Here is a 48,857-nt window from a genome sequence, read left to right as displayed (position 1 = left end):
GAGGGCGCAGGGCCGGGCGGCCCCGAGGGCGCAGGACCGGGCGGCCCCGAGGGCGCAGGGCCGGCTGCGCGCGGGGGAGCAGTGCCCGGACCCCGCCCCGAGGCGATGTTCGCGGTGGCGACGCGGAGCCTCAGAGCGCCTCGCCGCCTACGTCGGAGTCCAGGTCCTGCAGCATCTGCACAGCGTCGTCGACGACGCCCGCGTCGTCCAGGCGGACGCCGTGCAGCAGCCAGCGCACGAGGGCGACCTCGCCGGAGAGCTGGGCGCGCACCGGCAGGTGCCGGTCCGGCTGCTCGCGGCGGGTGACGGCGTAGGTCTCCAGGACGGTGTCCAGGGCCCCGGGCTCGGCCCCGACGGCCACCCACGCCAGGTCGTCGGCGGGGTCGCCGACGCGCGCCTCGGCCCACTCGACGACCGCGACGACGTCCTGCCCGCCTGCGAGCACCCGCTCGGGGGTGAGGTCGCCGTGCACGAGGCACGGTGAGAAGCGCCACCGGCCGACGTCCTCGGTCGCCTTCTCCCACCGGGACAGCAGCCCCGGTGGCACCTGGCCCGTGCTGGCGGCGCGGTCGAGCTCGGCGAGCCGGCGCTCGCGGTGCTCCTCGGCCGTGTAGGTGGGCAGGCCGACCTCCTCGGCCAGGGCGGTGGGCAGGTCGTGCAGGCGCCCGAGGCAGGTGCCGAGCGAGGTGGAGAGCCCCGGCCCGGCGCGCAGGTCGGAGGGGTCGAGCGGCACGCCGCCCAGGTGCCGGTGCACGAGGGCCTTGCCCCCACCCCGCAGGGGGGCTGAGCCCTCGGGCTCGGGGACGGCGAAGGGGAGGGCGTCGTCCTCCCCGAGGGAGCCCAGCCGGCGCAGCAGGACGGCCTCGTGCTCCAGGAGGGCGCTCGCGGCGGCGTCCAGCGGGGCACGCACGACCCATGCGCTGCCGTCGGCCGCCGCGACGACGGCGGCGTCGACGTCCTCGCCGACGCCGTCCTCGACCCCGGCGGGCCGGGCGCCGGTGACCTGCAGGCTCGGGACGGCGGCGCTGGCCAGCGCCGCGAGCACGAGGGGGGAGCGGGGCACGGCGGACACCGTAGACGCCGCAGGCCTGCCTGCCGGGACGGCGCACCGCGGCCGGGAGGTCTCGGTGCGTGCGGCTGCTCGCGCCGGCGGGCCGTCCGCGGTGGGAGCGCGGTGGCCCGGCGCCTACGGTGACGTCGTGACGCCGCTGCGCTCCCTGCTCCTGTCGCGGTCGACGGTCGACCGGGACGGCGAGCGGCGCACCCGCCCCGACCTGCTCGCCGAGCTGTGGGCTGAGGACGCCACGCGGGTGCTGCGCGTGCGTCCCGACGGGAGCGCGCCCGTCCGTGCCCGCGACGGCGGCGGGTCGACGCTCGACCTGGTGGCGCCCCGGGCGGTCGCGCCCGCCCCGCCCGAGGACTCCCCCGTCGTCTACCTGGGCCGGGAGGAGGACGGCACGGCGCACGTGGCGGTGGAGGTGCCCGACGACCAGGACGTCGCGGACGGCGCCGGCTGGCCGGTCGCCCCCGGCGGCGAGCAGTGGCAGGGCCTGCGGACCCTGGCCCCCGACCTCGACGACCGCGACGCCGGCCTGCTCGTCGAGGCCGTAGGCGTCCTCAACTGGCACCGCGTGCACCCCTGCTGCCCGCGCTGCGGCGCCCGCACGAGCATCACGTCGGCGGGCTGGACGCGCGCCTGCCGCGTCGACGGCAGCGAGCACTACCCGCGCACCGACCCGGCGGTGATCATGGCCGTCGTCGACCCCGACGACCGGGTCCTGCTGGCGCACAACGCGATGTGGCCCGAGGGGCGGTACTCGGCGCTCGCGGGCTTCGTCGAGCCTGGCGAGCCGTTGGAGGCCGCGGTCCGGCGCGAGGTCCTCGAGGAGGTCGGCGTCGTCGTCGGCGACGTCGTCTACCGCGGCAGCCAGCCCTGGCCCTTCCCCGCCTCCCTCATGCTCGGCTTCACCGCGTCCGCGACGACGAGCGAGATCCGCGTCGACGACGTCGAGATCGCGGCCGCCCGGTGGTTCAGCCGCGCCGAGCTCGCCGCCGCGGTGACCTCCGGGGAGGTGCTGCTGCCGCCCCCGACGTCGATCGCGCTGCGGCTCGTGGAGTCCTGGTACCGCGAGGAGGCCGGCGAGGAGCTGCCGGGGCGCCCGGGCTGGTAGCCCGGGCTCGACGCCGGAGCCGGCACGCCCCGCCCTCGCCGGGACGGACCCTCACCCCCACGCGCTCGGTGCGTCCCCGAGCAGCAGCGCGGGGCGGCGGGGGTCCTCGGCGCGGACGACGAGGTCTGCGCGCGGGGCCGGGTCGGTCTCCTGGAGGTAGATGGCCCACGCCCCGACGACCCGCTCGGCCTCGGCCCCGTCCAGCCGCCGCCGGACCGCCGCGTCGGAGACGAGCAGGTGCACGGACAGGTCCAGGGCGTCCGCCGTCTCCCACCGCAGCAGGTGCGGCCCGTCGAGCACGAGCACCGACCCGGGCGCCGCACGACGCCGCTCGGCGCGGGTCGCCCGGTCGCGGACGACGTCCCACAGCGTCGGCAGCCACGCGCCCGACCCCCCGGGTCCGAGCGGGTCCAGCACCTCGCGCGCCAGGGCCAGGTGGTCGACGAAGGAGTCGTACCCGCTGGCCGCGTCGGTCGGTCCCGCCGCCAGCCGCACCGAGCGCGGCCGCAGGAAGTCCGCGGCGCGGACCCGCAGGACGCCGGCCCCCTGGGCGGCCAGCTCGTCGGCGACGGCGTCCGCGAGGAGCCCGCCGTCCGCCGGGACCGCCGCGTCGACGCCGACCCGCACCGCCGCGCCGGCCGAGGGGTCGTCACGGGCGGCCAGCGAGGCCGCCATGGCCTGCCCGGCCACCCGGCGGGCCAGCGCGGCGACGTCGAGGGGCTCGAAGCGGGTCGTCCGGTGGCTGCTCATCGGGTGCCGCCCCGGCCGACGGGGCCGGGTGGCGGCCTCAGAGGCGGCTCTTGACCTCGGCCAGCGTGGGGTTGGTCGCCGTCGTGCCGTCGGAGAAGAGCAGCGTCGGCACGGTCTGGTTGCCCCCGTTGACCGAGGCGACGAACTCCGCGGTGCCCGGCACGTCCTCGATGTTGACCTCGCGGTAGGAGACCCCGTCCCGGTCCATCTGCCGCTTGAGGTTGCGGCAGTAGCCGCACCACGTCGTCGTGAACATCGTGACGGCGCCGGCGGCGGGGACGTGGTCGGTGGACGCGCTCATGGCTGCGGTGCTCCCGGTTCGGAGGGACGTCGGTCGAGAAGGACGTCGGACGCCGGCACAACGCGCACGCCTCGTGCCGTCATCCTGGCCCCGGGGAGGAGCTCGGGCGCCCGCGCCCCGGGCCGCTGTGGACGGCCGGGCCCCGCGGTCGCCGCCGGGTGCGAGCATGACGCCCGCCATGAGCCCGACCGCCGCGACCCGCCCCGTGCCCGCCGACGGCAGCCACGAGCGACCTCTGCCCCCACGGGACGCCGACGCCGTCCTCGCGGCGCTCGACCCCGAGCAGCGCGAGGTGGCGACGTCGCTGTCCGGGCCGGTGCGCGTGCTCGCCGGCGCGGGCACGGGCAAGACGCGCGCGCTGACCCACCGCATCGCCCACGGCGCGCTGGCCGGGGCGTGGCAGCCGACGCAGGTGCTCGCCGTCACCTTCACCGCCCGGGCCGCCGCCGAGATGCGCACGCGCCTGCGCGACCTCGGCGTGCCCGGCGTGCAGGCCCGCACCTTCCACGCCGCGGCGCTGCGCCAGCTGCAGTACTTCTGGCCGCAGGCCGTCGGCGGGGGGCTGCCGCCGCTCGTCGAGCACAAGGCCCAGCTCGTGGCCCAGGCCGCCTCGCGCCTGCGGATGAGGGTGGACCGCGCCGCCGTCCGCGACCTGTCCGCCGAGGTCGAGTGGGCCAAGGTCGGCATGCTCACGCCCGACGCCTACCCCGAGGCCGCCCGCCGCCGGGGCCGCGACGCCCCCGCCGGGCTCGACCACCTCGCCACCGCGCGGGTGCTGCGCGCCTACGAGGAGGTCAAGACCGACCGCGGCGTCGTCGACTTCGAGGACGTCCTGCTCCTCACGGTCGGCATCCTCGAGGAGCGCGAGGACGTCGCCCGGACCGTCCGCTCGCAGTACCGCCACCTGGTCGTCGACGAGTACCAGGACGTCAGCGGGCTGCAGCAGCGTCTGCTGGAGCTCTGGCTCGGCGACCGCCAGGACCTCTGCGTCGTCGGCGACGCCAGCCAGACCATCTACTCCTTCGCCGGCGCCGACCCGCGCCACCTGCTCGAGTTCGACCGTCGACACCCCGGCACGCACACCGTCCGGCTCGTGCGCGACTACCGCTCGACGCCGCAGGTCGTCGGCCTGGCCAACGGCCTGCTCGACCGCGCGCCCCGGGCCGCGACGCGGGCGCGCGTCGAGCTGGTCGCCCAGCGCCCCGCCGGTCCCGCGCCCGAGTTCTGGGAGAACGCCGACGACGACGCCGAGGCCGCGCGCGTCGCCGCGTGGGTGGCCGGGCGCCTCGCCGAGGGCCACCCGGCACGCGAGATCGCCGTCCTGTACCGGACGAACAGCCAGTCCGAGCCGCTGGAGCAGGCGCTGTCGGCCCAGGGCGTCGGCTACCTCCTGCGCGGCGGCGAGCGCTTCTTCGCCCGCAAGGAGGTGCGCGACGCCGTCCTGCTGCTGCGGGGGGCCGCCCGCGCCGACGACGGGAGCCAGACCCTCGGTGCCCTCGTGCGCGACGTCCTCTCCGGCGCCGGCTGGGCCGAGGCACCGCCGGCCGCCTCGGGCGCCGTCCGCGAGCGCTGGGAGTCGTTGGCGGCGCTCGTCGCCCTCGCCGACGACGTCGCCGCCGCCCGCCCGCAGGACCGGCTGCCGCAGCTGGTCGCCGAGCTGGACGAGCGCGCGGCCGCCCAGCACGCCCCGGCGGTCGAGGGCGTCACGCTCGCCTCGCTGCACGCCGCCAAGGGGCTGGAGTGGGACGCCGTCGTGCTCGTCGGCCTCTCCGAGGGCCTCATGCCGATCTCCTTCGCCCAGGACGACGCCGACGCCGTCGAGGAGGAGCGCCGGCTGCTGTACGTCGGCGTCACCCGCGCGCGCGAGCGGGTCGTGTGCTCGTGGACCCTCTCGCGCACCCCCGGCGGGCGGGCCTCGCGCAAGCCCTCGCGCTTCCTGGACGGGTTGCGGCCCTCCTCGGCGGCCGACGCCCCGGCGGGCGGCGTCGCCCGGGGGGAGCGGGGATCGCGACGGCGCGGCGCCAGCCTCTCGCGGTGCCGCACCTGCGGCGAGCCCCTGACGACCGCGGCCGCCCGCAAGACCGGCCGGTGCGAGGACTGCCCCGCCACCTACGACGAGGCCGTCTTCGAGGCGTTGCGGGAGTGGCGCTCGCGCACGGCCGCCGAGGCGAAGGTGCCCGCCTACGTCGTCTTCACCGACGCGACGCTCGTCGCCGTGGCCGAGACGAACCCCCGCGAGCTCGCCGGGCTCGCGGCCATCGCCGGGATCGGCCCGGCCAAGCTGGAGCGCTACGGCGAGCAGGTGCTGGCGGTCCTGTCCCGCCCCTGAGCCGCGTCCCGCGCCGTCCCGGACGCAGGTACCGGCCGGCACGCACCGGACGCGACCTGGGTGGGGGGCGAGCGGGCGACGACGCGCCCCGGGGGCGAGGACGGCGTGCGCCCGGCGCCGGGCGGCGCCTGCCGGTCTCGACGCGTCGCTGCTCGGCTCCGGGGTTACCGTCGTGAGGTGGCGACGCCGGGGGCGGTCAGAGGTCGTCCTCGCCCGCGCCCGCAGACCGCGCCGCGCGACGCCGGCCCTCTCTCCCGGCCTCCGCCGGAGGACCGAGGGGCCGCTCCCACGGCGACCGACCGGCTCCTGGGGGTCGACGCCGCCCGGGGCCTGGCCCTGGTCGGGATGATCGTCGTCAACGTCGGGCCGATGCCGCCGACGTCGCTCGTGCACCGGCTGTACCTGCTGCCCTACGGTCGCGCGTCGTTGCTCTTCGTCGTGGTCGCGGGGATCGGCGCCGGTCTCGTGGCCGCCAGGGCGCTCCGGCGGGGGACCTCACGGCGAGAGGTGTGGAGCGCCGCCCTCTGGCGGGCGGCGGTGCTGGCCGCCCTCGGCCTGGGCCTGCAGGAGCTCACCGACGACATCGGCGTCGTCCTCACGCTCTACGCCGTCCTGTTCCTCCTGGCCCCCGTGCTCGGCCGGCTGCCGACGTGGCCCCTGGTCGGCCTGGCCGCTGCCTCCCTGGTGCTCGGGCCCGCCCTCGTCGTCCTGCACGAGGTCCTGGTGACGTCTCTCGCGCCGGGCAAGCCCCCGGTGCAGCTGGGCGACCCCCCGGGCGAGATGCTCCTCGGCCTGCTCGTCGCCGGGCGCTACCCGCTGGTCACCTGGGTCGTCCCCTTCGTGGTCGGGCTCCTGCTCGCCCGGGCCGACCTCGCAGCCCGCAGCACCCAGCGTCGCCTCGTCGGGTGGGGGGCCGTCGCGGCGGTGGGGGCCTTCGGGGCCTCGACGCTCGCCCGCGCGCTCCTCGGCCCGACCGCCGACGAGGGTTTCGCGAAGCTGCTCACCGGCGTGGCGCACGGGCAGATGCCGCTGTGGCTGGTGAGCGGCGTCGGCGGCGCCGCCGTGGTCGTCGGGCTGGCCGTGCGCGCCGGGCAGGCCCGCCCGGCCCTCCTGCGGCCACTCGCCGGCTACGGCCGCCTGGCGCTGACCCTCTACGTCCTGCACGTCCTCGTCATCGTCGCCTGGGTGCCCGACGACCTGACCCTCGCCCACGGGGTGGTGACGAGCGCCGCCCTGGTCGTGGGGACGGCGCTCGTCGCCGCGGTGTGGACGCGGGTCGGCGGCCCCGGCCCGCTCGAGCGGCTCGCCCGCCCCTTCTGGGCGCCTGCCGGCGGCCGCCCGTGACCCGCTCCGCCCCGGACGCGGCCGCCCCGGCCGCCGCCCCGGACACCGCCGGGCCTCGCCGGCGCTCCCGGGCGGCGCTCGCGCTGCTGCTGGCCTCGGCGGTGCTCCTGCCCGGCTGCACGGCGGTGCAGGAGGAGTCGCCCCCGCAGGAGGCGCCCACCACGTCCGCGCCCGCGCCGTCGCCCCCTCCCACGGCGACGCCGGAGCAGACCACCCCGGCCCGGTCGACGCTGGCCGCGGGCGGCGTCAGCTCGGGCCACCCGCTGGCCAGCGAGGCCGGCGCCGAGGTGCTGCGGCGCGGAGGCACGGCGGGCGACGCCGCCGTCGCGGCCGCCTTCGCCGACGCCGTCATCACCCCACCCACGTCCGGCATCGGCGGAGGTGGGGTCGCCCTCGTCGCCGTCGACGGCCAGGTGACGAGCTACGACTACCGGGAGGTCGTCAACGAGGCCGGCTCCGTCCCCGGCAGCGGCACCGGCATCCCCGGCTTCGTCGCCGGCCTGCAGCGCCTGCACGCCGACCACGGGGCCCTGCCCTGGGCGGACGTCCTCGCGCCCGCGATCCGCCTCGCCCGCGAGGGGACCCCCGTCTCCGGCTTCCTCGCCGGGACCATCGTCAGCGGCGGCGGGCAGCGCGCGACCGGCGGGCTCGCCCAGTTCCAGCGCCCGGGCGGCGGGCTGCTCCGCGAGGGCGACGTGCTCGTGCAGCAAGAGCTCGCCGACACGATGCAGGTCATCGCCGACGCAGGCGCGGACGCCGTCTACCGCGGCGACCTGGTCCCCGCGCTCACCACCTCCGCGGGCGTGGACGCCGACTCCCTCGCCGCCTACGAGGTCGTGCTGCCCGAGCCTGCCGCCGGGCCGCTGGGGGACTACCGACTGGTCTCGGCCGCTCCTCCGCACCCCGGCGCGGCGGTCGTCCAGACGGCGCAGATCGCCGAGGACGGCGGCATCGGCCAGCTCGAGCCCGGCTCCGCGGCCTTCGTCGACCTGCAGACCCGCGCCTGGCGGGTCGCCGAGGAGGAGGTGCAGCGGTCCCTCGGCGACCCCGCCTTCACCGACGTCCCCGTCGCCGAGATCACCGACCCCGATCGCAACGCGGCGATCGCGGCCGACCTGGGGCTCGCGCCACCGCCGGGGGAGGACCCCTCGGGCGACGAAGGCCCCGACGAGGAGGAACCGGGCAGCACGACGCACATCTCCGTCGTGGACGCCGACGGGCGAGCGGTGTCGATGACGAACACCCTCACCGCCTTCTGGGGCTCCGGCCAGGAGGTCGGCGGCTTCTTCCTCAACAACTCGCTGGGCCGCTTCGGCGCCATCGGCACGGGCAGCGCGAACGTCCCGTCGCCGGGACGCCGGTCGGCGACGTGGAGCGCGCCCACGATGGTGCTCGACCGCGAGGACCGCCCGGTCCTCGTCGTCGGGACGCCCGGCGGGAGCGTCATCCCCAGCGTCACCACGACGGTGGTCCTGCGCTGGGCGCTGCACGGCGAGGACCTCGCCGAGGTCGTGCCCGCGGACCGCTTCTTCTACCGGGAGGGCGCCGTGACGGTCGAGGACGCCGGGCTCGTCGGCCCGGTCTCCGCGCTCGGCTGGCGCACCCAGACCCTGCCGTCGGCGCAGCGGGAGACCTTCGGCTCGGTCCAGGCGCTCGCCGTCGACTGGGAGAGCGGCGAGGTCAGCGGCGTCGCCGACGACCGGCGCTCGGCCGGGGTGGCCTTCGAGGCTCCCTGAGCCGACCGCGGCGCCCCTCGCCGGCCGAGCCCGTGGACGTCGTCGGGAAAAGACGTTGTGCGCGTCGCCGCACCTCCCCTAGCGTCCTGGGCGTCGGTGCGCGTCCGCGCCCCGACCAGGCAGGCAGGAGGTGGTCCCGATGAGCACGACGACGACGACGCTGACGACGGCGACCCCGAGCCTGCTCGTGCCCTCGCCGCAGATGACGGGCGAGCTGCGCCCCGCCGAGGCCCGGCCCGACACCTCCGCCTTCGTGGGCTCGTGCCTCGGCGTCGACGGCTACGCCGTCCTGCTCGGCCGCTCCTTCGGCGCGGGCCTCGGGCGCGGCACGCCCGGCGCCACCGGCCACCGCAGCGCCACCGGCAACCGCAGCGCCACCGGCATCGGCACCTCCCAGCGCCACCTCCCCCTCCCCGACGGGACCCCCGTCCCCGGCACCGCCTCGACCCGCTCGGCTCCCTAGCCGCCGGATCCAGGCCCGCCGAGGCCGCGGCTCCCACCCCGGGAGCCGCGGCTCCACCTGATCGTCGCGGCTCCCTCCTGACCCGCCACCGCCCGCCACCCCGGGCAGCACCCCAGGAGAAGCACCGTGCAGCTCATGGCCATGCTCGAGGCCGACCCCACCGACCCGACCGAGGCCTGCGCCGTCCCCTGCCGCGCCGGCGACGGCGACCTCTGGTTCGCCGAGGCCCCCGCCGCCCTGGAGGAGGCGAAGGTCCGGTGCGCCCCCTGCCCGCTGCGGGAGGCGTGCCTCGCCGGCGCGCTCGACCGGCGCGAGCCCTGGGGCGTCTGGGGCGGGGAGATCTTCGACGGCGGCGCCGTCATCGCCCGCAAGCGGCCCCGGGGCCGGCCCCGCAAGCACCCCGTCGCCGCGGCGTCCTGACGGCGCCGCCCGGCTCGCGTCCAGGGAGGTCGTGCTCGCCCCCACCCCGGGGCGCGACCACGACCTCCCTGCCGACCGGCTCCTGGCGGGCCGCCCAGGCGACCGAGGGCCACCTCCGCCGCCGCGTAGGCTCGTCCGCCGTGGCTGCCGTCGACTTCCCCGCCGAGATCCGCGACCTGCGGGGCACGTACGCCTCCATCACCGAGGTCACCGACCTCGACACGCTGAGGGCGACGATCCGCGAGCTCTCCGAGCAGGCGTCGGCCCCCGACCTGTGGGACGACGTCGAGCACGCCCAGCAGGTCACCAGCCGCCTCTCCCACGCCCAGGGGGAGGCCGAGCGCATCGACCGGCTCGGCGCGCGCCTGGACGACCTCGAGGTGCTCGTCGAGCTCGCCGAGGCGGCCGAGGGGGAGGAGCGCGCGCAGACGCTCGAGGAGGCCGGGCGCGAGCTGGAGCAGGTGCGGGCGGCCATGGCCCAGCTGGAGGTGCGCACCCTGCTGTCGGGGGAGTACGACCCCCGCGAGGCCATCGTCACCATCCGCGCCGAGGCCGGCGGCGTCGACGCCGCCGACTTCGCCGAGATGCTCCTGCGGATGTACCTGCGCTGGTCCGAGCGCCACGGCTACCCGACCGACGTGTACGACACGTCCTTCGCGGAGGAGGCCGGCATCAAGTCGGCGACCTTCAAGGTGGCCGCGCCCTACGCCTACGGCACCCTCTCGGTCGAGCAGGGCACCCACCGGCTCGTGCGCATCTCGCCCTTCGACAACCAGGGCCGGCGCCAGACGTCGTTCGCGGGCGTGGAGGTGCTGCCGGTGGTCGCCGAGACCGACCAGGTCGACATCCCCGAGAACGACCTGCGCGTCGACGTCTTCCGCTCCTCGGGCCCGGGCGGCCAGAGCGTCAACACGACCGACTCGGCCGTGCGCCTGACGCACCTGCCCACGGGCGTCGTCGTCTCCTGCCAGAACGAGAAGAGCCAGCTGCAGAACAAGGCGGCGGCGCTGCGCGTGCTGCAGGCCAAGCTGCTGGAGCGGGCGCGCGCCGAGCGCCAGGCCGAGCTCGACGCGCTCAAGGGCGCCGACTCCGGCAGCTGGGGCAACCAGATGCGCTCCTACGTGCTGCACCCCTACCAGATGGTCAAGGACCTGCGGACCGAGCACGAGGTCGGCAACACCTCCTCGGTCTTCGACGGCGAGATCGACGGCTTCCTCGAGTCCGGCATCCGCTGGCGACGCCAGGGCGACAAGGCCTCCGCCTGAGCAGTCGTCCCCAGGTCGGGCGCCCGGCGGGCAGAGACCACCCGGTGGGGTGGGCGCGGGGTCGCGACGTCACCCGTCGGGGTGGGGACGAGAGCGGCGCTGGGCGACAGCCCGTCTCGCCGCGCCACGCAGCGTGACGCGCCGAGGCGGGTTTTCGGGGTGCGCCGGGCGAGGACGTACGCTGCCCGAGGCCGGGGAGCTGCGCGTCCGGCGCGCAGGCGGTCCGAGCAGGGCGGCACCAGGTGGTGCCGCCCCGGAGGTCCGCGTCTTCCCACTGCTTCAGCAGGCAGGCACGTCTGCCGACGCAGTCAGAGACAGCGACGACGAGAACGAGTCCCGCCGCCCGCGCGGGAGCACCCGAGACCCGGCCGCCTGGACGTGCAGTGATCCGCTTCGACGACGTCACGAAGACGTACGACCGCACCGCGCGGCCCGCCCTCGACGGCATCGACCTCGAGGTCTCGCGCGGTGAGTTCGTCTTCCTCGTCGGCGCCTCGGGCTCCGGCAAGTCGACCTTCCTGCGGCTGGTCCTCAAGGAGGACGTGCCGACGTCGGGCGCGGTGCACGTGGCCGGCAAGGACGTGCGGCGCCTGTCCAGCTGGAAGGTCCCCCACCTGCGCCGCCAGATCGGCGTCGTCTTCCAGGACTTCCGGCTCCTGCCCGGCAAGACGGTCTTCCAGAACGTCGCCTTCGCGCTGCAGGTCATCGGGCGCTCGCGCTCGTCGATCAGCACCGCCGTGCCCGAGGTGCTCGAGCTCGTCGGCCTCCAGGGCAAGGGGGAGCGGCTCCCGCACGAGCTCTCCGGCGGGGAGCAGCAGCGCGTCGCCATCGCCCGCGCCATCGTCAACAGCCCGGCCATCCTGCTGGCCGACGAGCCGACCGGGAACCTCGACCCGACGACGAGCCTCGGCATCACGCGGCTGCTGGAGCGCATCAACGGGCGCGGCACCACCGTCGTCATGGCCACGCACGACGACGACATCGTCGACAGCCTCCGCAAGCGCGTCGTCGAGCTCGTCGACGGCAAGGTCGTGCGCGACGAGCACCAGGGCGGCTACCTCACGGGCACCATCCCGGTGGTCCCGGCGCCCGGGACGTCCGTGGACCACGTCGGCGCCGGCTCGCTCGACGTCCCCGCCGAGGCCGCCCCGGGCGGGGGCACGACCTCATGAGGTTCCAGTTCATCCTCTCCGAGATCGCCATCGGCCTGCGGCGCAACCTGTCGATGACGGTGTCCGTCGTGCTCGTCACCTTCGTCTCGCTCACCTTCGTGGGCGCCGGCGCCCTGCTGCAGCAGCAGGTCTCGGCGATGAAGGGGACCTGGTACGACAGCGTCCGCATCTCGATCTTCCTCTGCACGCAGGACAGCCAGTCGGCGAGCTGCTCGGGCGCGGCGACCGAGGCCAACAAGGACGCCATCGCCACGGCGCTGGAGACGCCGCCGCTCTCGGACTACGTCTCCGAGGTGCGCTTCGAGAGCCAGGACGAGGCCTTCGAGGAGTTCCAGACCTTCGCCGACGACGGGCTGTCCGCCTACGTGACGCCAGACCAGCTGCCCGAGTCCTTCCGCGTCGGCCTCGTGGACCCGGAGCGCTTCCAGGTCATCCAGGAGAGCTTCTCCGGCAGCCCAGGGGTCGAGGAGGTCGTCGACCAGGGCGAGGTGCTCGAGCCGTTCTTCGCCGTCCTGAACGCCCTGACGGCGGTCTCGCTCGTCCTCGCGGGCGTCATGCTCGTCGCCGCGGTGCTGCTGATCGGAACAACGATCCGGCTCGCAGCCTTCAACCGGCGGCGGGAGACGGGCATCATGCGCCTGGTGGGTGCCTCCAGCGTCGTGCTGCAGCTGCCCTTCCTGCTCGAGGGTGTCATCGCCGTGAGCCTCGGCGCCGCGCTGGCCAGCGCGGCGCTGCTCCTCGCCGTCCAGTACGGCGTCACGGAGTGGCTCGCGCTGCAGGTCACCTCGTTCGACTACGTGAGCACCACCGACGTGTGGGTCACGGTGCCGTTCCTGTTCCTCGGAGGCGTGCTGCTGGCCGCGGTCGCCTCGCTCGTGTCCTTGTCCCGCTACCTGAAGGTCTGACCTGATGACGAAGCCCCCGACCACCGGCCGGCATCGCTGCCTGCGCCCGGCGGCCGCTGCCCTCGGCCTCGCCCTGGCCGTCTCCCTCGCGCCGGGTGGGGGCCCGGCGCTGGCGGCGCCCGTGCTGGCCTCGCCCGCGGAGGACACGCGGGCCGAGAAGCAGGCCGTCGACTCCGCCCTGGAGGCGCTGCAGGGCGACCTCGTCGGCACCTCGGCCGAGCTGACCGACGCCTACGCCGAGTACGCCGCCGTGCAGGGCATGCTCCCGGGCGCGCAGGCGGCGGCGACGCTGGCCCGCGACGTGCAGGCCGCCGCGCAGGAGAAGGCCGACGAGCTGGCGCGACGGCTCGTCGCCTCCGAGCAGGCGCGGACCGCCGCCGCGGACGCCGTCGCGCAGACCGAGGCCGCCATGGCGCAGTCGCGCACGTCCATCGGGCGCATCGCCTCCTCCGCCTACCGCAGCCGCGGGGTGCCGCAGGGCCTGTCGCTGGCCCTGGGGTCGGGCAGCACCGAGGAGTTCGCCTCGCGGACGGCCGCCGTCAGCGGGCTGTCGTCCTCGGAGCAGGACGTGCTCACCGACCTCGGCTCGGACGAGGCGGTGCGCCAGAGCGCCACCGACCGCCTCACCGCCGTCACCGAGCAGGTGGCCGACCTGAAGGTCGAGGCCGAGGGGCAGCTCGCCATCGCCGCGGAGGCGACCGCCGAGGCCGAGGCCCGCCAGGCCGAGGTCGAGGCCCTCGTGGCCCGCCAGCAGGCCGCCGTCGCGACGATCGAGGACCGCCAGGCGGAGGAGGAGCAGCGCCTCGCCGCCCTGGAGCAGGAGTCCACCGCCCTCGGTGACGAGCTGCGGGCCATCGCCGAGCAGGAGCGGCGCAAGGAGGAGGAGCGCAGGCGCGCGGCGGAGGCCGCGGCGGCTGCCGCGCAGTCCTCGGGCTCCTCGTCCGCCAGCGCCGACCGCCTCGCGGCGCCGCCGGCGGTCAGCCGGTCCACGCGCGGCGACACCGGCGGCACCGCCGACACCGGCGGCACGCTGGCCTACCCCGGTGGTCGCATGACCTCCGGCTACGGGATGCGGATGCACCCCATCCGCGGGTACATGAAGCTCCACGCGGGTCAGGACTTCTCCAGCGGTTGCGGCACGCCGATCCGCGCGGCCGCGGACGGCGAGATCGTCTCGGCCGGGTGGCAGGGCAGTTACGGCAACCTGGTCGTCATCAACCACGGCATCCTGCGCGGGCAGCCCGTGGCCACGGCCTACGCCCACCTGCAGGGCTTCGCCAAGCGCTCCGGCTCGGTCTCCCGTGGTGAGGTCATCGGCTACGAGGGCACGACGGGCGGGTCCACCGGGTGCCACCTGCACTTCGAGGTGCGCGTCAACGGCAACCCCGAGAACCCGCTCAACTGGTTCTGATCCCCCGCGGGCCGCAGCGGCGGCCACGACGCCCGTCCGTCCCCGGACCCGCGCCGGTGCCCGCCTAGACTGGGGCGCTGCGAGGGCCGGGGCCGGCGGGCACGTCGGCCCCAGGTCAGCCGACGAAGGAGGGACGCCGTGGCGAGGGCCGGGCACAAGACCGCCCAGAAGAAGGGCGGCCGGGACGGCGACGGCCGCCTCGTCGTCGCGACGAACCGTCGCGCACGGCACGACTACCTCCTCACGGACACCTGGGAGGCGGGCATCGTCCTCTCGGGCACCGAGGTGAAGTCCCTGCGCGCGGGGCGGGCGTCGCTGGTCGACGGCTTCGTGTCCGTCGACCGGGGCGAGGCGTGGCTCGAGGCGGTCCACATCCCGGAGTACACCGAGGGCACGTGGACCAACCACCCGCCTCGGCGGCGGCGCAAGCTGCTGCTGCACCGGCTGGAGATCGACAAGATCGGCGCCGAGGTGCGCGAGGGCGGCATGACCGTCGTCCCGCTGCAGCTGTACTTCACCGGCGGCCGCGCGAAGGTCGAGATCGCGCTGGCCCAGGGCAAGAAGAACTGGGACAAGCGCCAGGCGTTGCGCGAGCGCCAGGACTCCCGAGAGGCCCAGCGGGCGATGTCCTTGCGCGTGCGGCGGGGCGAGTGAGCGTCGACGGCCCCGCCGACCTCTCCGCCCCGGGTGGTCGCCTGGAGCTGGGCCTGACGACCTTCGCCGAGGTCTACCCCGACCCGGGCACCGGCGTCGCCGTGACGCCGGGCGAGCGGCTGCGCCAGGTCGTCGCCGAGGTCGAGCTCGCCGAGCAGGTCGGCCTCGACGTGTACGGCGTCGGCGAGCACCACCGGGCCGACTTCGCCGCCTCGGCCCCCGCCGTCGTGCTGGCCGCCGCGGCGGCGCGGACGACGCGCATCGCGCTGACCAGCGCCGTCACCGTGCTGTCCTCGGACGACCCGGTGCGGGTGTACCAGGACTTCGCGACGCTCGACCTGCTCTCCTCGGGGCGGGCCGAGGTGATCGCCGGGCGCGGGTCCTTCGTCGAGTCCTTCCCGCTCTTCGGCTACGACCTCGACGACTACGACGACCTGTTCGCCGAGAAGCTCGAGCTGCTGCTGGCCATCCGCTCCTCGGAGCGGGTGACGTGGTCGGGCCGGCACCGGCCGGCGCTGCGGGACGCAGAGGTCCACCCCCGCACGGAGGGCCACGAGCTGCCCGTGTGGGTCGGGGTCGGCGGCAACCCGCAGTCGGTCGTCCGCGCCGGCCTGCTGGGGCTGCCGATGGCGCTGGCGATCATCGGCGGCCAGCCGGCACGCTTCGCGCCGCTCGCGGACCTGCACCGGCGGGCGCTCGGTGAGGCCGGCCACGCGCCGCAGCCGCTCGCCGTGCACGCCCACGGCTTCGTGGGCGAGAGCACGGCGGAGGCGGCCGACGCCTACTACCCCTCCTACGCCGTCGCGATGTCCCAGCTGGGCCGCGAGCGCGGGTGGGGTGCCATGACGCGCGGCGCGTTCGACGAGATGCGTTCGCCCACCGGCTCCCTCGTCCTCGGGGACCCGCAGTCGGTGGCCGACAAGATCCTCGCGATGCGTCGCGACCTCGGGATCAGCCGGTTCATGCTGCACGTCAGCGTCGGCACGCTGCCGCACGAGCAGGTGCTGCGCGCCATCGAGCTGCTCGGCACGCAGGTGCGGCCGCTGCTCGACGAGGCGCTCACGCCGGCCTGAGGTCGCGCCGTCGAGGTCCGTCCGGGGAAGAGGGCGTGACCGCCGGCTGTTGTCGGCGGTACAGTCGGAGGGCCCAGCGGGCCCCGCGCGAGCGGACCGGCTGGACCGCTACCGGTGAGCAGGTGACCGGCAGCGGGGACAACTGCACAGGGGGGTGACAGGTTTCGACGTCGTTCTCTGAGCCAGGGGAAGCGGGTCGAGGATGCAAGGTCAACTCGTTGATGCCCCTTGCAAACCTATAGGTGCCGATTCCAAGCGCACCGACTTCGCCCTCGCCGCCTGAGCGAGGCCTGAAGTCCGTCGGTCTGGGAGTGCTCCCGACCCAGTAACCGGCGTCAGCTAGGGAGCCACTGGGAGCGGTCCTCGCCATCGGGGCCGTTCCGACACGCAGATGGCTGGGCCTGGGTCAGCGGCGCGCCTGCGCGACCGCTGGGGCCGAGAAACTCCCGAGCAGGCTGCACCCGGAGAAGCCCTGGCGATGCGACGACGGACCCGGGTTCGATTCCCGGCACCTCCACGTGAGTACGACGAAGGCCCCGACCGCACGGTCGGGGCCTTCGTCGTACCGGGGCGGGCTCAGGCGGCCGAGATGCGTCCGCGCAGCGCGCTCTCCTCCTGCGGGGTCCCCTCGGCGAGGACGGCGGTCGCCTCGTCGGTCTTCCCGGAGATGGCCCACAGCAGCACGCCCGTCACGCGGCGCTCGTCGTCGAGGTAGTAGACGACGCCGGGGCCGCCGACGCCGTCCTCGGACTGCCAGTCCTCGACGACGTCGGCCGAGCCGTCGAGCACGCCGACGGCCTCGTACCGGGTGCCGTGCACCATCGAGTAGAAGAACGGGGTGTGCTCGTGCGGCTCGGTGCGGCCCGCCATGAGCTCGCCGACGGCCTGGCCCATGGTCTTGGCGTTGTCGACGTGCTCGACGCGCGTCGTGCCGAGGACCTTGTCGACGTACTGGGCGACGTCGCCGGCGGCGTACACGTGCGGGTCCGAGGTCCGCAGGTGCTCGTCGACGACGATGCCGTCGTCGACCGCCAGCCCGGCCGCCTCCGCGAGCTCGGTGCTCGGGGCGATGCCCAGCCCGAGCACGACGGCGTCGGCCGAGAGGGGGCCGCCGTCGTCGTCGAGCTCGACGTCGACGCCGTCCTCGCGGGTCTGCCCGCCGGTGACGCGGGCGCCCGGGCGGATGGTCACGCCGGCGCCGGCGAACATGCGCTGGAAGTGCAGCGCCAGGTCCGGCGGGAACATCGAGGCGCCGAGGACGTCGTCGGGCGTCACGAGGGTGACGCGCGTGTCGTTCTGGGAGAGGGCCGCGGCGATCTCGGTCCCGATGTAGCTGCCGCCCACGACGACGACGTGGCGCTGCTCGCCGGCGAGGCGACGCAGGTCCCGGTAGTCCTGGGCGGTGCGGAAGGAGATGACCCGCTCGCCGTCCTCGATCGGGCCGGGCTTTGTCCTCCCGCCCGTCGCGAGCAGCAGGGACTCGTAGCCGAGCACCTCGCCGGCGTCGGTCGTCACCGTCTGCGCCGCGGTGTCGACCGCCGTGACGCGCACCGACGTGCGGACCTCGGCGCCGGTGTCGGCCGCGGTGCCGCAGTCGTTGTCGGCCTCGGTGAAGTCCGGGTCGACCCACAGCTTCTTCGACAGCGCCGGGCGGGTGTACGGCGGGTCGGCGTCCTCGCCCAGGACCACGATGCGCGCGTCCGCGTCCCGCGAGCGGATGCCGCGGGCAGCGGCGTCCGCCACCATCCCGCCACCGACGATGACGTACGGCGCCCGGTCGGTCGTCTCTGCTGCCACGTGCTCCTCCTCCTGCGCGCCCCTGCGGGCCCAGCGGGTGTCCTGCGGGTGTGTCCTGCCCGCCACGCTAGGTCGGTCGCCGCAGCCCTGCCCGGCGGGCCGGGCCGCCCCCGCTCACCCCGGCGCGAGCAGCGCGTTCCTCGGGGACGGCGGGTCCGGCGGAAGCCCGGGCGTGCGTCCGGGCTTGCGGGCGTACATCTGCGCGTCCGCCGCCCGGACGGCGGCGTCGACGCCGGCGACGTCGGCCGGGACGTCGGGCGCGGGCAGCACGGCCGTGCCGACGGAGGCCCCCACGACGACGCGCGCACCACCGGGCAGGTCGTGCGGGCGACGCACCTTCCGGGCGAGCTCGTCCAGCAGGTCGGCGAGTCGGTCCTCGGCCCGGTCGGGCAGCAGCGCCGCGAACTCGTCGCCGCCGACCCGGGCGACGAGCGCGTCCTCGCCGAGCGCCTGGCGCAGCCGGCGTCCGACCTCGACGAGGACCGCGTCGCCTGCCGCGTGCCCGTGGACGTCGTTGACCGCCTTGAAGCCGTCGAGGTCGCACAGCAGCAGCGTGGCCGCCAGGTCGCCCGGGCCCCGGGCGAGCAGCGCCTCGTGCATCCCACGGCGGTTGGCCAGCCCGGTCAGCTCGTCCGTGCGCGCCAGCCGGTGGGCCTCCTGCGCCGTCCGGGCCTCGCCGAGCGCCATGACGAGCAGCAGCACGGCGGCGGCCAGCGTCGCGACGGGAGCCACCGTCGACGACGGCCCGACCTCCGGGGGAGTCAGAGGCTGCAGCGCGAGCAGCACGAGCGCGGCCACGGCCGCGAGGACGACGGGCGCCCGCGGTCGCCACCGCTGCAGCGCTGCGGCCGGCGTGCGGTCGAGCGACCAGCCGGCGAGGACGAGGGCGAGGGCGAGGGCGTAGCCGCAGGTGTGCACCGACCACAGCGGGGCGACGACGAGGTCGGCCAGCCACACGCCGTCGAGCACGGTGAGCAGCGCCAGGCCGGCGACGAGCAGCCGGCGTCCCAGCGAGGTCCGCCCCGACCGGGCCCCCTGGCGGACGACCAGCACGGCCAGGCTCGCCCAGACGGCCGGGTAGACGGCCAGCAGTGCGGTCGTGGGTGTCATGGCCCCGTGCGCGACGGGGACGGCCAGGACGCCGCCGACGGCGCTCGCGACCCCGCCGACGAGGACGGCGGTCTCGGCGACGAGCAGGGCCCACCACCGGGCCCGGTCGCCGGCCCGGCGCCCGAGGTCGGGCGGGGGCGAGACGTCGAGCCGGACGAACGCCGCGAAGAAGACGAGCGAGGTCGCGTAGAGCCACTCGTAGGGCATCGGCGCCGAGGCGGGGTGCGGACCGGCGCCCTGGTCCAGCGCCCGGAGGGCGGCGGCGAGGCACCACGTGCAGACGGCGAGGGCGAGGGCCACGCCGGAGGCCCGGCGGTGGCCGCCGACCGCGAGCCCCACCGCCGCCGCCGCGAGGGCGGCGAGCGCCACCAACCCCGGCAGCACCGGGTCCCCGACCCCCGTGACGCTGGAGACGGCGAAGCCGGCTGTGCCGGCGCCGGCGGCCAGCGCTGCGACGGCGGGGACCAGGACCACCCAGCGGTCCGCCCGTGCCCTGCCGCCGCCCCTCGAGCCCCCAGCCGTCGCGCCTGTGCCCCCAGCCCTCGCGCCTGTGCCCCCCGCGGGCGGGGTCGTCGTGCGCACGTCGCCGTGCCGACGTCGGCGCCGGAACCCCTCGAGCCGCGCGTCCTCCACGGGCCACCTCTTCTGTCGTCCCCCCGGCGGACCCCGACCCTGGCAGGCCGGCGGTGGCCGCGGAGGCCTTTCCGGCAGCCGGGGTCTCCTCACCCCCTCGCTCGGCAGCGGTCCACCCGGTCGACGGCGGCTACGGTCGCCGGCGTGCCGGCGCGCGAGCTCGTCGTCCTCGGGACCTCCTCGGCGGTCCCGACGCGTCACCGCAACCACTCAGGCCACCTGCTGCGCTGGGACGGCGAGGGGCTGCTCGTCGACCCGGGGGAGGGCACGCAGCGGCAGATGCTGCTGGCCGGCGTCGCGGCCTCGACGGTCGACGTCATCGCGCTGACCCACGAGCACGGCGACCACGTCCTCGGCCTGCCGGGTGTGCTGCAGCGGCGCGCGATGGACGGGCTGGCCGCGCCGGTGCCGCTGGTCTTCCCCGCCGCGGCTGCCCCGCTCGTCGAGCACCTGCTGGGCGCGGCGGCGCACGCGGCGGCCCTCGCCGTGCCGTGCCGGGTGGAGGACGACGGCCCGGTGCGCGGACCTGACGGCGCGCCGCTGCGGGTCGGGGGAGCGGTGCTCCACGCCGTGGCGCTCGACCACCGGGTGCCCGCGTTCGCCTACCGGCTCGTCGAGCCGGACGGCCGTCGGATGCTGCCCGAGGCCTTGGCCGCGCGCGGGGTCGCGGGGCCCGACGTCGGCCGGCTGCAGCGTGAGGGCGTCCTCGCGACCCCGGACGGGACGGTGCGGCTCGCGGAGGTCAGCGAGCACCGCGCCGGGCAGGTCGTCGCGCTCGTGCAGGACACCCGGTGGTGCGACGGCGCGCTCGCCGCGGCTGCCGGCGTCGACCTGCTCGTCTGCGAGGCGACGTTCGCCGACGCCGACGCCGCGCTGGCCCCGACCTACGGGCACCTGACGGCCCGGCAGGCCGGCCGGCTCGCCGCCGCGGCGGGTGCGCGCCGGCTCGTCCTGACGCACTTCTCCTCGCGCTACCCGGACGTCGCGCCGCTGCTCGCGCAGGCCCGCGAGGAGCATGACGACGTCGTCGCCGCTGCCGACCTCGAGCGGCACGCGGTGCCGTCGCGCCGGTGCGCAGGGCGGCTGGTCAGCGACGAGGCCGCGAGCCCTTGCCGACCTTCCGCAGCACCGCGAGGTAGAGCCCGACGAGCACGACGACGGGCCCCGCCGCCGCCCAGAAGGTGCTCCCGGTCATGGGGCTGCCGCCGACGACGCCGACCCCCTGGAGGGTGAAGAGCGTCCCGAGCAGCACGAGGACGACGCCGACGACCGTGAGCACGCGCGAGGACATGCCCTGATCCTGCGCCCGGCGTCCCGGGCTCGCACGCAGGCGTCGACGTACGCCCCGACACCCTCTCGACGCGCCGCGGACGTCGCGTCGTCGCGCGCCAGCCGCGCCGGCGTGGCCCCACGACGGGGCGATCGGGGCCACCCTGGCGCGATGACGCAGACGGCGACGGGCGGGCGGGTCCTCGACGACACCGAGGTGGAGGCGCTCGACCGCTGGTGGCGCGCCGCGAACTACCTCTCGGTCGGGCAGATCTACCTCATGGGCGACGACCCGCTGCTCGCCGAGCCGCTCGCCGCCGAGGGCTGCAAGCCGCGCCTGCTCGGGCACTGGGGGACGACGCCCGGCCTGAACCTCATCTGGGCGCACGTGAACCGGTGCGTCCGCGAGCGCGAGCTGGAGGCGCTCTTCATCACCGGCCCAGGTCACGGCGGCCCGGCCGTCGTGGCGTCCACGTGGCTGGAGGGCACGTGGACCGAGGTCTACCCCGACGTCACGCGCGACCTCGCCGGGATGGGAAAGCTCTTCCGGCAGTTCAGCTTCCCGGGTGGGATCCCCAGCCACGTCGCCGCGGAGGTGCCCGGCTCGATGCACGAGGGCGGCGAGCTCGGCTACGCCCTCTCGCACGCCTTCGGCGCCGCCTTCGACGACCCCGACCTCGTCGTCGTCGCGGTCGTCGGCGACGGCGAGGCCGAGACCGGCCCGCTGGCCTGCTCCTGGCAGTCGACGGCGTTCGTCGACGCCGCCCGCGACGGCGCCGTCCTGCCGGTGCTGCACCTCAACGGCTGGAAGATCGCCAACCCGACGACGCTCTCGCGCCTGTCGGACGCCGACCTCGTCGCCCACCTCGGCGGCCGTGGCTACGCCCCCGTCCTCGTCGAGGGCCCGGGCGAGGGGGAGACGCCGGCCGACGTGCACCGCCGGCTCGCCGCGGCCCTCGACTCCTGCCTGGACGGCATCGCCGCGATCCAGCGGCGCGCCCGCGGCGAGGACGGCGGGGAGGTGCCCGACCACGGCCTGGAGGTCGAGGACCCGGCCGACGTCCCGCGCTGGCCGATGCTCGTGCTGCGGACGCCGAAGGGGTGGACGGGCCCGCAGAAGGTCGACGGGAAGCTCGTCGAGGGCACGTGGCGCTCCCACCAGGTGCCGCTCTCTGAGGTGCGCAGCGACGAGGACCACCGCCGCGAGCTGGAGGAGTGGCTGCGCTCCTACCGCCCCGAGGAGCTCTTCGAGCCCGACGGGAGCCCGCGGCAGGACCTGCTCGACCAGGTCCCGCCGGCGCACCTGCGGATGAGCGCCAACCCGCGGACCAACGGCGGGTCGGTCTCGACGCCGCTGCGGCTCACGGACTTCCGCGACCACGCCGTCGAGGTGCAGGACCCGGGCACGCAGATGCACTCACCGACCGGCGTCCTGGGGGGCTGGCTGGCCGAGGTGGCCCGGGACAACCTGACGAGCTTCCGCCTCTTCGGCCCCGACGAGGTCGCGAGCAACCGGCTCCAGGCCGTCGTCGCCGAGGTCGGCCGCACCTGGGCCGCGGCGGGCCACCCCGAGGACGACCGGATGCGCCCGTCCGGCCGCGTCATGGAGGTGCTGTCCGAGCACCTGCTCCAGGGGTGGCTGGAGGGCTACCTGCTCACGGGGCGGCACGGCGTCTTCACCAGCTACGAGGCGTTCATCCACATCGTCGACTCGATGGTCAACCAGCACGCCAAGTGGCTGAAGGTCTGCAACCGGCTGCCGTGGCGCGAGCCGCTGCCGTCGCTGAACTACCTGCTCTCCAGCCACGTCTGGCGCCAGGACCACAACGGCTTCTCCCACCAGGACCCGGGGTTCCTGGACCACGTGGCGAGCAAGAAGGCGGAGGTCACGCGGATCTACCTGCCGCCGGACGCCAACACGCTGCTCTCGACGATGGACCACTGCCTGCGCAGCCGGCAATACATCAACGTCGTCGTCGCCGGCAAGCAGCAGGCCTACGACTACCTGCCGATGCAGGAGGCCGTCGAGCACTGCGCCCGCGGCGTCGGGATCTGGGACTGGGCCAGCAACGACGAGGGGGCCGAGCCCGACGTCGTCGTCGCCGCGGCCGGCGACGTCCCGACCCAGGAGGCGCTCGCCGCCGTCGACCTGGTGCGCCAGCACCTGCCGGAGGTGAAGGTCCGCTTCGTCAACGTCGTCGACCTCATGCGCCTGCAGAGCGCCTCCGAGCACCCGCACGGCCTGTCCGACACCGAGTTCGACACCGTGTTCACCCGGGACAGGCCTGTCGTCATGGCCTTCCACGGCTACCCCTCGCTCGTGCACCGGCTCACCTACAAGCGCGCGAACCACGCCAACCTGCACGTGCGCGGCTTCGTCGAGGAGGGCACCACGACGACGCCCTTCGACATGGTGTCGCTCAACGAGATGGACCGCTTCCGGCTGGCCGTCGACGTGCTCGACCACGTGCCCGGGCTCGTGCCGCGGCACGCGGCGCTGCGCCAGCGCCTGCTCGACTCCCGGCGCCGCGCCCGCGAGCACGCCTACGCCTCCGGGGAGGACCCGGTCGAGATCAGCGGGTGGCGCTGGCCGCACGGCGGCGTCCACCACGAGATGCCGGGCGCCGCGGCGACGCCGGCCGCCGGCGGCAGGGCGGACGATGTCGGGGACCAGCCGGGGTAGGGGGCGACGACGCCGCGGCCGCTCCCGGTGACGCCCTGGGTGGCTCAGGCCGGCAGCGGACCCGCACCGCTCGCGTGGCGCTCGCGGTAGGCGGCGACGGCGTCCTTGAGCGCGCCCAGCACGTACCCGGGCACCTCCATGCCCTTGCTGCCGGCCCACAGCAGCTCGCGCTCGACGCGGGAGATGTCGCGGGCGAAGCCGGCCAGGTCGCCGTCGAGGCCGAGGGTGGAGACGACGCGGCCGTAGTCGGCCTCCTGCCCGGGCTGGTTGACGCCGACCAGCGCGAAGGACTGCCGGCGAAGGATCTGCGCCAGGCGCAGCTGCCACGGCTTGAGCGCCCTCGACTGGAACATCTGGGTGGCGGCCAGGCGGTAGTAGGCGAAGTGCCCGGGCTCCTGCTGCTTGATGGGCGCGACGACCGTGCGGGCGATGGCCCGCTCGTCCATCCGCTCGAGGCCCTCGGAGAGCTTGTTGTAGGCGACCACGGCGGAGCGCTCCGTCGCTGCGCCGGTGAGGTAGTACAGGAGCCGGGCGACCTCCTGGACCGGCGGCAGGTGCGAGAGCGCCCCCAGCACACGGATCTTCGGGCTGATGACGGTGGTGTTGGGCTCGGCCGGCTCCATCCCCAGGTCCTGCTGCAGGCGGTCGAGGACGAGCCCGTGCTGGATCTCCTGCGGCTGCCAGACGTCGGCGAAGAAGAGCCTGTCGGTCTCCTCGACGTCCGGCAGCAGGGTCAGCAGCTCCAGGACGTTGCGGTCGACCTCCAGCTCGACGCGCGAGAGGTAGCCGATGACCGGGCCGAAGGCCTCGCGCACCCCGGCGGGGTCCAGCACCGTGCGGTCGACGCTGTCGAGGCTGATGGGGGGATGCTTCTCGCCGAGCTGCAGCACGTGCGCGCGCAGCTGCTCCGGCGTGATGGTCGACCGCGGCACGAGGTGGACGCTAGTTGACGGCGTCCCTCGCGGTGTCGACCGCCCGTGATCACCGGGCTCCCCGGGCCGTGGGCCACCGGGGCGCGGGCGGTGCGCGGGGGCGAGCGCTAGCGTCGGTGCGGTGGTGACGCCGGGGAGCCCGCCGTCGGGCATCGAGCCGGCGCTCGAGCTGCGCGGGCTCGTCAAGCGCTTCGGCGGCGTCCCGGCGGTCGCCGGCGTCGACCTGGTCGTGCCGGCCGGGTGCGTCCAGGGCGTCGTCGGGCCCAACGGCGCGGGCAAGACGACGACGCTGTCGATGGCGACGGGGCTGCTGCGACCTGACGCCGGCACGGCGCGCGTGCTCGGGCACGACGTGTGGGCCGACCCGGTCGGCGCCAAGCGCCTCGTGGGCCTGCTGCCCGACGGCCTGCGCCTGCTCGACCGGCTCACGGGCGCAGAGCTGGTGCGCCACACCGGCCGGCTGCACGGGCTGGCACGGGACGTGGCGGCCCAGCGGGCGCACGAGCTGCTCGCGGCCCTCGGGCTGGGCGACGCCGGCCGCCGGCTCGTCGTCGACTACTCGGCGGGGATGACGAAGAAGGTCGCCCTGGCCTGCGCGCTCGTGCACGCGCCGCGGCTGCTCGTCCTCGACGAGCCCTTCGAGGCGGTCGACCCCGTGTCGGCCGCGACCATCCGTGAGCTGCTGGGGCGTTTCGTCGCCGGCGGCGGCACGGTCGTCCTGTCCAGCCACGTCATGGACCTCGTGGAGCGGCTCTGCGACCGGGTCGCCGTCGTCGCCCAGGGTCGGGTGCTCGCCGCGGGGACCCTGGCCGAGGTCCGGGGGAGCGGCAGCCTGGAGGAACGTTTCGTCGAGCTCGCCGGCGGCAGCGCAGGTCTCGGCGAGGGGCTGGCGTGGTTGCAGAGCTCCTAGCCCTGCGGCTCGCGCTGTGGCGGGGCGGCTTGCGCCGGGACACGTGGCGTGTCGTCGTCCTCGTGCTCGGCGGGCTGTGGGGCCTCGGCCTGGCCGCGGGCGTCCTCGTCGGCCTGTCGGCCCTGCCCACGGTGCCCGCCGACGTGGCCCGCGGCGTCGTCGTGGCCGCCGGGGCGGTGCTCGTCGCGGGGTGGACGCTCGTCCCGCTCGTCGCCTTCGGCACAGACCCCTCGCTGGACCCCGCGCGCTTCGCGACCCTGCCGGTGGCGCCCCGGCGGCTCGCGGTGGGGCTGCTGGCCGCCGCGCTGCTCGGGGTGCCGGGCGTGCTCTCGCTGCTCGTCGGCGTCGGCACCGTGCTCGCCTGGGCGCCCCGGGCCGGCGGCCTCGCAGCCGTCGGGGTGGCGCTCGTCGCCGGGGTCGGGGGCCTCACCGGGGTGCTGACGGCGGTCGCCGCCGGCCGCCTGGCGACGACAGCCGCCGCCGGGGTGCTCGGCGGGCGCCGCGGCCGAGAGGTCTCCGCCGTCGTCGGCGTCCTCGGGCTCCTGGCCCTCGGCCCGACGATGGCCTCGGCCGGCGGCGTCGCGCTCGCCCTGGCCGACCCGGGCGCGGCGGTGACCCGGGTGCTCGACGTCCTCGCCTGGACGCCGCTGGGCCTGGCGTGGGCGGCGCCCGCGGACGCGGCGCAGGGGGCGTGGGGGAGCGCGCTGGCACGGCTGGGGCTCGCGGCGGCCGCGCTCGTCGGCCTCGTCCTGGCGTGGTCGGTGCTGCTGGGCCGGCGTCTGCTCGCGCCGCGGCCGACCTCGGGCGGGCGCTCCGGTGCCGCCCGGGCCTCGACCGCAGGGCTCCTCGACCGGCGTGACGGTGTGCGCTGGGCCGTCGCGCAGCGCTGCCTGCGCTCGTGGCGGCGCGACCCCCGCTACGTCGTCAACGGTGCCTCGGCGCTGGCGGTGCCGGCCGTCCTCGTGGTCATGAGCACGGCAGGCGCCCTGCCGTCCGCGATGGCGTGGGTCGTGGGACCCGCCGCGGCGCTCGTGCTCGGGACGGTGCTGCACAACGACGTCGCCTACGACGGGCCGGCCTTCTGGACCCACCTGGCCGCCGGGGTCCGCGGCGCCGAGGACCGCGCGGGCCGGGCCGCCGCCCTCCTGCTGTGGGCGGTGCCGCTCGTCGTCGTCGTGACGGTCGCGGGCGCCCTGCTCGCGGGCGCGGACCCGCTGGGCCGAGAGGGCGCGGGTCGGGTGGCTGGCGTCCTCGCGGTCTCGACCGGCCTGCTGCTGGCGGGGACGGCGGCCTCGTGCGTGCTGTCGGCGGTGCGGCCCTACCCCGTCCAGCAGCCGGGGGAGAACCCCTTCTCACAGCCGCCCGGTGCGGCGCTGCCGGGTGCGCTCGCGCAGCTGCTGAGCCTCCTGGCGACGCTCGTGCTCGCCCTCCCGGCGGTGGGCGTCGGCGTCCTGGCGGCCGGGGCGCTGCCGGTGCTCGGGCTGCCCGCGCTCGTCGTCGCGGTCGGGCTCGGCCTCCTCGAGCTGCGCGCCGGCGTGCGCCGCGGCGGGGCGCTGCTGGACCGGCGGGGGCCCGAGCTGCTCGCCGCGGTGCGCCGGGACCGGTGAGCGAGGCCGGCGAGAGGGCCGGTCCACGGGCCGGCCGGTCGTCGGTGCGTGCACGAGGCTGCGGCAGGATGCCGCCCATGCCTGCTGCACCGAGCGTCTCCTACTCGATCACCGTCCGCCTGGAGCTGCCCGCCCGTCCGACGGCGGTCAGCGAGCTCACCTCGGCGATCGAGAGCGGGCACGGCATCGTCACGGCCCTCGACGTCACGGCCTCGGGCGCCGGCAAGGTGCGCGTCGACGTCACCTGCGCCACCCGGGGCACCGACCACGCCGACGAGATCGTCGAGCAGCTGCGCGGCCTGGAGGGCGTGAGCATCGGGCGGGTCTCGGACCGGACCTTCCTGGCCCACCTCGGCGGCAAGATCTCGGTCGAGCCCAAGATGCCGATCCGCACCCGCGACGACCTCTCGTTGATCTACACCCCCGGGGTCGCCCGGGTCTGCGAGGCCATCGCGAAGGAGCCCGCGGACGCCCGGCGCCTGACCATCAAGCGCAACACCGTCGCGGTCGTCACCGACGGCACGGCGGTGCTGGGGCTGGGCGACATCGGCCCGCTCGCGGCGCTGCCGGTGATGGAGGGCAAGGCGGCGCTGTTCAAGCGGTTCGGCGGCATCGACGCCTTCCCGATCTGCCTCGACACGACCGACACCGAGGAGATCATCAGCGCCGTCAAGGCCATCGCGCCGGTCTTCGCGGGCATCAACCTGGAGGACATCGCGGCGCCGCGCTGCTTCGAGATCGAGACGCGGCTGCGCGAGGAGCTCGACATCCCGGTCTTCCACGACGACCAGCACGGCACGGCGATCGTCTGCACCGCCGCGCTGCTCAACGCCCTCAAGGTCGTGGGCAAGGAGCTGCCCGACGTGCGCGTCGTGATGTCCGGTGCCGGGGCCGCCGGGACGGCCGTGCTCAAGCTGCTGCTGGCCGCGGGCGCCCACGACGTCGTCGTCGCCGACATCGGCGGGGTGCTGCACGAGAGCCGGGAGGACCTGCACCCCTCGGCCGCGTGGACGGTCGAGCACACCAACCCGCGCGGCGTGACCGGCACGCTGAAGGACGCGCTCGCGGGCGCGGACGTCTTCATCGGCGTGAGCGCGCCGAACATCCTCTCCGGCGAGGACATCGCGACGATGGCCGACGGCGCGGTCGTCTTCGCCCTCGCCAACCCCGTGCCCGAGGTGGACCCGACGGCGGCCGCCGAGCACGCGGCCGTCGTCGCGACCGGTCGCAGCGACTTCGCGAACCAGATCAACAACGTCCTGGCCTTCCCCGGCGTCTTCCGAGGCCTGCTCGACGCGCAGTCGCACTCCATCGACGAGGACATGCTGCTCGCGGCAGCCCGCGCGCTGGCCGCCGTCGTCGGCGACGACGAGCTGAACGCCGCCTACATCGTCCCGAGCGTCTTCCACCCCGACGTCGCGAGCGTCGTGGCCGACGCCGTCGAGGCCGCTGCCCGAGCCGCCGGCGCCGGCGTGGAGCCCTCGCCCGCCGTCGCCGCCACCGAGGCCGCTGCCGCGGCGGGCGCGTCGGTGGGCGCGCCGTAGCGGCGACCTGACGCCAGGCTCCGGCGGCCGGGCTCGGGCGCGGCGTCGGCGGACGTCGTCGCCCGTCGGGGCCCTCGGGTGGAGGATGACGGGGTGGCAGGGACGGCGGCGGGCAGCTACGTGGGGCGGCTGCTCGTCGCGGCGCCGTCGCTGGAGCAGGAGGACTTCCGCCGCAGCGTCGTCCTGGTGCTCGACCACGACGGTGCCGGCGCGCTCGGCGTCGTCGTCAACCGCCCCCTCCCCGTGCGGGTCGACGCCGTCCTGCCGCCATGGCAGGAGCACGTCAGCGCACCGGCGCGCCTCTTCCGCGGAGGCCCCGTCGGCCTCGACTCGGCGCTGGGGCTCGTCGTCGTCCCCGGCGACGGGCCCGAGCCCGTCGGGGTGCGCCGCATCCTCGGTGCCGTCGGGCTGGTCGACCTGGACGCCGACCCGGCCGGTGTCGTGCGCTCGGCGTCGGGGTTGCGCATCTTCGCCGGCTACGCCGGGTGGAGCCCCGGCCAGCTGGAGGGCGAGGTCGCCGAGGGCGCGTGGGTCGTCGTCGACGCCGAGCCCGGCGACGCGGTCAGCGCCCGCCCGCAGGACCTCTGGGCCGACGTCCTGCGCCGCCAGCCCGGGCGGCTCTCGCTGCTCGCGAGCTTCCCGGACGACGCGTCCCTCAACTGAGCCCCCGCGCCGGCCCGGCCCGGCTCAGGTGTACAGGGACGGGTCGTGCTCGTTGACCTGGACGACGAGGCCGTCCGGGTCGGTGACGGCGAGGAACCGCCCGAAGCTCTCGTCGACGATGCCGTCGTGGGCGATGCCGTGCTGCTCCAGCCGCGCGGCCAGCTCCTCCAGCGGGCCGTCGACCACGAAGCACAGCTCGACGTGCGTCGGTGGCTGCGCGCTGCTCGTGCCGTCGGTCGCGTGCAGGGCCACGAGACCGCCGGCGCCCCCCATCTCGGCCCAGCCACCCGTCCTGGAGCGCTGCTCGAGGGCGAGCCCGAGGGCGGCGTAGAAGTGCTCGGACGCCGCGACGTCCCGCACGTAGCGGATCGGCATGACCTTCATCGGTTCTCCCCGATGCTCTCGGTGGTGCCCGTCGTCCCTGTGGTGCCGGTCGTCCCGGTGCGGTCCGGCGTGCTGGCGGCCAGGGCCGCCAGGTGGCTGCGCAGCGCCTCCTCGGTGAGGCGCGACAGCGACATGTCGGCGTCGATGGCGGCGTGCTTGGACTCCCGGACCAGGTCCTCTGGCAGGTACACGTTGAACTGCCGCTTCTCTACCATGCCGGGAGGCTAGTACCCGCGAGCAGGCAGGCCGCGAGCCCGGCGGGCGGTCGGGGCGTCGTAGCATCGGCGGCCATGAGCACCTCCTCGCCCGAGCCTCCCCGCGGACCGTCCGGCCCGGGCGAGCCCTCGCGCTCGGCCACCGGTGTCCTGGAGCGCGAGCTCGTCGAGGAGCCGCAGCTCTCCGAGCCGGGTGACCACGAGCGCTTCGCGCACTACGTGCGCAAGGAGAAGATCATGGAGTCGGCGCTGTCGGGCGAGCCCGTCACGGCGCTGTGCGGCAAGGTCTGGGTGCCGGGCCGGGACCCGAAGAAGTTCCCCGTCTGCCCCACGTGCAAGGACATCTACGAGGGCCTGCAGCCGCCGGCCGACGGCGGTCCCGGCAGCGGGGGCGGGCAGTGAGCCCCGTCCGGACGGCTCGCGCCGGCGGACGCCCGGCCGCGTGAGCCCCGGTCCCACCCCTGCCGGTCCCAGCACCTCCCGCGCCGCCGACCTCCCCGCCCCGCGCGCCGCGGCCGCGACCTCGGCGGTCACGCCAGCAGGCCGCCGTCCGCTGCGGGCGTGGCAGAGCGCGGCGCTGGAGCTCTACGACACCGAGCCCGCTCGCACCGACTTCCTCGTGACGGCGACGCCGGGCGCGGGCAAGACCACGTTCGCGCTCACGCTCGCCGCGCGGCTGCTGGAGCGCCGCGTCGTGGACCGGGTCGTCGTCGTCTGCCCCACCGACCACCTGCGCACGCAGTGGGCCGACGCCGCCGACCGCGCCGGCGTCGTCCTGGACCCGGCGCTGCCCAACAGCGTCGGTCCGGTGCCCGCCGGTGCGCAGGGGTACGTGACGACGTACGCCCAGGTGGCCGGCAAGCCCGCCCTGCACGCGGCGCGCTCGACGGCTCGCCGCACGCTCGTCGTGCTCGACGAGGTCCACCACGCCGGTGACGGCCTGTCGTGGGGCGACGCCGTGGAGGAGGCCTTCGCCGGGGCGCGGCGCCGGTTGTGCCTGACCGGCACGCCGTTCCGCACCAAGCCCGGCGAGCGCATCCCCTTCGTGCACTACGAGGACGTCGGCGGCGGGGAGCTGCGCAGCCGGGCCGACTACACCTACGGCTACCGCGAGGCGCTGGCGGACGCGGTCGTGCGGCCCGTCGTCTTCGCCGCGTACACGGGCACCTCGCGGTGGCGCAACAGCGCCGGTGAGGTCGTGGCGGCGTCGCTGTCCGAGCCGGGCACCCGCTCGGTCGAGGCGGCGGCGTGGAAGACGGCGCTGGACCCGCGCGGGGGCTGGGTGCCGCACGTCGTCGCGGCCATGGACGACCGCATCACCCACCTGCGCGAGAACGGCGTCCCGGACGCCGCCGGTCTGCTGCTGGCGAGCGACCAGGACGACGCCCGCGCCTACGCCGGTGTGGTGGAACGGGTCACGGGCACCAGGCCGGTGCTCGTGCTCTCCGACGACCCCAAGGCCTCCCAGCGCATCGAGGAGTTCGCCGAGGGCACGCAGCGGATCGCCGTGTGCGTCCGCATGGTCTCCGAGGGCGTCGACATCCCGCGGGCGGCGTGCCTGGCGTGGATGACGAGCTACCGCACGCCGCTCTTCTTCGCCCAGGCGGTCGGGCGGGTCGTCCGGGCCCGCACGCCGCGGGAGTCCGCGACCGTCTTCCTGCCCGCCGTCCGCCCGCTCCTCACGCTCGCGGCCGAGCTCGAGAGCGAGCGCGAGCACGTCATCCCGGCGCCCGCCCAGGCGCCCGACGACGCGCTCGACCTGCTGCCTCCGCCGGAGCGCGAGGCGGGCGACGCCGTCGGCCAGCACGAGTCGCTCGAGGCCGACGCCCAGTTCGCCCACGTCCTGCACGGCGGCCGCGCCGTCATGGGCGCGTCGGCCCCCGCGGGGGACGGCGCGCCGGTCGAGCCGGAGGACGAGGACTTCCTCGGCATCCCCGGCCTGCTGACCGCCGAGCAGACCGCGTCGCTGCTGGCCAGCCGGGACGAGGAGACCCGCCGCCGGATCGCCGCCGGCCGCGAGGCGCCCGAGCCCGCCCCGGCGCCGGAGCCGGCGCCCGAGGCGGACGTCGCCGCCTGGCGTGGCACCGCCGAGCTGCGGCGCGAGGTCAACAAGCTCGTCGGCCAGGTCGCCGCGAGGTCGGGCGTGCCGCACGCCGTCGTCCACCGACGGCTGCGCCAGGAGGTGCCGGGGCCGGCGTCGGCGACGGCGTCGCCGGACCTGCTCGCCCGACGGCGGGACCACCTGCTCGCCTCGCTCTGACGCCGGGCGACGGCGCAGGTGGCCTCGGCTGCCCGGGCGACACACCTGGCCCTGGTCCGGACAGGGGACCTGGCATGAGCCCGCCACCGGAGAGGGAGCAGCGCTTCCGCCTCCTCTACGAGGACATCCGCCCGCACCTGCTGGGTTTTCTCCGCCGTCGCGCCGGCCCAGAGGTCGCCGAGGACCTCGTCGCCGACACGCTGCTCGTCGTCTGGCGGCGGCTGGACGAGGCCCCGACCGCGCACGAGGACGCCCGTGCGTGGGCCTTCGGCATCGCCCGCCACCTCCTGCTCAACCACCGTCGCGGTCTCGGCCGTCGGGACGCCCTCGCCGTCCGGCTGCAGACCGAGCGCGAGGTCGCCCGGCAGACGCCGGGGGAGGTCGAGGGCGTCGTCGACCGGGTGGACCTCGCGCGGGCCTGGCGGCTGCTCTCCGCCCGGCACCAGGAGGTGCTGGCCCTGGCCGTCGTCGAGGACCTCGACGCCTCGAGGACAGCAGTGGTCCTGGGCATCTCGCCCGTCGCCGTGCGCCTCCGGCTGTCCCGGGCGCGGCGGGCGCTGAGGGCTCACCTGTGTCACCGGCCGCCTCCTGCGCCGGCGACCGCCTCCGTCGCAGCCCCGGCCGTCGCCCCGACCGTCCTGAGGAGTACCCGATGACCACCGACCGAGAGCTCGACGCCGCTCTGCGGAGCCTCGACCGCGCGGCGACCGCCGACGACGGCACCCGCGCGGCCGCCGACCTGCACCGGATCCTCACCACCACGCCGTCGTCATGCCCCGGCGACCGGGCGGCCGCACCCGGACGCCCGCACGCCCGCACCACACGTCGCGTCGTCCTCGCCGGCGGGGTCGTCGCCGCGGCCACGGCCGGTCTTCTCGTGCTGCCGTCGGCCCTCGGCGAAGGGTCGGCCTTCGCGAGCTGGACCGCGACGCCGGATGTCCTGGGCGCCGAGGAGAGCGCGGTGGCGGTCGCGCACTGCCGTGAGGTCTTCGCCGGCACGTCATCGGGGGCGGGGGCGGTGGACCAGGTAGGAGACGTCGCCGGCGCCGACCTCGCCCTCGCCCTCGCCGAGCGTCGGGGCACGTGGACGAACGTCGTCCTCACCGGCCCGGACGGCCTGCTCGCCAGCTGCTTGTCCACCGAGCCGCGGGAGGAGAGCTACTCGGCCGGCGCCAGTGCGGGCGGACGGGTCCCCGGGCCTGCCGAGGTCACGATCCGGAGCTTCGGCACGACGACGCAGGAGGTCGGGGACCAGTCGGAGCTCACCGGCCTGGCCGGGGAGGACGTCACCGACGTCACCTACCGCAGCCGGGAGCACGGCGACGTCGAGGCCACCGTCGCCGGCGGCGTCTGGTCGCTGTGGTTCCCCGGCGACGAGCTGGAGGACACCACCGCCCCGGAGGGGATCGACGTGCGGGTCGGCTACCGGGACGGGTCGACGGCGACGGTCACGCTGCTCGGGGAGTGCAACCGCGGGATGGCGGACCAGCGCTGCTGAGGCGCGGTGACGGCGGTGGGGCCACCTACCTGCCACCCACCCGCCACCCCCTCGGTCCCAGGTGGTGGGATGCGAGGCGGCCGAGGTGTGGACCGCGAGAGGATCGCGGGGTCCGCACCCGCGCACCGTCGTCGTCCTGGAGGCACCGCATGGGCACGCCCGTCCTGCGCGTCGCGCTGCTGGGCTGCGGCGTCGTCGGCTCGGAGGTCGCCCGTCAGCTGCAGGAGCACGCCGAGGAGCTGGCCTCGCGGGTCGGCGCACGCCTGGAGCTCGTCGGCGTCGCCGTCCGCCGCGCCGGCCGCACGCGCGAGGGCGTCGACCCGGCGCTCGTGACGACCGACGCCGAGGAGCTCGTCACCCGCGCCGACCTCGTCGTCGAGGTCGTCGGCGGCATCGAGCCCGCCCGCGGCCTGCTGCTGCGGGCGATGGAGCACGGCGCGTCGGTCGTCACGGCCAACAAGGCGCTCCTCGCCGAGGACGGGCCGCGCCTGTACGCCGCCGCCGACGCCGCCGGCGTCGACCTCTACTTCGAGGCCGCCGTCGCCGGGGCCATCCCCATCGTCCGCCCCCTGCGCGACTCCCTCGTCGGCGACCGGGTCGAGCGCGTGCTCGGCGTCGTCAACGGCACGACCAACTTCGTGCTCGACCAGATGGACTCCACGGGGGCCGACCTCGGCGAGGCCGTGCAGGAGGCGCAGTCCCTCGGGTACGCCGAGGCGGACCCGACGGCCGACGTCGAGGGCTTCGACGCCGCCGCCAAGGCCGCGATCATCGCCTCGCTGGCCTTCCACACCCGCGTGCGCGCGGCCGACGTCCACCGCGAGGGGATCACCGGCGTCACCGCCGCCGACGTCGCCGCCGCCCGCGAGGCCGGGATGGTGCTCAAGCTGCTCGCCATCTGCGAGCGCACCGGCGGTGGTGAGGGAGGGCCCGAGGGGGTCTCGGTGCGCGTGCACCCGGCGATGGTGCCCCGCGAGCACCCGCTCGCGGGTGTCCGCGGCGCCTTCAACGCCGTCTTCGTCGAGGCGCGCGCGGCGGGCTCGCTGATGTTCTACGGCCAGGGCGCCGGCGGGGTCCCGACGGCGAGCGCCGTGCTCGGCGACCTCGTGGCCGTCGCCCGGCACCGGGTGGGCGGGGGCCGCGGCTCCTCGGAGTCGGCCTACGCCGACCTGCCCGTGCGGTCGATGGGCGAGGCGCTCACCCGCTACCACGTGCGGCTGGAGGTGCACGACCGTCCGGGCGTGCTCGCCCAGGTGGCGCTCGTCTTCGCCGACCAGGGCGTCAGCGTCGAGACCGTGCGCCAGACCCCGCTCGGCGGCGAGAGCGACGGCGGCGCAGCGCTCGTCGTCTCCACGCATGCAGCGCCCGACGCCGCTCTCGCCGCGACGGTCGAGGCCCTCGCCGCGTCGCCGGCGGTCCTCGGCGTCACGTCCGTGGTGCGTGTCGAGGGCGTGTAGCCCCGCCCGCCGGCTCCGGCCGGCGGTGCCCTGACCGTTCGAGACCAGCGAGGAGGAGCCGGTGGCCCACGTGTGGCGCGGCGTCATCGAGGAGTACCGCGACCGGCTGCCCTTCGGGCCGCAGGACCCGGTGGTCACGCTGGGGGAGGGCGGGACGCCGCTCGTGCCGGCGCACGCCCTGTCCGAGCGCACGTCGTGCGAGGTCTTCGTCAAGGTCGAGGGGTGCAACCCGACGGGCTCCTTCAAGGACCGGGGGATGACGTCAGCCATCTCCCGCGCGAAGGCGCTCGGCGCCAGGGCGGTCATCTGCGCCTCGACGGGCAACACCTCGGCGTCGGCGGCGGCGTACGCGACGGCGGCCGGCATGGCCTGCGGCGTGCTCGTGCCCGAGGGCAAGATCGCCCTCGGGAAGCTCAGCCAGGCCATCGCCCACGGCGCGACCCTGCTGCAGGTCGACGGGAACTTCGACGACTGCCTCACCCTCGCGCGCAAGCTCGCCGAGTCCTACCCCGTCGAGCTCGTCAACTCCGTCAACCCCTACCGGATCGAGGGGCAGAAGACCGGCGCGTTCGAGGTCGTCGACGTCCTCGGCGACGCACCCGACATCCACTGCCTGCCCGTCGGCAACGCCGGCAACATCACGGCGTACTGGAAGGGCTACACCGAGTACACGACCGACGCCGACGAGCCCGGGCCGGCGACGCGCACCCCGCGCATGTGGGGGTTCCAGGCCGCCGGTGCCGCACCGATCGTCCTCGGCCACCCCGTCGACACGCCCGAGACGCTCGCGACGGCCATCCGCATCGGCAACCCGGCCTCGTGGCAGCAGGCCGTCGCAGCGCGCGAGGAGTCCGGCGGGCTGGTCGCCTCCGTGACCGACGAGGAGATCCTCGCCGCGCACCGGCTGCTGTCCGCCGAGGACGGCGTCTTCGTCGAGCCCGCCTCGGCCGCCGGCGTCGCCGGGCTGCTGCAGCAGCACGCCGCGGGCCGGCTCGACCCTGGCCAGCGCGTCGTCGTCACGGTGACCGGTCACGGCCTCAAGGACCCGCAGTGGGCGCTGCGCGCGGCGGACGGCGGTGACGTCCAGCCCGTCAAGGTCCCCGTCGACGCGATGACGGCGGCGGGTGCCCTCGGGCTCGAGGGCTGAGGGGCATGGCCGAGGGCTCCCCGCACGCTCCCGCCCCGCTGCGCGACGGCGGCGCTCCCGGCACCGCGGCGACGGCGTCGGTTCCCGGCTCCAGCGCCAACCTCGGGCCTGCCTTCGACGCCGTCGGCCTGGCGCTCGAGCTGCGCGACGAGCTGCGCGTCGAGGTCGCCGAGCCGGGCTCCGGCGTGCGGGTCGACGTCAGCGGGCAGGGCGCCGGCCGGGTCGGCGCGGGGGAGGACCACCTCGTCGTCCGGGCGCTGCGGCGCGCGCTGGAGCGCGTCGGCGCGCCGCAGCCGGACCTGCACCTGACCTGCCGCAACGGCGTCCCCTTCGGCCGTGGTGCCGGCTCCTCGGCCGCTGCCGTCGTCGCCGGCGTCGTGCTCGCCCGCGGGTTGCTGGCCGACCCCTCACGGCTGGACGACGACGTCGCCCTCGACGTCGCCGCCGGCGTGGAGGGCCACTGCGACAACGCCGCTGCGAGCCTGCTCGGCGGGGCGACGCTGGGGTGGTCCGAGCCGTCCGGGGAGATCCCGGGCGCCGACGGCGCGCCCGAGCCGGCGCAGCAGCGGTGGCGAGCCGTGCGCGTCGAGCCGCACCCCGACGTCGTCGCGGTGCTCTGCGTGCCGGGTGCCGAGCTGCTGACCGCGCACGCCCGTGCTCTCCTGCCGGCGTCGGTGCCGCACGTCGACGCTGCCTTCAACGCCGGCCGATCGGCTCTGCTCGTCGAGGCCCTGACGCGCCGGCCCGAGCTGCTGCTGCCGGCGACGGACGACCGGCTCCACCAGCCGCAGCGCGCCTCCGCCGCGCCGGCGACCGCCGCCCTCGTCGCCGACCTGCGCGCCGCGGGCCTGCCCGCGGCCGTCTCGGGCGCCGGGCCGAGCGTCCTGGTGCTCCTCGCCGGCCGGCGAGGCGGCGCCGCGCAGGCGCTCGCCGAGGTGCGCCGCGTCGCCGGGCCGTCCTGGGAGCTCCTGGCGCCCGGCCTCGCCCGCCAGGGCGCGCGGTGGGCGCCGGCCTGAGCCGGCCCGGCGACCTGCAGGGCTGCGAGCCCGCGGGCGGCGACGAGGCCGGGCGACGACGACGGTCGTCCGCCGGGAGTGCGCCCTCGGCAGCGGCGCAGGCCGCCGAGCAGGCACGAGGGCGCACAGCTGCGACGTCAGCACGTCGTCGTGCGAGGTGGAGCGCGTGCGCGAGGACCGGCACGAGGCTCCCCGCGCCGACGACTCGAGCCCCTGAGCAGGCGTGACGCAGCGCGGCCAGGGCTTCGGCAGGTCCGTCGGCACGGGTCCTGGGCACGACCTGCCCGGGGCCGAGGTGGCGGCAGGCCCTCCCACCGGAGGTGGACGACCGCACCTTCGACATGTCACCTGCAGCGCGGGGGTGCTCGCCCGGGTGGGTGAGCGAGGCCGGTCCCCCGACGTGCCCGGACCCCGGTGCTACAGTTCTGGCGCCGGACCTGCTCCGGGCACGACCCCGGGGCCTCCGTGACGAGGTGCCGGAGCCGCAGCCCGTGGGAGCCCCCGGCGCCCACACCCCTCCCGGTACCGAAGTACCGGCGACGTGCCGCGGGCGGACCGACCTCGTGCCCCGCACGCAGGCGGACGTGCCGAGCGCACGCCGAGCTGGGGGTGGTCCCTGCCGGCCTCTGAGCGCCGGTGCACCCTGCGGCCGCCATCTGCCGAGCCGCTGACGAGGGGGAAGGACCTTCGTGACAGACACCACCGACATCGCGCAGCCCGCGACCACGCAGGAGGCGGGCGGCGCACCGGCGCGCCGCGCGCCGCTCTCCCAGCTCCGCCTCGGGCAGCTGCAGGAGCTCGCCGCCTCCCTGGGCGTCTCGGGCACCGCGACCATGCGCAAGAGCGACCTCCTCAGCGCGATCCGCGCCGAGCAGGGCCCCTCACCGCGCGGACGCCGTCCCGGCTCCGGCCAGGGCGACGGGTCCGCCAGCACGCAGACCGCCGCGCCCGCCGGCGACCACGTCTCCCCGCCGCAGCCGCGCCGCGGGGACGACGAGGGGGAGCGCCCGCAGCCCCCCGCCGGCGGCGAGGACGCCCAGAGGCCTGCCCGGCAGGCTCAGGACCAGCCGGCCTCGGACCAGCAGGAGACCGCGCCGCGTCGGACGCGGGGCCGCCGCGCCGAGCGGCCGGCAGGGGCCCCGGGCGCGGGGGGCGAGGCCACCAGCGGCGACGCAGCAGCCCCGGGCGGCGAGCAGAGCTCGACCGCGACGGGCCCAGCCGCTGCACGCACCGACGCCGGCGACGACCGGACGCAGAGTGCGGGCGGGCGCCGCGAGCGCCGCTCCGGCGAGGACGCCCAGCGCGACGGCCGCCCCGAGCGCGACGGCCAGGACGCCGGCGGTCACCGAGCCGGCCAGCGCGGCGACAACCAGCGCGGCGACAACAGGGGTGCCGACAGCAGGGGCTCCGACGACCAGCGGTTGAGCGCACGCGCCCAGCTGGAGCAGTCGCTCGACCTGCGCGAGCGGGCCCGCCACGGCGACGGTGACGGCGAGCGGCAGCGCGGTGACGTCCCCGACCGCCAGCAGGACCGCCAGGACCGTGACCGCCAGCAGGACCGCCAGCAGGACCGCCAGCAGGACGGTGGCCAGGACCCGCGCGACACCCGCGGCCAGGACGACGACGAGGAGGGCGGCGGCCGCCGCGGGCGCCGGGGCCGCTACCGCGACCGCAAGCGCCGGGGCCGCGAGAGCGGCCAGCCCGCCCAGGGCGGCGGCCAGGAGGCCGAGCCGGACGTCGCCGACGACGACGTCCTCACCCCCGTGGCCGGCGTCCTCGACGTCCTCGACAGCTACGCCTTCGTCCGCACGTCGGGCTACCTGCCGGGCCCGCACGACGTCTACGTGACGCTCGCGCAGGTCAAGAAGCACGGCATGCGCAAGGGCGACGTCATCACCGGTGCGGTGAAGAACCGCTCCGACGACGGCGGTGACGGCCAGGACGCGCCCAGCGGAGGTGGACGCGGCGGACGCCAGCAGCGCCAGCAGCGCGCGCAGAAGTTCAACCCGCTCGTGCGGGTCGACACCATCAACGGCGTCACGCCCGACGCCGCCCGGCGTCGCCCGGACTTCACCAAGCTCACGCCGCTCTACCCCCAGGACCGCCTGCGCCTGGAGACCGAGCGCGGCCAGTACACCCAGCGGGTCATCGACCTCGTCGCGCCCATCGGCAAGGGCCAGCGCGGCCTCATCGTCGCGCCGCCCAAGGCCGGCAAGACGATCGTCATGCAGCAGATCGCCAACGCGATCACGCGCAACAACCCGGACGTCCACCTCATGGTCGTGCTCGTCGACGAGCGGCCCGAGGAGGTCACCGACATGCAGCGGACGGTGAAGGGCGAGGTCATCGCCTCGACCTTCGACCGCCCGGCCGAGGACCACACGACGGTCGCGGAGCTGGCGATCGAGCGGGCCAAGCGCCTCGTCGAGCTCGGCCACGACGTCGTCGTGCTGCTCGACTCGCTGACCCGCCTGTCGCGGGCCTACAACACCTCCGCGCCGGCGTCGGGACGGATCCTGTCCGGCGGCATCGACGCCTCGGCGCTCTACCCGCCGAAGCGGTTCTTCGGCGCCGCCCGCAACATCGAGAACGGTGGCTCCCTGACCATCCTCGCCTCGGCGCTCGTGGAGACCGGCTCCAAGGCCGACGAGGTCATCTTCGAGGAGTTCAAGGGAACCGGGAACATGGAGCTGCGCCTGGCCCGCCACCTCGCGGACAAGCGCATCTTCCCGGCCGTGGACGTCAACGCCTCGGGCACGCGGCGCGAGGAGATCCTCATGTCCGCCGAGGAGCTCAAGGTCGTCTACAAGCTCCGCCGGGTGCTCGGCGCGCTGGACTCCACCCAGGCCATCGAGCTCGTGCTCGGCAAGCTGCGCGAGACCGGCAGCAACGCCGAGTTCCTCATGCAGGTCCAGCGCACCGCCCCGGCCGGCCCGGGCGGCGACGCCGCCAGCGAGCTGGCGCCCCGCACCTGAGCGGCGGCACGCGCCGGCAGCCGCGGGAAGCGCGCGTGGGCTGCCGGCGTTGTGACCACGCGGCCTGCTGCCGGTTTCCGGACGAGGCCGCCGCTCTGGCACCATCGCACCTTCGGGCCCCGGTTCACGTGCGCGCGCCGCGCCGCACGACCCGGCAGCCATGACGAGAGGACACCATGAAGACCGGTCAGCACCCCGAGTACGTGACGACGACCGTGTCGTGCACGTGCGGCGAGACCTTCACCACGCGCAGCACCGACACGAGCGGCGAGATCAAGGCCGACGTCTGCTCCGCGTGCCACCCCTTCTACACGGGCAAGCAGAAGATCCTGGACACCGGCGGCCGCGTCGCCCGCTTCCAGCAGCGGTACGGCAAGAAGTAGCGCGCCCCCGACGGCGCCGGTCCGCCCCTGCTGGGCGGGTCGGCGCCGTCGCTGCGTCCAGGCCGTGACCACCGGCCGCCCGCCCCGGCGCCCCTCTCGGCGCGCGCCCGACCAGACCCGAGGAGCCCCGCGTGCGCGACGTCGTCGCCCCGCTGCTGGAGGAGCACGCCGCCCTCGAGCAGCAGCTCGCGGACCCCTTGCTGCACGAGGACGCCGCGCGTGCCCGCCGGGTGGGCCGCCGGTACGCCGAGCTCGGCGCCGTCGTCCGGGCCGAGTCCGCGTGGCGGGCGGCAGCGGGCGACGCCGGGGCGGCGCGGGCGCTGGCGCAGGAGGAGCCGGCCTTCGCCGAGGAGGTCCCCGCGCTGGAGGCGGCCGAGGCGGTCGCGGCCGAGCGGCTGCGGCGCCTGCTGGTGCCCCGCGACCCCGACGACGGCCGCGACGTCATCCTCGAGGTCAAGGCCGGGGAGGGCGGGGAGGAGTCGGCCCTGTTCGCCGGTGACCTGCTGCGGATGTACCTGCGCTACGCCGAGCGCCGAGGCTGGCGCGCCGAGGTGCTCGACGCGACGGCCTCGGACCTGGGCGGGGTCAAGGAGGCGGCGCTGGCCGTGCGCGGCCGCGGCGGGGAGCCCGCCGACGGCGTCTACGCCTCGCTGAAGTTCGAGGGCGGCGTCCACCGGGTGCAGCGCGTCCCGGTCACCGAGAGCCAGGGCCGTATCCACACCTCGGCCGCCGGCGTGCTCGTGCTGCCCGAGCCGGAGGAGGTCGACGAGGTCGAGGTCGACCCCGCCGACCTGCGGGTCGACGTCTACCGCTCCTCCGGGCCGGGCGGGCAGAGCGTCAACACGACCGACTCCGCCGTGCGCCTGACGCACCTGCCCACGGGTCTGGTCGTCTCCTGCCAGAACGAGAAGAGCCAGCTGCAGAACCGCGAGCAGGCCCTGCGCATCCTGCGCGCGCGGCTGCGGGCGCTGGCCGCCGAGGAGGCCGACGCCGCCGCGTCGGGCGCGCGCCGGGCGCAGGTGCGCACGGTGGACAGGTCCGAGCGGATACGCACCTACAACTTCCCCGAGAACCGGGTGAGCGACCACCGCACCGGCTTCAAGGCGTACACGCTCGACGCCGTGCTCGACGGCGAGCTCGACGCCGTCGTCGCCTCGTGCGTGCAGGCCGACGAGGACGCCCGGCTGCAGGCCGCCGAGACCGGCCGCGGGTGAGCACCGGCGAGCGTCCCGACGCCGGCTCCCCTGACGGCGTGAGGCCCGACGGCTCCGACGTCGGGGCGCTGCTGCGGGCGGTCGCCGCGCGGCTCGCGGCGGCGGGTGTCGCGAGCCCGCGCCCCGACGCCGAGGTGCTCCTGGCGCACGCGTGGGGACGCCAGCGCGAGCAGGTGCGCCTGGCCGCGCTGCGCGGGGACGCCGGGCCCGACGCGGCGGTGCGCCGCGCCCTCGCCGAGCTCGTGGTCCGCCGGGAGCGGCGCGAGCCGCTCCAGCACCTCACGGGCGCCGCCGACTTCTGCGGGCTCACCCTCGCCGTCGGCCCCGGCGTCTTCGTGCCCCGGCCCGAGACCGAGCTCGTGGCGCAGGCTGCGGTCGCCGCAGCCCGAGCCGTGGTCGACGCCGGCCGGGCGCCCGTGGTCGTCGACCTGTGCGCCGGCTCGGGGGCCATCGCCCTCGCCGTCGCGGCGGGCGTGCCGGACGCGCGGGTGCTGGCGGTCGAGCTGGGCGACCAGGCGCTCGTGTGGCTCTCCCGCAACGCCGCCCAGGTGCCCCGGAAGCGGCTCGGCGGGCCGGTCGAGGTCGTCGCGGGCGACGCGGGGAGCGCGCTGGCGGGGTGGGAGGGCGCCGTCGACGTCGTCGTCAGCAACCCGCCGTACATCCCGCCGGACGCGGTGCCCGTCGACCCCGAGGTGCGCGACCACGACCCCGACCTGGCGCTCTACGGCGGCGGGTCCGACGGGCTCGCGGCGCCGCGCGCCGTCGTGGCCCGCGCGGCGGCGCTGCTGCGGCCCGGGGGGGTCGTCCTGGTCGAGCACGCCGACGTGCAGCAGCCCGCGATGCTGGCGGCGCTGGCTGCGCCCACCTGGACGGGCGCACGGGGCGAGCGCGACCTCACGGGGCGTCCCCGGTGGGTCTGCGCCGTGCGGGGCGCGGCGCCGTGCCACGATGCGGCCCCGTGAGCACGCTCCACGACTGCCGGGTCCCGGACGGCCGCGAGGCCGGGCTGGCCGCCGCCGTCGACGCCCTGCGCCGGGGCGAGCTGGTCGTGCTGCCCACCGACACCGTCTACGGCGTCGCGGCGGACGCCTTCGACCCCGGCGCGGTCGCGGCCCTGCTGGCCGCGAAGGGTCGCGACCGCAGCATGCCCCCACCGGTGCTCGTCCACGACGTGCGGGCGGTCGACGCGCTGCTGGAGCGCACCGGCAGTGCGGCGTCCACCTCGGTCGACGACCTGGCCGACGCCTTCTGGCCCGGCGGGCTCACGCTCGTCTGCTGGGCGCAGGGGTCGCTGCGCTGGGACCTCGGGGACACGGGCGGCACCGTCGCCGTCCGCGTGCCCGCCGACGAGCTGGCCCGTGACCTGCTGGCCCAGAGCGGCCCGCTCGCCGTGAGCAGCGCCAACCTCACCGGCCGGCCGCCGGGGGAGGACGCCGAGGCCGCCCGTGCCCAGCTGGGGGACGCCGTCGCGTGCTACCTGCAGGACGGGCCCCGTGACGGCGGTCAGCCCTCGACGGTGCTCGACCTCACCGGCCCCCGCCCCGAGGTGCTGCGCGAGGGCGTCGTGAGCCTGCAGGAGCTGCGCCGCGTCGTGCCGGACGTGCGCGCCCCCCGCCCGGCGCCCGGGTCCGCGCAGGACGGCTCGGCGGACGTCGCGCCGGAGCCGCCGGCCGACGGCGAGGCGGGACCCGACGCCGCCGAGGCCCCGCCCGAGAACCGGTGAGGGCCTACCTCCTCGTCCTGCTCACCGCGGCGGCGGTGACGTACCTCTGCACGCCGCTGGCGCGCCGTCTCGCGGAGCGGCTCGGGGCGATGTCCCCGGTGCGTGCCCGCGACGTCCACACCGTGCCGACGCCGCGGCTCGGGGGGACGGCGATGCTCGCCGGCCTCGCGGCCGCGCTGGTCGTCGCGAGCCAGCTGCCGTTCCTCGACGCCGTCTACGCCGAGTCGCGGGGGCCCTGGGCCGTCCTGGGCGCAGCCGCGCTGCTCTCCCTCATCGGGGTCGCCGACGACGTCTGGGGCCTGGACGCGCTCGCCAAGCTCGGCGGCCAGGTGCTCGCCGCCTCGCTGCTGGCCTGGGGCGGGGTGCAGCTGCTCTCCCTGCCGGTGTTCGGCGTCACGGTCGGCTCAGGACCGACCTTCTTCGCCCTCACCGTGCTCGCCGTCCTCGTGGCGGTCAACGCCGTCAACTTCATCGACGGGCTCGACGGGCTGGCCGCCGGCGTCATGCTCATCAGTGGGTCGGCGTTCTTCGTCTACACCTACCTCCTGAGCCAGGACGCGAGCCCGGAGGACTACTCCAACCTCGCCACCCTCGTCGCCGCCGCGCTCGTCGGCTGCTGCCTCGGCTTCCTGCCGCACAACGCGCACCCGGCGCGGATCTTCATGGGCGACTCCGGCTCGATGCTGCTCGGGCTCCTGCTGGCCGCCTCGGGCGTGGCCGCCTCCGGGGTCGACCCGGCCGTCGTCTCCCAGGTGCAGGTGGCGCCGGTCTTCCTGCCGCTGCTGCTGCCGCTCGCCGTCCTGCTGCTGCCGCTGCTCGACCTCGTCTGGGCCGTCGTGCGCCGCGTGGCGAAGGGCCAGTCACCTTTCACCCCCGACCGCCTGCACCTGCACCACCGGCTCATGGACCTCGGGCACAGCCACGCCCGCGCCGTCGGCGTCATGTACGCCTGGGCGGCCGTGATCTCCTTCGGGGCCGTCTCGACCGCCGTCGTGCCCCTGGACGTGGCCCTGCCCGTGTGGGGCGCCGCCCTCCTCGCCTGCGTCGTCGTCACGGTCCGCATCCGACGCTCGGACGCCGTGAGGGCGCCGGTCGCCTGAGCGGCCAGAAGTCCGACGCGTGGTAGTTTTCCGCGCGGTTGGCCAGCGCCGGCCGACCCGACGACCATCCCGAGAGGGACGCCGCCTGGAGGCCCACCGTGCCGCGCGAGGAGATGACTGGGCAGCCGATGCCCGCGCTCGCACGACCGGTCGGCGGGTCCACGCTCCTCGTCGCCGCGGTCGTGGTCACCGTCGCCGCCCTGCTCGGCGGTGACCTCGCTGCGCTCAGCGCAGCCGTCGGCGCCTCGGTCGCCCCGGTCTTCCTCGGGCTCACGCTGCTGGCTGCCCGCCTGGGGCGTGACGCCGGCCCGCAGATGCTCATGGCGCTCTGCGTCTCGACCTACCTCGTGAAGTTCGTCGCGACCGCCCTGGCCCTGGCGCTCCTGCAGCGCCAGCCGTGGGTGGAGCCCACCTGGGTCGCGGCGTCCGTCCTCGCCTGCGCCGGCGCCTGGCTCGTCGGTCACGTCGTCGCCACCTGGCGTCACCGCGGGCTCGTCGAGGCGCCCGCATGAGCGCGTCGCAGGAGCGGCGCGGCCCCCGCGCCGGCAAGGGCGCCGGCCCCGGCCGCCCGGTGCTGCGTCCGGCGGCCGAGGACGTGCCCGTCCGCGCCGGTGGCGGTGGGGGCGACCTCGTCGCCTACAACGTCCTCGCGTACCTGATGTCGGGCCTGCTCCTCTTCGGCGGCAGCGGGTACCTGCTCGACCGCTGGCTGGGCACGTCGCTGCTCACGCTGGTGGGCCTGCTGCTGGGGATGGGCCTGGGGCTCTACCTCGTCTGGGTCCGTTACGGTGGGCGCCGCCCGCCGGAGGACGGCGGCGACGGCTCCACGGCCGGCGGACCCGCTCCCGGCGGGGGATCCGGCGCGTGAGCCTTCGCGCAGAGCCCGCGGCACGCGTCCCTAACGGCCTCGACGAGGAGATGTTGTGAGCCCGCACGTCCTGGCCTCCGGCTACAGCCCACCCAGCCCCTCGAGCTTCTGGCACCCCCTCATCGGCGAGGGCGCGACGGCGATCACGCGGCCGATGTTCCTCATGGCCTTCTCGGTCCTGCTCATCACCGCTCTGGCCTTCGTCGTCACCCGGCGGATGTCCTTGGTGCCGGGCTCGGGGCAGTTCGTCGCCGAGGGCATCTACACCTTCGTGCGCAACGGGGTGGCCCGGGACTCCCTGGGCTCGAAGGAGTTCCTGGCCTTCGTCCCGCTGCTGCTGACGCAGTTCCTGCTCATCTTCACGAACAACCTCTTCGGCATCGTGCCGGTCATCCAGTTCCCCACCTTCAGCCGCTACGGCTTCGCCCTCTCGGTGACCCTCATCGTCTTCGTCGTCTACCACGTCGTCGGGATCCGGCGGAAGGGTCTCGGGGGCTACTTCAGAGGCATGGTGCCGTCCGGCCTGCCGAAGCTGGTCGTCCCGGTGATCTTCCTGCTGGAGCTGCTCACCTACTTCGTGACGCGGCCGCTCACGCTGTCGCTCCGGCTCTTCGCCAACATGTTCGCGGGGCACATCCTGCTGCTTGTCTTCTTCCTCGGCGGGACCTACATGCTGGTGGAGGCCGACGGCCTGCTCATCAACGTGGCGAGCGTCGGCGCCTTCCTCATGGGCATCGTCTTCACCGGCTTCGAGCTGCTCATCTACTTCCTGCAGGCCTACGTCTTCGTCCTGCTCTCCGCCAGCTACATCGCCACGTCGATCGCCGACGACCACTGACGCCGCCGGCGTCGACCAGACCGCTCCACCCGCACCACCGCAGAGACCGCCCGACGCGCCGCAGGGCGCGCCAACGGAAGGAACACCATGGAAGGCCTCACCGGCAGCATCAACGTCCTCGGCTACGGCCTCGCGGCGCTGGGCCCCGCCCTCGCCGTGGGCATGATCTTCGCCGCCTACATCAACGGCGTCGCCCGCCAGCCGGAGTCGCGCAACCTGCTCCAGCCGATCGCCATCCTCGGCTTCGCCCTCGCCGAGGCCCTCGCCCTCTTCGGCCTGGTGCTCGCGTTCATCAACTGACGCCCCAGGCGTCAGCTCGGCCCCGCATGACGCGCTGAGCTCTCCAGATCGAGTACCTCCCTTCGAAGCACCAGGAGCGTCCATGCCGGTCCTCACGGCCCCGGTCCTCGCGACCGGCTTGATCGACGAGCAGGGCAACCTCTACTGGCCCTACCCGCTGCTGCCGCAGCCGGGCGAATTCGTCATGGGGTTCGTGGCCTTCGCGATCCTGTACGTCGTCGTCTCCAAGCTCGTCGTCCCGCGCTTCGAGAAGGTGCTCTCCCAGCGCCAGGAGGCCATCGAGGGCGGCATGGAGAAGGCCGAGAAGGCGCAGGCCGAGGCCGAGGCCATGCTCGCGGAGTACAGGGAGCAGCTGGCCGAGTCGCGCGAGGAGGCGGCGCGGATCCGGGAGGAGGCGCGCGCCCAGGGCGCGCAGATCCTCGAGGAGATGCGCCAGCGGGCGGAGTCCGAGGCGCAGCGGGTCGCGGAGTCGGCCCAGCGCCAGATCGCGACCGAGCGGCAGCAGGCCGTGGCCTCGCTGCGCAGCGAGGTCGGCGGGCTGGCCACCGAGCTGGCCTCGCGCATCGTCGGGGAGTCCCTCGCCGACGAGGCGCGGCAGTCGCGGGTCGTGGACCGCTTCCTCGACGACCTGGAGCGTTCCGGTGACGTCCCGTCGGCCTCCGGCCAGACCGCCGCGGCGACGCCTACCGGGCAGGCGCGCTGATGCGAGGTGCCAGCAGCCGCACGCTGGGGCAGGTGACCGAGGACGTCGGCCCCGCGCTCGACGCCGCCACGGGCACCGACCTCGGCGAGCAGCTCTTCGCCGTCGTCGACCTCCTGGACTCCTCCGGGCCGCTGCGTCGGGCGCTCACCGACCCGGCGCGCCCGGGGGCTGACCGGGTGGCGCTCGCCGAGCGGCTGCTCTCCGGCCAGGTGGGCGACCAGGCGCTCGACGTCGTCCGACGCCTCGTCGACGGCCGCTGGTCGGCGGCGCGCGACCTCGCGGACGCCCTCGAGCAGCTCGCCGTGCTGGCGACGGTCTCCGGCTCCGCGTCGGGGACGGGCTCGGCCGACGCGGTCGACCAGGTGGAGGAGGAGGTCTTCCGGGTCGAGCGACTCCTCGCCGGGGACCGCGCGCTGCGCGCCGCGGTCGCCAACCGTTACGCCCCCGAGCGTTCCCGCCAGGCCCTGCTGGAAGAGCTGCTCGGCGACAAGGTCAGCCCGGGGACCCTCCTGCTCGTGCGACGCGCGGTCCTGCGCGGCCGGGGGCTGACCCCGGAGCGCGCGCTGGAGACCTACGGCGAGCTGGCCGCGCAGTGGCGTCGGCGCGTCGTCGCCCTGGTCACCACGGCCGTCGCGCTGAGCGCCGGGCAGCGCGCCCGGCTGGTCGAGGTCCTCACCCGCCAGTACGGACGCCGCGTGCACCTCGACGAGGTGGTCGACCCCGGCGTCGTCGGCGGGGTGCGCCTGGAGGTCGACGGCGAGCTCGTCGACGCGACCATGACGGCGCGGCTGGCGGAGTCCCGCCAGCGACTCGCCCGCTAGGCCCTCTGAGACCGGACCGTCCGGTCTCCACCGCTCGACCGCCCCGCCGCTAGACCCGCACGACAGCAGGCCGCACCCTGGAGGGTGCGCCACCACCTCGCCGCCGGCGAGGACGACGACAGAGACGACGACTGAGAGGCCCCCATGGCGGAGCTGACCATCCGGCCCGAGGAGATCCGCGACGCGCTGGACTCCTTCGTGCAGTCCTTCGACCCCTCGGGCGTCGACCGCGAGGAGGTCGGGCGTGTCACCGAGACGGCTGACGGCATCGCCCGTGTCGAGGGGCTCCCCAGCGCGATGGCCAACGAGCTGCTGCGCTTCGAGGACGGCACGCTCGGCCTGGCGCTCAACCTCGACGTCCGTGAGATCGGCGTCGTCATCCTCGGCGACTACAGCGGCATCGAGGAGGGCCAGGCGGTCCACCGGACCAAGGAGGTCCTCTCGGTGCCCGTTGGCGACGCCTACCTCGGCCGCGTCGTGGACCCGCTCGGACGTCCCATCGACGGCGGCGGGGAGATCGAGGCTGAGTCCCGCCGGGCCCTGGAGCTGCAGGCCCCCACGGTGGTCCAGCGCAAGTCGGTGCACGAGCCGCTGCAGACGGGCATCAAGGCGATCGACGCCATGACGCCCATCGGGCGCGGCCAGCGCCAGCTCATCATCGGCGACCGGCAGACGGGCAAGTCCGCCGTCGCCATCGACACGATCATCAACCAGCGGGCGAACTGGGAGTCGGGCGACCCGACCAAGCAGGTCCGCTGCGTGTACGTCGCGATCGGCCAGAAGGGCTCGACCATCCAGGCCGTGCGCGGCTCG

At 76.0% G+C, this 48,857-nt stretch carries 45 protein-coding genes, 1 other RNA gene and 1 pseudogene (1 of these 47 cut by a window edge); 39 read left to right on the top strand and 8 right to left on the bottom strand.

Translation table 11 applies throughout. The annotated features are described in order from the left end of the window. Positions 1–130: 130 nt before the first annotated feature. Entirely contained in the window at positions 131–1,063 is a 933-nt protein-coding gene (locus tag WDV86_RS11440; protein WP_339567765.1) for a phosphotransferase, read from the bottom strand. 136 nt (positions 1,064–1,199) lie between these two features. Here WDV86_RS11440 and nudC point away from each other — a divergent pair, with 136 nt between their 5' ends. Next, positions 1,200–2,171: an NAD(+) diphosphatase gene (gene nudC, locus WDV86_RS11435; protein WP_339567764.1), complete on the top strand. Its 972-nt coding sequence runs from the start codon at positions 1,200–1,202 to the stop codon at positions 2,169–2,171. Between the two features lie 51 nt (positions 2,172–2,222). Here the strand turns inward: nudC and WDV86_RS11430 are convergent, their stop codons facing one another. Together WDV86_RS11430 and WDV86_RS11425 are read right to left on the bottom strand one after the other, a co-directional pair. Next, positions 2,223–2,921, bottom strand: a complete 699-nt coding sequence (locus tag WDV86_RS11430; RefSeq protein ID WP_339567763.1) for a hypothetical protein — start codon at positions 2,919–2,921, stop codon at positions 2,223–2,225. Positions 2,922–2,958: 37 nt separating this feature from the next. Continuing rightward, positions 2,959–3,222 (bottom strand): mycoredoxin, encoded by a 264-nt coding sequence (locus WDV86_RS11425; RefSeq protein ID WP_339567762.1) that lies wholly within the window; start codon positions 3,220–3,222, stop codon positions 2,959–2,961. Between the two features lie 178 nt (positions 3,223–3,400). On the opposite strand from WDV86_RS11425, the gene WDV86_RS11420 reads away from it, so the two are divergent. The 12 genes from WDV86_RS11420 (at position 3,401) to ssrA (ending at position 16,514) form a co-directional block, all read left to right on the top strand. After that, positions 3,401–5,551, top strand: a complete 2,151-nt coding sequence (locus tag WDV86_RS11420; protein WP_339567761.1) for an ATP-dependent DNA helicase UvrD2 — start codon at positions 3,401–3,403, stop codon at positions 5,549–5,551. A 177-nt stretch (positions 5,552–5,728) separates the two neighbouring features. Next, positions 5,729–6,895, top strand: a complete 1,167-nt coding sequence (locus WDV86_RS11415) for a DUF418 domain-containing protein (protein ID WP_339567760.1) — start codon at positions 5,729–5,731, stop codon at positions 6,893–6,895. Then, positions 6,892–8,631: a gamma-glutamyltransferase gene (locus WDV86_RS11410; protein WP_339567759.1), complete on the top strand. Its 1,740-nt coding sequence runs from the start codon at positions 6,892–6,894 to the stop codon at positions 8,629–8,631. The genes WDV86_RS11415 and WDV86_RS11410 overlap by 4 nt, the downstream gene beginning before the upstream one ends. Positions 8,632–8,770: 139 nt before the next feature. Beyond that, positions 8,771–9,094, top strand: coding sequence for a hypothetical protein (locus WDV86_RS11405; protein WP_339567758.1), 324 nt, complete (start codon positions 8,771–8,773; stop codon positions 9,092–9,094). Between the two features lie 135 nt (positions 9,095–9,229). Further along, positions 9,230–9,514 carry a WhiB family transcriptional regulator gene (locus WDV86_RS11400; RefSeq protein WP_339567757.1) on the top strand — a complete coding sequence of 95 codons (285 nt, stop codon included), beginning with the start codon at positions 9,230–9,232 and terminating at the stop codon, positions 9,512–9,514. Positions 9,515–9,654: 140 nt separating this feature from the next. Continuing rightward, entirely contained in the window at positions 9,655–10,779 is a 1,125-nt protein-coding gene (gene prfB / locus WDV86_RS11395; protein ID WP_339567756.1) for a peptide chain release factor 2, read from the top strand. A gap of 383 nt (positions 10,780–11,162) precedes the next feature. After that, positions 11,163–11,951, top strand: coding sequence for a cell division ATP-binding protein FtsE (gene ftsE / locus WDV86_RS11390; RefSeq protein WP_445263037.1), 789 nt, complete (start codon positions 11,163–11,165; stop codon positions 11,949–11,951). Continuing rightward, entirely contained in the window at positions 11,948–12,856 is a 909-nt protein-coding gene (gene ftsX / locus WDV86_RS11385; protein ID WP_339567755.1) for a permease-like cell division protein FtsX, read from the top strand. Before ftsE ends, ftsX begins: the two co-directional genes overlap by 4 nt. A 4-nt stretch (positions 12,857–12,860) precedes the next feature. Then, positions 12,861–14,267: a peptidoglycan DD-metalloendopeptidase family protein gene (locus WDV86_RS11380; RefSeq protein ID WP_339567754.1), complete on the top strand. Its 1,407-nt coding sequence runs from the start codon at positions 12,861–12,863 to the stop codon at positions 14,265–14,267. A gap of 138 nt (positions 14,268–14,405) precedes the next feature. Then, positions 14,406–14,921: an SsrA-binding protein SmpB gene (gene smpB / locus WDV86_RS11375; RefSeq protein ID WP_339567753.1), complete on the top strand. Its 516-nt coding sequence runs from the start codon at positions 14,406–14,408 to the stop codon at positions 14,919–14,921. Positions 14,922–14,962: 41 nt separating this feature from the next. Then, positions 14,963–15,994, top strand: a complete 1,032-nt coding sequence (locus WDV86_RS11370; RefSeq protein WP_445263050.1) for an Atu2307/SP_0267 family LLM class monooxygenase — start codon at positions 14,963–14,965, stop codon at positions 15,992–15,994. Positions 15,995–16,144: 150 nt separating this feature from the next. Beyond that, positions 16,145–16,514: a transfer-messenger RNA gene (gene ssrA / locus WDV86_RS11365) on the top strand. 56 nt (positions 16,515–16,570) lie between these two features. Here ssrA and WDV86_RS11360 read toward each other — a convergent pair. Together WDV86_RS11360 and WDV86_RS11355 are read right to left on the bottom strand one after the other, a co-directional pair. Continuing rightward, entirely contained in the window at positions 16,571–17,791 is a 1,221-nt protein-coding gene (locus tag WDV86_RS11360) for an NAD(P)/FAD-dependent oxidoreductase (RefSeq protein ID WP_339567751.1), read from the bottom strand. Positions 17,792–17,905: 114 nt separating this feature from the next. After that, a complete protein-coding gene (locus WDV86_RS11355) occupies positions 17,906–19,375 on the bottom strand; it encodes a GGDEF domain-containing protein (RefSeq protein ID WP_339567750.1) in 1,470 nt (489 codons plus the stop codon). Between the two features lie 303 nt (positions 19,376–19,678). Here WDV86_RS11355 and WDV86_RS11350 point away from each other — a divergent pair, with 303 nt between their 5' ends. Continuing rightward, on the top strand, positions 19,679–20,767 hold the full coding sequence (locus WDV86_RS11350) for a ribonuclease Z (protein ID WP_339567749.1): 1,089 nt from the start codon (positions 19,679–19,681) through the stop codon (positions 20,765–20,767). Positions 20,768–20,975: 208 nt separating this feature from the next. Beyond that, positions 20,976–23,486, top strand: a complete 2,511-nt coding sequence (locus WDV86_RS11345; RefSeq protein WP_339567748.1) for a phosphoketolase family protein — start codon at positions 20,976–20,978, stop codon at positions 23,484–23,486. Between the two features lie 44 nt (positions 23,487–23,530). Here the strand turns inward: WDV86_RS11345 and WDV86_RS11340 are convergent, their stop codons facing one another. Then, positions 23,531–24,418, bottom strand: a complete 888-nt coding sequence (locus tag WDV86_RS11340) for a GTP-binding protein LepA (protein WP_339567747.1) — start codon at positions 24,416–24,418, stop codon at positions 23,531–23,533. Between the two features lie 124 nt (positions 24,419–24,542). Between WDV86_RS11340 and WDV86_RS11335 the strand changes: the two genes are divergently transcribed. The 4 genes from WDV86_RS11335 (at position 24,543) to WDV86_RS11320 (ending at position 29,142) form a co-directional block, all read left to right on the top strand. Next, complete coding sequence (locus WDV86_RS11335; RefSeq protein WP_445263049.1) at positions 24,543–25,328, top strand: ABC transporter ATP-binding protein; 786 nt, start codon at positions 24,543–24,545, stop codon at positions 25,326–25,328. Continuing rightward, complete coding sequence (locus tag WDV86_RS11330) at positions 25,310–26,935, top strand: hypothetical protein (RefSeq protein WP_339567745.1); 1,626 nt, start codon at positions 25,310–25,312, stop codon at positions 26,933–26,935. Before WDV86_RS11335 ends, WDV86_RS11330 begins: the two co-directional genes overlap by 19 nt. 77 nt (positions 26,936–27,012) lie before the next feature. Beyond that, a complete protein-coding gene (locus tag WDV86_RS11325; protein WP_339567744.1) occupies positions 27,013–28,479 on the top strand; it encodes an NAD-dependent malic enzyme in 1,467 nt (488 codons plus the stop codon). A 93-nt stretch (positions 28,480–28,572) separates the two neighbouring features. Further along, positions 28,573–29,142 carry a YqgE/AlgH family protein gene (locus tag WDV86_RS11320; protein WP_339567743.1) on the top strand — a complete coding sequence of 190 codons (570 nt, stop codon included), beginning with the start codon at positions 28,573–28,575 and terminating at the stop codon, positions 29,140–29,142. Between the two features lie 24 nt (positions 29,143–29,166). Here the strand turns inward: WDV86_RS11320 and WDV86_RS11315 are convergent, their stop codons facing one another. Then, positions 29,167–29,526, bottom strand: a complete 360-nt coding sequence (locus tag WDV86_RS11315; RefSeq protein WP_339567742.1) for a VOC family protein — start codon at positions 29,524–29,526, stop codon at positions 29,167–29,169. 89 nt (positions 29,527–29,615) lie between these two features. Further along, positions 29,616–29,741: pseudogene (locus tag WDV86_RS16275) on the bottom strand (CopG family transcriptional regulator); the annotation flags it as partial. A 75-nt stretch (positions 29,742–29,816) separates the two neighbouring features. Between WDV86_RS16275 and WDV86_RS11305 the strand changes: the two are divergent. The 20 genes from WDV86_RS11305 to atpA all read left to right on the top strand — a co-directional run. Next, on the top strand, positions 29,817–30,143 hold the full coding sequence (locus WDV86_RS11305) for a DUF3039 domain-containing protein (RefSeq protein ID WP_339567740.1): 327 nt from the start codon (positions 29,817–29,819) through the stop codon (positions 30,141–30,143). Between the two features lie 40 nt (positions 30,144–30,183). Next, positions 30,184–32,001 (top strand): DEAD/DEAH box helicase, encoded by a 1,818-nt coding sequence (locus WDV86_RS11300; protein WP_339567739.1) that lies wholly within the window; start codon positions 30,184–30,186, stop codon positions 31,999–32,001. Positions 32,002–32,075: 74 nt separating this feature from the next. Continuing rightward, the gene (locus WDV86_RS11295; RefSeq protein WP_339567738.1) at positions 32,076–32,657 is read left to right on the top strand and encodes an RNA polymerase sigma factor; all 582 of its coding nucleotides are present in this window, start codon (positions 32,076–32,078) and stop codon (positions 32,655–32,657) included. Further along, positions 32,654–33,499 carry a hypothetical protein gene (locus WDV86_RS11290; protein WP_339567737.1) on the top strand — a complete coding sequence of 282 codons (846 nt, stop codon included), beginning with the start codon at positions 32,654–32,656 and terminating at the stop codon, positions 33,497–33,499. Before WDV86_RS11295 ends, WDV86_RS11290 begins: the two co-directional genes overlap by 4 nt. A 149-nt stretch (positions 33,500–33,648) precedes the next feature. Further along, positions 33,649–34,956 (top strand): homoserine dehydrogenase, encoded by a 1,308-nt coding sequence (locus tag WDV86_RS11285; RefSeq protein WP_339567736.1) that lies wholly within the window; start codon positions 33,649–33,651, stop codon positions 34,954–34,956. Between the two features lie 61 nt (positions 34,957–35,017). Continuing rightward, positions 35,018–36,103, top strand: coding sequence for a threonine synthase (gene thrC / locus WDV86_RS11280; RefSeq protein ID WP_339567735.1), 1,086 nt, complete (start codon positions 35,018–35,020; stop codon positions 36,101–36,103). 5 nt (positions 36,104–36,108) lie between these two features. Beyond that, positions 36,109–37,119 (top strand): homoserine kinase, encoded by a 1,011-nt coding sequence (gene thrB, locus WDV86_RS11275; RefSeq protein ID WP_339567734.1) that lies wholly within the window; start codon positions 36,109–36,111, stop codon positions 37,117–37,119. Between the two features lie 689 nt (positions 37,120–37,808). Continuing rightward, positions 37,809–40,094, top strand: coding sequence for a transcription termination factor Rho (rho, locus tag WDV86_RS11270; protein ID WP_339567733.1), 2,286 nt, complete (start codon positions 37,809–37,811; stop codon positions 40,092–40,094). Positions 40,095–40,270: 176 nt separating this feature from the next. Further along, on the top strand, positions 40,271–40,477 hold the full coding sequence (rpmE, locus tag WDV86_RS11265) for a 50S ribosomal protein L31 (RefSeq protein ID WP_339567732.1): 207 nt from the start codon (positions 40,271–40,273) through the stop codon (positions 40,475–40,477). 131 nt (positions 40,478–40,608) lie between these two features. Further along, positions 40,609–41,691 (top strand): peptide chain release factor 1, encoded by a 1,083-nt coding sequence (prfA, locus tag WDV86_RS11260; protein ID WP_339567731.1) that lies wholly within the window; start codon positions 40,609–40,611, stop codon positions 41,689–41,691. A 38-nt stretch (positions 41,692–41,729) separates the two neighbouring features. Continuing rightward, on the top strand, positions 41,730–42,653 hold the full coding sequence (gene prmC, locus WDV86_RS11255) for a peptide chain release factor N(5)-glutamine methyltransferase (protein WP_339567730.1): 924 nt from the start codon (positions 41,730–41,732) through the stop codon (positions 42,651–42,653). Further along, complete coding sequence (locus tag WDV86_RS11250) at positions 42,650–43,414, top strand: L-threonylcarbamoyladenylate synthase (protein WP_339567729.1); 765 nt, start codon at positions 42,650–42,652, stop codon at positions 43,412–43,414. Before prmC ends, WDV86_RS11250 begins: the two co-directional genes overlap by 4 nt. Then, positions 43,411–44,514, top strand: a complete 1,104-nt coding sequence (locus tag WDV86_RS11245) for a glycosyltransferase family 4 protein (RefSeq protein ID WP_339567728.1) — start codon at positions 43,411–43,413, stop codon at positions 44,512–44,514. The genes WDV86_RS11250 and WDV86_RS11245 overlap by 4 nt, the downstream gene beginning before the upstream one ends. 113 nt (positions 44,515–44,627) lie before the next feature. Next, positions 44,628–45,026, top strand: coding sequence for a hypothetical protein (locus tag WDV86_RS11240; RefSeq protein ID WP_339567727.1), 399 nt, complete (start codon positions 44,628–44,630; stop codon positions 45,024–45,026). After that, positions 45,023–45,382 (top strand): AtpZ/AtpI family protein, encoded by a 360-nt coding sequence (locus tag WDV86_RS11235; protein ID WP_339567726.1) that lies wholly within the window; start codon positions 45,023–45,025, stop codon positions 45,380–45,382. Before WDV86_RS11240 ends, WDV86_RS11235 begins: the two co-directional genes overlap by 4 nt. A gap of 55 nt (positions 45,383–45,437) precedes the next feature. After that, positions 45,438–46,220, top strand: coding sequence for a F0F1 ATP synthase subunit A (atpB, locus tag WDV86_RS11230; RefSeq protein ID WP_339567725.1), 783 nt, complete (start codon positions 45,438–45,440; stop codon positions 46,218–46,220). 87 nt (positions 46,221–46,307) lie between these two features. After that, positions 46,308–46,520 (top strand): ATP synthase F0 subunit C, encoded by a 213-nt coding sequence (locus tag WDV86_RS11225; RefSeq protein WP_339567724.1) that lies wholly within the window; start codon positions 46,308–46,310, stop codon positions 46,518–46,520. 82 nt (positions 46,521–46,602) lie between these two features. Beyond that, positions 46,603–47,223, top strand: coding sequence for a F0F1 ATP synthase subunit B (locus WDV86_RS11220; protein WP_339567723.1), 621 nt, complete (start codon positions 46,603–46,605; stop codon positions 47,221–47,223). Then, positions 47,223–48,044 carry a F0F1 ATP synthase subunit delta gene (locus WDV86_RS11215; RefSeq protein WP_339567722.1) on the top strand — a complete coding sequence of 274 codons (822 nt, stop codon included), beginning with the start codon at positions 47,223–47,225 and terminating at the stop codon, positions 48,042–48,044. Before WDV86_RS11220 ends, WDV86_RS11215 begins: the two co-directional genes overlap by 1 nt. Before the next feature lie 144 nt (positions 48,045–48,188). Further along, positions 48,189–48,857, top strand: partial view of a F0F1 ATP synthase subunit alpha gene (gene atpA / locus WDV86_RS11210; protein ID WP_339567721.1) — the 5' portion only. The gene runs 954 nt beyond the window's last position; only the first 669 of its 1,623 coding nucleotides appear in the window; its start codon is at positions 48,189–48,191; its stop codon lies off the right edge, out of view.

The organism is Pseudokineococcus sp. 1T1Z-3 (genome assembly GCF_037482365.1).
In the GTDB taxonomy this organism is placed as follows: Bacteria; Actinomycetota; Actinomycetes; order Actinomycetales; family Quadrisphaeraceae; genus Pseudokineococcus.
The sequence above is the reverse complement of the archived record's forward strand: the minus strand, read 5'-3'. Positions and strand labels throughout refer to the sequence as shown.

What these genes read in the sequence shown, in the direction of transcription:
- WDV86_RS11345 (WP_339567748.1), top strand. Translation starts at nt 20,976, where the DNA reads ATGACGCAGACGGCGACGGGCGGGCGGGTCCTCGACGACACCGAGGTG.
- WDV86_RS11285 (WP_339567736.1), top strand. Translation starts at nt 33,649, where the DNA reads ATGGGCACGCCCGTCCTGCGCGTCGCGCTGCTGGGCTGCGGCGTCGTC.
- ftsX (WP_339567755.1), top strand. Translation starts at nt 11,948, where the DNA reads ATGAGGTTCCAGTTCATCCTCTCCGAGATCGCCATCGGCCTGCGGCGC.
- WDV86_RS11430 (WP_339567763.1), bottom strand. Translation starts at nt 2,921, where the DNA reads ATGAGCAGCCACCGGACGACCCGCTTCGAGCCCCTCGACGTCGCCGCG.
- WDV86_RS11425 (WP_339567762.1), bottom strand. Translation starts at nt 3,222, where the DNA reads ATGAGCGCGTCCACCGACCACGTCCCCGCCGCCGGCGCCGTCACGATG.
- WDV86_RS11325 (WP_339567744.1), top strand. Translation starts at nt 27,013, where the DNA reads ATGCCTGCTGCACCGAGCGTCTCCTACTCGATCACCGTCCGCCTGGAG.
- WDV86_RS11380 (WP_339567754.1), top strand. Translation starts at nt 12,861, where the DNA reads ATGACGAAGCCCCCGACCACCGGCCGGCATCGCTGCCTGCGCCCGGCG.
- rpmE (WP_339567732.1), top strand. Translation starts at nt 40,271, where the DNA reads ATGAAGACCGGTCAGCACCCCGAGTACGTGACGACGACCGTGTCGTGC.
- WDV86_RS11225 (WP_339567724.1), top strand. Translation starts at nt 46,308, where the DNA reads ATGGAAGGCCTCACCGGCAGCATCAACGTCCTCGGCTACGGCCTCGCG.
- WDV86_RS11400 (WP_339567757.1), top strand. Translation starts at nt 9,230, where the DNA reads ATGGCCATGCTCGAGGCCGACCCCACCGACCCGACCGAGGCCTGCGCC.
- WDV86_RS11305 (WP_339567740.1), top strand. Translation starts at nt 29,817, where the DNA reads ATGAGCACCTCCTCGCCCGAGCCTCCCCGCGGACCGTCCGGCCCGGGC.
- WDV86_RS11405 (WP_339567758.1), top strand. Translation starts at nt 8,771, where the DNA reads ATGAGCACGACGACGACGACGCTGACGACGGCGACCCCGAGCCTGCTC.
- WDV86_RS11315 (WP_339567742.1), bottom strand. Translation starts at nt 29,526, where the DNA reads ATGAAGGTCATGCCGATCCGCTACGTGCGGGACGTCGCGGCGTCCGAG.
- WDV86_RS11240 (WP_339567727.1), top strand. Translation starts at nt 44,628, where the DNA reads ATGACTGGGCAGCCGATGCCCGCGCTCGCACGACCGGTCGGCGGGTCC.
- WDV86_RS11235 (WP_339567726.1), top strand. Translation starts at nt 45,023, where the DNA reads ATGAGCGCGTCGCAGGAGCGGCGCGGCCCCCGCGCCGGCAAGGGCGCC.
- WDV86_RS11220 (WP_339567723.1), top strand. Translation starts at nt 46,603, where the DNA reads ATGCCGGTCCTCACGGCCCCGGTCCTCGCGACCGGCTTGATCGACGAG.
- WDV86_RS11420 (WP_339567761.1), top strand. Translation starts at nt 3,401, where the DNA reads ATGAGCCCGACCGCCGCGACCCGCCCCGTGCCCGCCGACGGCAGCCAC.
- WDV86_RS11215 (WP_339567722.1), top strand. Translation starts at nt 47,223, where the DNA reads ATGCGAGGTGCCAGCAGCCGCACGCTGGGGCAGGTGACCGAGGACGTC.
- thrB (WP_339567734.1), top strand. Translation starts at nt 36,109, where the DNA reads ATGGCCGAGGGCTCCCCGCACGCTCCCGCCCCGCTGCGCGACGGCGGC.
- WDV86_RS11290 (WP_339567737.1), top strand. Translation starts at nt 32,654, where the DNA reads ATGACCACCGACCGAGAGCTCGACGCCGCTCTGCGGAGCCTCGACCGC.
- WDV86_RS11295 (WP_339567738.1), top strand. Translation starts at nt 32,076, where the DNA reads ATGAGCCCGCCACCGGAGAGGGAGCAGCGCTTCCGCCTCCTCTACGAG.